Origin of the sequence: Paenibacillus piri, assembly GCF_004354045.1 — a bacterium.
Classification (GTDB): Bacteria; Bacillota; Bacilli; order Paenibacillales; family NBRC-103111; genus Paenibacillus_S; species Paenibacillus_S piri.
This window is the reverse complement of sequence record NZ_SMRT01000001.1, coordinates 865,073-922,743: the sequence shown is the minus strand read 5'-3', so window position 1 is coordinate 922,743 and position 57,671 is coordinate 865,073. Positions and strand designations below refer to the sequence as shown.

Below are 57,671 nucleotides of genomic sequence, written 5' to 3'. Positions count from 1 at the left end.
TTTGCCGTATAACTTTGGCTGCCGATTGCCGGACTGGCGACCGTGGGCTATGGCTGCTCGGCTTACAGCTTGGCACCGCCAATATGGCTGTGCGCCGGCCTGCATCTGGTGCTGCTCTGCGCTGTCGTTGGGGATGCCGGACTAGCCCGCGCTTAGCACAGCACAGACTTATGCTTCGGACGTGCGGCGCATCAGGCTCAGCAAATACGCGTCCAGCCGTTCCTCCATCAGCTTATCCGTCAGCCCGGTCATGCCCAGCGCCGTCCAGCCCTCATACACGGCCGGGGAATCGGACAAAATATCAACCAGCGATAATAGATCCCAATACGGGGCATAGCGGAAGGAGGGTCCGGCAAATTCGATATAAGCGGATAGAAATGCGTCGGCCTCCTCGACGCCGTACAGTTGGGCGAGATTGACCCGGCAGTGGCCGATATCGATGCCGGCCGGTCCGCGGCACGCATTGACCCAATCGACAACTCCGCTGACCGCATCCTGCTCCCACAGCACGTTGCCCGGGTGATAGTCCCGGTGGATGAAGCGCGGCTCGAAGGCAGGCCGCGGTCCCTGGACGATGCGGATCGCGTCGCTCCATTGCTGCGGGCAGCTTGACCATGCCGGAATTTGCAGCGAGAAGGGGTCGGTATACGTAAAATAGTCCCATGGAAAATCGTCCGCCGCTGCGGCATGAAGCTGTGCAAGCGTTGCGGCCAGTCCGCGCAGCCAACGGTCCATTTCGCTCGGCCGCAGGACGACGGAGCCTTCCAGCCGGGACATCATGACAACCGGCAGACCGCAGCTGCCGCCCGTCTCGTCTAAAGCGATAAGCTGCGGCGTGCGAAGACCGGTGCGCGCTGCCCGGCGAAGGCTTTCGGCTTCATGAAGAGCCAGATCCGGCTCCTCCAGCAGCCATGCCTCATTGTCGAACTGCCGCACCACGACATGCCGTACCGTGCCGTCCACGCGCAGCGCAACGCTGTGAATGGTCGTCGACATGCCGCCGTGCAGCTGGCGCGTCGATACGACCGATGCCGCCCGGCCGACCGAATCGATCGCCCACTGCCGCACGCGGGCCGGAAGCTCGACGTCGGAGAGAGGCTTCGTCATTGAGCGCTGTCCTGGAATGCCTGCTCAAGCTTTGCTGCCAGCTCTTCAGGCAGCTTCCAGCCTGTCGCCCCGGCGTTCTCGATAATTTGTTCCGGACGGGTCGCTCCGATAATCGCCGCGGATACGGCCGGCCGATTGATCAGCCAGTTGAGGCTCACCTGCGACGGCGTTTTTTCGAGCTGTCGAGCGACCTCCCGCAATACGGCGAGACCGCTCTGCACGCGGTCTACCTGCGCTTTCATTTTGACCGACCGCTCGGTCAGCAGCGGATTCGTGTCGCCGATGCGGCTGTCCTCAGGGATGCCGTTATTATACTTGCCCGTCAAAATACCGCCTTCCAGCGGACTGTAAATGATCATTCCGATCCCTTGATCGACGCATAGCGGCTGTACCTCTTTTTCCACCTGACGGCTGATCAGATTGTATTTGGGCTGCGCCGAGCTGAAGCTGGCCAGGTTGCGGACATCGCTGATCCATAACGATTTCGCAAGCACCCAGGCGGGAAAATTGGAGCAGCCGATGTATCTGACTTTGCCCTGGCGGATCAAATCGTCGAACGCGCGCAGCGTTTCCTCAAGCGGCGTATTCCAGTCCACATCATGCGCCTGCAGCAAATCGATATAATCGGTGTCAAGGCGCCGCAAAATACGTTCAACCTCTTCCATAATATGAACGCGGGACAGCCCTTCGTCATTCGGGCGGTCGCCCACCCGTTTCATTAATTTCGTGGCGACGACAAAGTCGGAACGGCGACCTTTCATCGCACGGCCCTGAATTTGTTCCGCTTCTCCGCCGGTATACCGGTTTGCGTTATCGATCAGATTGATGCCCACGTCATAGGCTTGATGAATGAGACGAATCGAATCCTCGGGCGTTACTCTGCCCGGAATGCCGTAGGCGGGTGTCGGACTGCCGAAATTCCAGCAGCCCAAGCTGATTTTGGAAACCTTCAATCCGCTTTTGCCCAATCTGCCATACTCCATCCTTAACACGCTCCGTTCACTGTAAAATAGTGAGCCGCTTGTCACAGCTTCCTATTTTGTTATATCACTAATTGCCAATCTTTTCATGTGTTTTAACGTTTTTTTAAAATTTGCCGTCCCTGTAATCTTGTAAAGCCTGCCGAAGCCGCTCCTCGGTATTCTTGACGAACGGCCCCCGGGCCACAACCGGCTCGCGGACGTTTCTCCCGCATACAGCAGTACGCGCAGCCGGCTTGCCGCTGTTACGTCAGCCTCACTTAGGCGGCCCGCTTCGCCTTGTTCCAGCCATGCAGTTGAAATTTTATGCAAAAAAGAAAGCAACTTGACACCATCCTACCTTCTCGCTGCTTAATCGCCTTAAATTCCAATACCGCACGACGTACGGCCTTACGCTTCCACAGCCTTGCGCTTGAGCAGCTTTCTTACCCACACGGCGAAAATAAGCAGCGAAACGGCCACCGACGCCGCACTGACCGCGAACAAAGCCGGGTAGCCCGTATATTGCGAAACCGCACCCAGCACGATCGAACCGAGTCCGATTCCCAAGTCAAACGCAGTTAAAAAGGAAGCGTTGGCCACCCCGCGGCGCTCCGGATGGGCCAGACGCAAGGTAGCGGCTTGGAGCGACGGCTGTGCGGACCCAAAACCGATTCCGTACAAGACAGCCGATACGACCACACCCGTCAACCCGCCGGAGAAGCTCAGCACAACCAGCGAGGCAATCGTAACGAGCAGCGCCGGCACGATGACAACGGTCTCGCCGAACCGGTCCGAAAGCTTGCCCGCAGCCGGACGCACCAGCGTAAGCGTCACCGCATAGACCAGAAAAAACGTGCCGGAATTGACTTTGAGCGAATCCGCAAACAGCGGCAGAAATGTCGTAATCCCCCCATAAGCGACAGCCAAAAAGAAAATAGCCGCCGTCACGGACAGCACCGATCGCTCAAACAGCTCCAGCCGCCCCTTCGCAGGCTTCGGCTGAAACGGCATCCGGGTCAGCACCGCCAAAACGAGCGCAATGACGGACAGCCCTGTGGCGAATAGAAACAAACCGTGGAAGGAATGATGCTGCACGACCCAAATGCCGAGCATCGGTCCGATCGCCATTGCGATCGTCATGGCCATTCCGTACCATCCCATTCCTTCTCCGCGGCGGGCGGCCGGAATAATATCGGTTATGGCCGTTCCTATTGCGGTCGTGGACAGCGCCCAGCTCATCCCGTGCAGCGCCCGCAACGCCAGCAATACGATAACGCCGCCCACCCAATCGTATAAATACATCGACAGCACGAAAACAATCAGACCCCATACGATAAACGGCCTTCTGCCGTAACGGTCCAGCAGCCCGCCGACAATCGGACGGAATACAACGGCTGACAGCGTGAACACCCCCATGACAAGACCAATCTGCGATTCGCTTCCGCCCAACTGTTTAATAAATAAGGGCAGCGTCGGCAGCAGCAGGTAAAATCCGGTAAAAAGAAACAGCATGCCGATCGTCATCTGAATAAACGATCTTGTCCACAATCGCTCCACTCCCAGTTCCCCTCTCCTTGAACACATCTTCTATTTTAATGCGCTCGGCCAAATGACCAAAGCATGACGGTCCGTCTCAGCCCCCAGCTTTCTCAACACCTCGGCCGCCACGGATTGCAGAACCGGAGCCCCGTTCCACTTCTCGACGACAAACTTCCTTACATTCGGAAGCCTCAGGTAGGCGGCTGCCACCGAACGAAGGAGCACGTACAGCTCCGCTTCGCCCAAACGCGAAGGAGCCGCATCTGCCATTGCATAGACGTTTGCTGATCCTTGACCGGCTGCCGTCCCGCTGCGTGCTGCCGCATTATCACGCTTTAAGTCAACATTACCGTTCGGTGCTGCTTTGACAGTTCCGGCTTGGTTCTTGGTCACGGCTTGGTTCCTGATCACGGCTTGGTTGCCGTCCGCTCCGCCCGGTTCGACTTGACCGTCCGTAATTGTTCTCCCGTCCGTCCGGTCTGCGTCATACATCGTAAAGATCCGCCTTCCGCCGTTTTCGATCCACAGCAGCCAGCGGCCGTCCTGCATCACCAGATCGCTGCCTTTTTTTCTGGCGAAGGCGATTCCGTCCACATTCGGCCATTTTACGATCAATCCAAACGGGTTGGACGGATCTGTGGAAGGCAGCACAACCGGTTCGGGATCGCCGCCCCATTCCCGGGTACGCAGCTTCTCCACCTGTTCCTTTGTTGAAAACTGCAGCGTTCTCACATCCCGAACCCATAGCCCGCGGGTCAGCATCCCCCATGTTTCCAGCTGCTTCAACGCCCCGTAAATGTCATCCCAGGTCCAGGGCAAATACGCAGCCGCCAGCTCCTTCGTTATCAGACCATGTCCGTCGAGCAAATGATGAATCCACGCAGCCAGAGAAGCCTGCTCCCCCCTGTCTGTATCTTCTATCAGCGGACGAAGCGCGTACCAGCGGCCAAGACCGGATTGGAAGCCTTTGCCGGCACTTGCTCTGGCGCCCGCGGTCTTGCCCGTGCCTCCGTTCAAGCGGAGCGGCGCATACTGATCATTCGAGACTAGCCCCTGCCATGCAAGGTCCAGTAAATCCGCAGTCAGCTCCGACGGCAGCTTGCCCGTTTCCCGGCTAAGCGCCGACAAGAAGCTGGCTCCTTTGCGCGTCAGCAGTTCCAGCAGGCCGCCGACGCTCGGCGGCAATGCGGCGGGTAGCTGCGGCGGCGGCTGCGAATGATGCTGCGAGTGCGACGGCAAGATCGGTTGTGCCCGCCGGGCGGCCGCCGGTTGCGGCAGCTGCGAGCTGCGCAGCGAACCCGAATCGTCCGGCGGCGATTGTCCCGGATGCGGCGGGCCGGCTTCCGACGCTCTCCGCTGCGAGCCCTTCGCTTCTACACCGGTCGCGATCGCGGTATCGGCAGCGGCTGCATGACTCATCCGCTCGAGCAGCGGCGCATACAGCTCCTTGCGCTCGGTCAAAATGAATGCGACGCGCCCCTCCTTCTCTTCCGGCTGCTTGTGCGCGATCCACATCACTTCGCCGGCTGCGCAGAGCCGGTCCAGCATTTCCTTGCGGTAGTCCGGTAAACGAAGCGGGAAAATCGAGCTTTCCCATTGCGATAGCGGGAAATACAACCCCTGCAGCTTCGCTATGATTTGCCGCAACCCATCCTCGCCGCTGAGGCGCGTGTTGGGCAGCACATGCTGCAGCGCCATCATCCGCGTGCAATAGCTGACCGGATCGACAGCTGAGGCCGCATGCCGGAGCTCAAGCGCCCTCCTGCGGGTATCACGGGCGGCAAGCCGCCGGTTCAGCCATGTCGGCCCGGCCGTGCCGGGGACGGCTGACGGCGCCTGGCTTTCGATCCGTCCTTCCGCCTCCCACTCCTGCAGAAGCTCGTCGACCCGCTGGCTGCCGAGCCCGTATCTTTGCATGAGCCGCTCACTGGAAATAACCGCCTGCCGGTCGATGTACCGGGTCAAGATAAACCGGTCGGCAAGCGGCTCTTTGCCCAATCGGGCGTATGTATCCGCTTCGTCCGCGCAAATCCAATAAGGCGTTGTCTGCCCGCCCAAGGAAACAAGAGCAATGCGCTTTTCGCTCCGCAGCGTGTCCAGCATCGCTTCCAAGCGGCCGGCCGCAACCAGCCCCGACAGCTCGGCTTCGGTTCGTTCGCCTTCCCGCTTTAACCGTTGAAGCAATGCAGCAGGCTCGCTGACGAGCCGGTCGGCGTCATCGGTCCGCTCAAGCTCCTTGAGCTGCTCACCGATCCCTTCGCCCCCGTCGAACTTCCCGTCAATCCCGTCTCCCCCGCCGAACCGATCTTCGTCCGCTTGTTTCTCCGCAAGCTTGTTCCCGTCTTGCGGCTCACGGCTCATCCCGCGGTCTGCCTGCTCGTTCGGGGCCGCCGCATCTCCGAACCATTGGCCCGCAAGCGAGCGGTCAAGGCCCATGAGACGCGACTGAATGTCGCGGTCCATCGAATTCGATTCGTACATTTGCGCATTGACCAAATCGGAAAGAAACAGCACGGCGAACGGCGAAGGAAATCCAGCCTGCTTGACGACAACTTCGAGCTCCCCATTCTTCATCCGCTTTAACGCTTCCCTTACGCCGTCCAGGTCGAGCTCCTCATGCAGACATTGCCGGATCGCCTCGCCGATAAACGGGAACTGTTCCGCGTACGGCAGCGATTCCCGCAGCAGCTCCTCGCTGCGCAGCCGTTTTTGCCACGCCGGCATACGGGTAAAGCTGCGGGACAAGAGCAGCGAAGTTTCCGCGAGACGGCGGAACGCGATGCCGAACTGCGGCGAGGCCGGCACCGCCTGCCTCAGCAATCCCTCCAAGCGATCCGCAGTCACCTCGCGGATGAGCGCAAGCAGCCGCTGCGATTGTCCTGCGGCATCGGACATAATAAATTCGATGCCGTTATCCTTGGCGTTCGCATAAAGGCGCACAGGCAGCAGCCTTTCGGCATGCTGCTGCATCGCCAGCTGCCACGTCCGGTTGAACGTACGGCCGAACCAGCTGTGAATGATCAGATGATGCTGCTTCAAATCATCCTGAAACTGCTCGATCACAATCCGGCGGTGCGTCGGCAATGCCGATACGGCTTTCTGCGAATGAATAAGCGACAGCAGCTCGTCGGCGGCACCCGCCTCCAAAGCGTACGAGTCCATCAGCCACTCCAATGTCACCGTTCTCGATTCACGGTCCAGCCGCTGCTCCAGCTGTTCCAGAAAACCGCCGATTTCCATGGAAAATGCGAACGATCTCCCTTGACCTTCTCCGCGCCAAAACGGAATTTCACTGAACGTGTTGCCCGCTTCCTCGACCACATACACCCGATCGTTGCGGATCGACTGGATTTTCCAGGAGCTCGTGCCGAGCTGGAACACATCGCCGACCCGGCTCTCGTGAATGTATTCTTCGTCGAGCTCTCCGAGATGAATCCGGCTTTCGGCGTGATGAACCGGGTAGGCGCTGCCCTGCGGGATCGTACCGGCCCCCATGATGGCGGACATCGCCGTGGAGCTCCGGCGGGTCAGAAGCCCGGCTTCCCGATCCCAGTCGACAAGCGGCCGGACGAATGGATAATAACCCGAAAGCACCTGCAGCACGGCTTCCAGCCGCTCCGGCGGAAAACCGTTGTATCCGTAGCTCCCTTCAAATACATGCAGCAGCTGCGCCACTGTCCGATCATCCGCTGCAACCATCGCAACGATCTGCTGGCACAGCACGTCAAGCCCGAACCGCGGGACGCGGATCTCCTCGATATCCCGCGCTGCGATACTGCGAGCGAGCACCGCGCATTCCGGCAGCTGCCCGCGGGTGCGCGCCACGATGGCACCGCGGCTTTCGCCGCCGACGGTATGACCGGCCCGGCCGATCCGCTGAATGCCGGCCGCGGCGCTTTTGGGCGAATCGATCTGCAGCACGAGATCGATGAAGCCGACGTCGATGCCGAGCTCCAGCGACGAGGTGGCGACGATACAGCGAAGCTCGCCCGCTTTGAGCGCACTCTCCACCTCGAGCCGCTGCTCGCGGGAAACGCTGCCGTGATGCGAGCGGGCCATTTCATAGCCCGCATGATCGTTCAACCTTAAAGTCAACCGCTCGCACAGCCTGCGGTTGTTGACAAAAATCAATGTCGAACGGCTGCCTTCCATACAGGCGAACAGATGCTCCGTCAACGGCCGCCAGATCGACTCCTGTTTGTCCTGCGTCAAAATCGTTTGCTCCGGCAGCGTAACCCGCAGGCTGATGCTCTTGTCCATTCGGCTTTCGACAATTTCGACCGGACGCGGAGCGTAACGGCACTCGGCCCTGCCGCCTGATCCGGTGCCGCCTTCCATACAGGCGGCTTCAATCTCCCAGCCGCCCAAAAACCGGGCGATCCGCTCGATCGGCTTTTGCGTCGCGGATACGCCGATCCGCTGAGGCGTCCCGCCGGCCCAATCGGTCAGCCTTTCAAGCGATACCGACAAATGCAGTCCGCGGTTGTCGCCGGCCAGATCGTGAATTTCATCGACGATGCAGAAGGCAACCGTCTTCAGCATCAGCCTGCTTTTCGGGGAAGTGAGCAGCAGGTACAGCGATTCGGGCGTCGTCACCAGTACGTCGGGCGGATTGCGCAGCATTGCCGCCCGTACGCTTTGCGGCGTATCGCCCGTCCTCACGCCGACGGACAGCCCCTGCCAAACGGCATCACGCTCCTCCGCCAGCCACTTCAGCTCGTCGATATAGTCGACCACATGATGATGAATATCGTTATTCAGCGCCTTTAACGGCGTAACGTACAAAAGCTTCACTCCGCGGCCCGCATTCGCTGCAGCGCCTGCCGCTCCCGCCGCTTTATCCGACATGATCCGGCTCAGGCAGGGCAGCAGCGCGGCCAATGTTTTGCCTGAACCGGTCGGCGCCGCAATCAACGTATGCTTGCCTTGACGGATCGACTTCCATGACCGTACTTGTACATCGGTTGGACGGTCAAACCGCTTCTCGAACCATTCGGCAATGAGCGGATGAAATCCGCCTGCTTCCGTCTCATTCATACCTGTCCGCTCCTTTCTTCCCGCGCTGATGTCGAGAAAATCATTTTTTTCCATTATTCATAGTATACAATATTTGCCTGGATAAACGGAGCGCATACGTTGCCTGCCTCTGTCCGTTTCTGACGCCTATCCTTGTTATTCGTCCGCCCTGCCGTCTATTCGCCGAAATTCGGAGGCCCCATGACAAAACAAAACGGAGCTCTGACTGGCAGCTCTGCTAATTCAGTCACCTTTTCGGAGCAAGCGTGCGGCAGCCCGAATGCATGAGCTTCGGCTCGTTCGAGCGCGAGCCATTGTCCGAAACCGTATCTGCCGTTCATCACAGCACAAGATGAGCCGGCGCATCCTTCCCAAGCAGCCAAAAAGCTCATAAGGAAGCGATGAGCGTCCTCATGAGCTTTGTTAATGAGCTTGTTCATAAGCTTGTTAATGAGCCTTGCGAATGAATAAATGCTGCGTGCGAAGCCTGGTTCAGCCGTTTGCCGCAGGCTGTGCGCCGTGCTCCGCTTCCCGGCAGCCCGGCCCCGTTCCCAGCACCGACGCCACCGCACGTTCCCAGCCCTCGCACAGCCGGTCACGCTGGGCGGCAGCCATTGCTGGCGTATACATTCGGTACAATTTATGGGAAGCGGCAATTTCGTCAATCGAGCTCCAAAATCCGACTCCGAGCCCGCCCATGTAAACCGAACCCAAGGCAGACAATTCGGAGATCTCGGATTTCATGACCTCCCGCTCCAGCAGATCGGCTTGAAACTGCATCAGCAGCCCGTTATCGGAGGCGCCGCCGTCCGTTCGCAGCTCCTTCAGCCGGACTCCGGATTCCCGTTCCATCAGTTTGACCGCATCCCGCACTTGATAGGCGATGCTTTCCAGGGCGGCGCGAATAATGTGAGCCTTGCCGGTGCCCCGGTTCATTCCGGTAATTGCCGCTCTCGCATACGGGTCCCAGTAAGGGGCTCCCAGACCGACAAATGCCGGAACCATATAGACGCCTTCATTGTCGGGAGCCTGCTCCAGCAGCCGTTCCATCTCGTCAAAGCTGCCGAACAGTCCCAGATTGTCGCGTACCCACTTGATGCTGTCGCCGGACGTCCGGATCACGGCTTCGAGCGCATAGGCGACCTTGCCGCCCATTCCCCACGCGATCGCGGTTACGAGTCCGTTGCCGGAAACCGCCGGCTTCTCTCCGACATTCATAAGCACCGACGTTCCGGTGCCGTACGTAGCTTTGGCCATGCCGGGCTCATAACAAAGCTGTCCGTACAGCGCCGCCTGCGAGTCCCCGATGATGCCGGAGATCGGCACGCGCGCCGCAAACAGCTCGGGATCGCCGGTATAGCCGAATACGTCGTCGGACGATCTCACCTCCGGAAGCAATTGGATCGGAACGCCGAACAGCTCGCATAATTGCTCATCCCAACCAAGAGAATGGATGTTAAATAACGAAGTCCGACTTGCGTTGGTATAATCCGTCGCGTGAACGGCTCCGCCGGTCAGCTTCCAGACCAGCCAGCTGTCGATAGTGCCGGCGAGCAGCTTGCCTTCGGCCAGCTTTTGCCGAACGCCTTCCACTTGTTCCAGCATCCATCCCCACTTGGCAGCCGAAAAATACGGGTCCAGCATCAAGCCCGATTTGGCTTGAACGGACGACTCATGCCCGGCCGTCCTAAGCGCCGCACAGTTGTCAGCCGTCCGCTGACACTGCCATACGATAGCATTGTACACCGGTTGACCGGTCGAGCTGTCCCACATGACAGCCGTTTCGCGCTGGTTGGTTACGGTTAAGGCGGCCAGCCGGTCGGCTTCGATGCCGGCCTGCATCAAAGCCTGCTGCGCCGTTTTCTTGACGTTCGCATAAATTTCCATCGGGTCATGCTCGACCCAGCCCGCCTGGGGATAATACTGTGTATGCTCGGCCGAGCTTTTGGCGACAATGCGTCCGACCCGATCGACGATCAGCGACTTCGTGGCGGAGGTGCTCTGATCGATCGCCAAAATATAATCTTGGTTCATCATCGGACGGCTCCTATGCGTTCAGCATAGAAAGAGCGAGCTGCTTGATATGATCCGCGCTGATGCCGTAATGCCGAAACACCTCCGCCGTCTTTCCGGCAATCGCCGGCTCGTCGGGAATTCCGACGATTCGCATCGGCACCGGCCGGTGCTGCACGACGACTTCCGCAACCGCAGCTCCCAGGCCGCCGTGGATGCTGTGCTCTTCCAGCGTAATGATATGTCCCGTCTCGCGGGCTGCGCGAAGAATCGTTTCCTCGTCCAGCGGCTTGATCGTATGCATGTTCACGACGCGGCACGATACTCCCGCCTGCAGCAGCGCTTCATGCGCGTCCAAGGCAACCTTGACCGTCTCTCCGGCGGCAATCAGCGTCAAATCCGAGCCGTCGTGCATCGTAACGGCTTTGCCGATTTCGAACTCGTACTCGTCCGACTCGTATACGTCTTCTACCGGATTGCGCCCGATCCGGATATACGCGCCGCCGTTATGACGGACAAGCGCCTCCGTCATTTTTTTCGTTTCGTGGCGGTCGGCCGGCATCAGCACCGCCAAGCCCGGAATGGCCCGGGCTACGGCAAGATCCTGCAGCGAATGGTGCGACATGCCGAGGGCGCCGTAGCTGACGCCGCCGCTGATCCCGACCAGCTTCACATTGGTGGCGGAATAAGCGACGTCCACCTTGATCTGCTCGATGCTCCGCATGCTGAGGAAGCAAGCCGGCGACGTGACGAACGGTTTTTTCCCCGAGTGGGCGAGGCCGGCCGAAATGCCGACGATGTTTTGTTCCGCTATCCCGACCTCTATGAATTGCTCCGGATAGGCCTTCGCAAACGGCGCCATCGCCGCGGAACCGCGCGAATCGCTGGCCAGTACCATAATGTCGCGATCCGTCCGGGCCAGCTCCGAAAGCGTCTCGCAAATAACCTGCCGGTTAGGAATCTGATTTTTCATAGCTTATTGCACCCGCCCTTCCTGCTTCAAAAGCTCCAATGCTGCCGTCAATTCGTTCAATGCCAGCTCAAGCTCCTCAGCGTTCGGCACATGGTGATGCCAATGGGGAACATTTTCCGCAAAGCTGACGCCTCTTCCCTTGACCGTGTTCGCCATGATCAGCGTCGGCTTCCTTGGGGCGGCGGGCGCCGCCTCGAGCGCTTCGACAAGCGCCCCCATGTCGTTGCCGTCAATCGAAACGACATGCCAGCCGAAAGACGCCCACTTCTCCTCCAGCGGCTCAAGACCCATCACTTCTTCCGTCCCTCCGCTGATTTGCAGCCGGTTCCGGTCTACGATCCCGACCAGATTGTCCAGCTTGTAATGCGGCCCCGCCATTGCCGCTTCCCATACGGATCCTTCCGCCTGCTCGCCGTCGCCCATCAGGCAGTAAACTTTATAGGCTTTGCCGTCGCGTTTGGCCGCAAGCGCCATCCCGACTGAAATGGCGAGCCCGTGACCGAGCGCTCCGGTGTTCATCTCGATGCCCGGCACCTTGTTGTTCGGGTGCCCGATCAGTCTCGTGCCGAATTGGCTGAACGTTTCGAGCTCCTCCTTCGGGAAAAAGCCGAGATCGGCAAGAACGCACCAGAGCGATTCGACCGAATGGCCCTTGCTCGCAATAAACCGGTCCCGGCCTTCCCATTTCGGCCTGGCCGGATCGATCTTCATAATCCGGTAATAAAGAGCCGTCAAAATATCCGTATTGCTCAGCGAACCGCCGGTATGTCCCGTCTTCGCCCGGTGAATCATCGTCAGCAGATCCATCCGGATCTGCACCGCTTTTGCTTTCAGCTCCCGAATATCCATAAGTCCCTCCTTGAATTACAGGCCTTTGCCCCGCAGCCAAGCTTGAATTTCCTGCTCGGTCGGATCGACCGGATCGGGCGTAAGGCCGGGAATATATTGACAGGCTTCATAAAGAGCAGGGATCACATTGGCATGAATGCCGACGGAATGATGCACATACGGTCCTTTGACCAGCTTTTCTTCCCATAACGGCCAATCGTTCACTTCCACCCATACGTAGGAGCCGCGCGTATACGGGCCTTGAATGCCGCGGGCGCGACCGAGGAACAGCTGGTAATCGCCATGGTCGCCGTCGAACCGGGCCAGTGTCATACCGCCACCCTTGATCTCCCCTTCATGCGTGCCCGGGGAATGATCGTCGAACAAAAAATGCTTGCGCAGCTTCGGCTTGTTTTCCACCGAGAGCGATACGGGGAAATTGCCGCAATGAAACAGCAGCTCGCCGTTGGCATTGTCGGGATGGCGAACGGTTAAATCGGCAAAAAACGTCGGCGCCTGGTTCATCGAAGCGGCCTGCACCATCACTGAAGTAATTGCGCCGTGAATATCCGTCTCGCATGTTACCGGAATTTGCTCGTCCGTCAATATCGCATTGGCGAGACATGGCATAATGCCCATCGCATCCTGCAGCGAGGACCAGCATTGGATCGCAATCGCCGTGCTCCCCGTTTGCAGCGCGTACTGCTTCATCGCAACCTTTAATGCGGCAATGCGTCTGACATCCGCCTCGGTCACTTCCGACCAGTCGAGCTTTGCTTTAATGTAATCCATCGCTGCCGCCAGCTCGTCGGAGCTGCCGGATTCAATCCGTTTCGCGGCGCGCTGAATATCGACCAGCGTAATCGGGTGAATTTCGATGCCGAACCGCTCCAGCAGCTCGCCTTCGTTGCACATCATCGTCCAGAACGAAGCCGGACGCGGCCCAATCTGCAAAATCCGTAAACTGCGGAACTGGCGCACGACATTCGCCGCCGCAGCAAAATTGCCGAACCCCCGCTCGAATACCGGATCGTCCACACGGCTGTTCGTAATATAAGTGAAAGGTACGTTAAACCGGCGGAGCACTTTACCGGTCGCAAACAAGCCGCATTGAGTGTCGCGCAGCCTCATGCCGTCTTCAAGCGGCGCCTCGTCGCGCGGTCCCCATAGCAGAACGGGCTTGCCCAACGCTTTGCCGACGCGGGCAACCGTATCCTCGGTACCGAAATTGCAGTGAGGGAAGAACACGGCATCGACTTTCTCCTCCCGAAACCGGTCGATGATCAGCTCGGCGTTAATATGATCGTCGTAAAGCAGTCCCTCCGAATTGAGGCCTTCCAGGTCGACGATGTCGATGTCCAACCCGAAGCTTTCGATTGTCTCTCTAATTAGCACTTTGTATTTGAATGCGTCCTCGGCGCTAAATACGAACCGGCGCGTCGGGGCGTAGCCCAGCTTTAATTTCTTCATCCGTCATTCCTCCATATCTCATCCGTTTTATGAAAATGGCCCTTCGCATGCATGAGCGAAGCCTCGGGAAACGCGCAGGCGTTGAACCGGGCGCATAATTTCCCGGTCGGCGGGGCTACAATAGACTAAAATGTCTTAAAGTCCGCTGAATCATGACCGCTGCGCTGGCGGATCATTCCGAGTCGCTGCTGTCTCCCGATTTCTTGATGGCGCCAGCCGTTACCCTTTCACAGAACCGGCCAAGCCGTTAACGAAATATTTTTGAAACGAAACGTAAACGATCAAAATCGGTACGACTGACATCAACACGGCGGCGTTCATCAGCGTATAATCCGTCGAATGCTCGCCTTTGAACGATAATAGTCCTGTCGTAATCGTCTTCATGGCGTCTTTGGTAATAAAAATTTGCGCCAGCAAAAATTCGTTCCAGGTCGCCATAAAGTCGAAAATAATGAGCGTCGCCACGGCCGGCATCGATAAAGGCAGAATGATGCGGATAAATTTGCCCATCACGCCGCAGCCGTCGATCAGCGCCGCTTCGTCCAGCTCCTTCGGAATCGTGCGGAAAAAACCGCGCAATATTAAAATGCCGAACGGAATGCCGAAGCCGATATAAACCAGAATAATTCCGGGATAAGTGCTGACCAGATGCACTTTGTTCAAAAACATATTCAGCGGCACGAGCGTCGCCTGCATCGGCACCATCATACCGACCAGGAAAAAGACGAACAGCGCATTTTCCCATTTGAAGTTGAGCCGGGTGAGGGCAAAAGCCGCCAACGCCTCGACCAATATGCCCAAAGGCACTTTAACCAGACAGATGATGATCGTATTTTTCATGTACATGCCGATTTTCCCTTGATCCCACGCCGCCGGGAAGTTGGACCATTGGATTTTTTCCGGGAAGGCGTAGAAGGGCCGGCTGAGCAAATCCGCATTCGATTTGACCGCCGTAAACGCGATAAATACGACCGGTATTAAAAAGATGACGGACAATACGATTAAACACACATATCTCAAAATTCCGAAAGCCGGATGAGTCAGCTGGTTGTTCATTTTCCAATTCACCTGCTTTCCGCCGTTATAAATGCGATTTCTTTGTGGTGTAGTAAACATACGGAACAATGACGATCATCACGATGACCACAAGAAACCACGAAATCGCCGAGCCGAGCCCGATATTCGCATATTTAAACGTTTGGTAGTACATCAGCGACGACAGCACCTGCGTGCTTTCGGCCGGACCGCCGCCCGTCATTGCATAAATAATGTCGTATACTTTCATGGATGCGATCATCGTCGTGGCGACGACAATGACGAACGTTTCCTGCAGCAGCGGGATCGTAATGTACCAGAACGTTTGGTACGGCTTGGCGCCGTCGATGTAGGCGGCTTCGTACGGGTTCTGCGGAATTGCCGACAGCCCGGCCAGAAACAGCACGAGCGGCTGTCCGACGCCATGCCACAATGCTGCCGCGAATACGGCGTACAGAGCCGTCTTCGGCTCGGCAAGCCACGCATGTGTCCACGATTCGAGCCCGACCGTCTCCAGCACTTTATTGATAAAGCCTTGGGTCGGGTTGTACATCCATGCCCACATCGTAGCGACGACGATCCCGGACAGCACGTACGGGAAATAAAAAATGCCGCGGAACAAGGTGCGCCCTTTCATCTTTTTGTTCAACAACAGCGCAAGAACGAGACCGAGGCCCAGAATTAAAACGAGCGAACCGATCATCCAGAGCAGGTTGTTTTTCAGCGCTCTCGGAAACACGGAATCATGGAACAGCAGCTCTGCGTAATTTTGCAGGCCGACAAAATCTTTATGCTCGGCAACGCCGTTCCAGCTGAAAAAGCTGAGATACAGCGTGTACATAGACGGAATGAAAATGACCGTCAAATAAATGAGAAGCGCGGGCAATATGAACAACCATGGCTTCATTCCCCCGATTTTCAATCTGTGACCCTCCTTTCGGGAAATGCTTCGGGCGATCAACGGTCTGATCGCCCGAAACGTCCACATGTTTATCCAACTTCGTTAAATCCGGCGTCAAGCCTTATTTCTGTTTGCTCTTGTAGTCTGCGGAGGCTTTCTCCATCGCCTCGGCGGCTTGCTGCGGCGTCCATTCGCCCAGGGCCACCTTATCCTGGCATTCGAACAGCTTTTGCGCGATGATTTGCGGTAAAGCCTGGTCGGTAATCAAGAACGTGCCGTCCTTGGAATTGTCCATCATCTGCTTGATGTGCGGCGTTTTATCCGAATAGGTAACGTTCAGCGCCGCAGGAGTCGCGTATTTTTCCACATGCTTGCTCACTTCGGCTGCGCCCGTCATAAATTCGGCCAGTTTCAAGGCGGCATCCTGCTTCGCCTTGTCGATTTTCCCGTTAATTTGCAGCATTTCCGTAAAGCTGGACACGCGGGAAGGCTTTTGCTCGTTCGGGAAATTAAATACGTCGAATTTGGTCGGGTCGAAGCCCGCTTTCATAATATTGCGGTCGAACCATGTTCCCTCCATGACGAAGCCGGCTTTCTCCTGATAAATGAGCGCATCCGCTTCGTTCGGATCCAGCGAAATATAGCCTTTGGAGAAATAGCCCTTATCCGTATACTCCTTCAGCTTCTCGAACGTCTTGACCACAGCCGGATCGTTCCATGAAGCTTGCAGGCCTTTCAGCTTGTCATGAAGCTCAGGTCCGGCAAAATGCTCAAGCAGCTGCTCGGTCAGGCGCATCGTATGCCATCCCCCTTTGCCGCCGAACGACAAAGGAGTTACGCCGCCGTCCTTGATCGTTTTCAGCTGCGCTTCAAAATCGGCGAACGTGGCCGGCGCTTTCAAGCTGAATTTGCTGTATACGCTTTTCGGATACCACATGCCGAGCACATTCAAGTGGAGCGGCACACCCGATATTTTGCCGCCGAAGGTCGACATATCGATAGCCGCTTTATTGTATTTCTCCGACCAGCCGTGGTCTTTGGCCACCTGAGTCAAATCCATCGTCAAGCCGTTTTCCGGATAAAACGATCCGAGCGAGCCGCCCCATGTAAACCACAAATCCGGCAATGTCTTGGAATTGGCGGCAACCTTGAGCGCTTCCTTAAACGGGTCTACGCCGTACTTGGTGAGCTGCACGTCAATATTCGGATTTTCCTTTTTGAAATCTTCAATCACCGGATCGGCGAACAAATGCGTATCCAGCGTCCAAATCGAAATGCTTACTTTTTGACCTGCATCCTTCTGGGCATTGTTGTTCGATGCGGTTTCTTTCCCGTCTCCGCCTTGCGAAGAGCATCCCGCGGCAATCCCGCCTACGAGAATCGCACTCATGATTACCGATACTGCTTTTTTCATCTAAGTTTCCCCCTTAAAAAATGTAGTCGCATTGAGCTGCATCCGGCAGCTTAATCGGCTTTGCGAATGCGCAGCGCCTGATAAGGCTTGCCCGGCAGCGGCACGCGGCATTTACCTTCAAAAGTATCCTCGAACGGGGTAATCGTCATTTCCCAAGTATCGATCAGGTCGATGTCGAAGCGAATGCCTTCCGGCAGCTCCAGCAAGCGGAAAGCGGGTCGGCTGCTTCCGAAATAGACAAGGTAGTATTCGCCATCGATGCCGCCGGCGGCTGCATCCCATTTGAAGTTGATCGCCGTTTTTCCGAGCTGCGGACCTTCCGCCATAATGTCGAGCAGGAAGCGGATGCGCGCCGGACTTTCGCCGTGCAGCTTGCCGCCGTGGGACCACCAGATGATATCTTCCGGATGGACGAACGTTTCCCCATGCGTCACATAACCGCCTTGAGCCATCCCTTTCCAGAAGCATTCGACCATCTGCTCGGCCGTAATGTTGCCCCAGCCGTGATTCAAGTTGCCTTCGTAGCGGCATTCGTCGATGACGACCGGCTTTTTGAACTGCTCGCGCCATTCGGGAACGAAATTCAAGTCGGGATGCTGAATGCTGACATGCGTCACCCACGGCTTGCCGTGATCGTACCAATGCTGATTGCTTCTATAATGGCGCTCCGGATTATGCCAGTTATGGATCGAGCGTAAATGCTGATACGGGTCATGGGCCTGAACGATATGGAAGAACCGGTCCCAATCCTGCATCTTCTTCTCGTACATCAGATCATATTCGTTAGCGAGCGACCACCAAACGTTGCGGAACGAAGATAGCCGGGCCAACAAATAGCGCAAATACGAATCATCCGCTTCGGCGCTCATCTGCGCAAAGCCCCAACGGTCATACGGATGAAATAAAATCAGATCGACTTCGATGTCCAGCTTTTGCAAATCGTCGATGCGGCGTTCCAGATGACTCCAAAATGCCGGGCTGAAACGGGTAAAATCCCAGCCTTTGTCAAGCGAGCCTGCAAAAGGGTACGTCTCCGGCTCGTTATGATTGTAGTCGTAATGCTTCGGAAACACGCACATGCGGATTTTGTTGAACGGAGCTTCGCTCAAGCTTTTCAGCGTTTGCGCCTCCAGCTCTTCGCCCTGGTGGTTCCAGACGTAGCAGGTGGTGCCGACCGGGAAATAAGGAGTACCGTCGGCATACGCAAAATGATACACGTTGTCGACCCGAACCGGACCGCGGTTGCCCTGCGAAGGCTCCGTGCAATTCAACGAACCTTTCAGCCCGTTTAACCCGGAAATATTGCTGACCGTTTCGAACGACCACTCTCCCAAACTTTCCGGCATAAACCGGATACAATATTGCCCGTCTCCGTCATAGAAGCCGTCAACCTCCACAACGCGATGCTTATAGCTGAAGCGTGCTGAAAACTGCACGTCGGCATACGGATTCCCGTTTTCAGGCCCTTTTGCCCGGAATTCGAATCTTCCCCATCGTTCTACGGTTTCTGTTTGCTGCAATTGTTCGCTCATTGATAGGATATCCTTTCTGTTTAATTGTTACTGTATGCTCCATTTTAACGATTCTCAGCGTCATGAGTAGAAGCTAAACCTGCTCTTTTGTTAGCAAAACGTACGTATTCGGCGGCAGCCGGCAGGCAGTTTCGCAGGCAACTAGATGATTTTGTACTTTTTGTATGTTTTTTTGATCCGGTTTCCAGCATATGGGTACAAATTCGGTCCGTCCAAACACCGCTTGAAGCATACAAAAACCCCTCCTGCCTCCGCACGATGCGTGCAGATGCTGAAGGGGCCGCTGACAGGAAGAATGGACAAGGAGTTATCCGGATGGTTATTGATTCCGGTATTCCAAGGGCGTCATGCCGATGCGTTCTTTGAACAGCTTGCTGAAATAATGCGGATTCGTATACCCGATGTCCGCGGCGATCTCATATACTTTCTTGTTCGTCTCGCGAAGCAGCTTTTGCGCGTATTCGAGCTTATTGCGAATGACATAGTCGGAAAAATTTTCGCCGAGCTCCTTTAAAAAGACGCGGCTTAAATATCCGGCGCTGACATGAATTTCCGCAGCGACTTTGGCCAAAGTCACGTCCTCCAGCAAATGCTTGTCGACGAACGCTTTCGATTTCCGCACGATAAAGTTGTCGCTCTGCTCGTTGATCGGCAGCTGGAGAAGCGCCTCCATATATGCCTCCGGGAGCTGCCCGATGTCCGGATAGAGCGAGCTTGCCGATGAAATGAGCGCAATATTGAGCAGCTCGAACACCTTTTGCCGCAGGCTGTCCAAATATTTGCCACGGTCGGCGTACGTTTCCTGACCGGACTTTGCCGCGCCCGGCGCAATCCATATAATTTCGCGAAAGCTGCGGTGAAACACGACGCCTCCCCAATCCTTCGAAACATATTCGTCGATTAAATATTGGAGGGACATGAACCGCAATGAATCCGCATCCTCGCTGTCCGGCACCGCATCGTCCCTTTTGCGGAATACGGTCAACCAATAGCCCGTTTGAAAATCATTCGTTTCGAGCGCCGAGTGATACCGAGTTTCCGGAAACGTATACTTATCGAGCAGCGACAAATAATAATTGTTCCGGTCCTCCTCCGACAAATGCGGATCGTCGGCCGGCGCTTGCTCCAGACGGGCGACGACGGTGATCAACGTTTTGGCCACTTCCTCTTCGTCCATCGTCGGTTTATGCAAATAATCGACAGCCCCGATCCGGATCGCTTCCTGGGCATAAGCAAAATTGTCGTAGCTGCTTAAAAAAATGATCTGCACCGCCTGATTGCGCTGCTTGATTTGTTTCGCGAGCTCCAGTCCGTCCATCCCCGGCATACGAATATCCGTCATCACAATATGAATATTTTCCGATTCCATTATTTGCAGCGCTTCCTCGCCGTTCGACGCCTCCGCCTTCCAATAGACGCCGTAGCTTTCCCAGTTGACCATATAGCGAAGACCGATCCGGACGATCGCCTCATCCTCCACCACCATTAAATTCCACATGCTGACGCTCCTTTAATAAGCTCGAATCCCTATGAATACTATTAGTATGCCCTTCTTCCCATTCTTCCGTCAAACGGACTGGCCTGTCGTGCCTGCGGCCGCCGATTTTCGACACGCTGCAAAAAAAGCAGCCCCTCTCAAGGCTGCTGCGCATACTTCGAATTATCGCGTTGCATACGGGCATTTATTTCGCATCATGAAAAATGATGCCGAGGCTGTATCTCGTGCCCGAGGCGACCGTGCTGACGCCATGCCGGAGCGTGGCTTTGTAATATCCCCGCGACCCGGGGACAGGTCTGTGATTCGTCGGAAATAACAGCATCGCACCCTGCTCCAATGGAATCGCGTGGCCTCGGCTCTGCATTCTTGGACGCTGCTCCACCAGCAAAAATTGCCCGCCGTCGTAATCGGTCCCTGCCCGATTCAATGCGAACACCGCCTGAAACGGAAAGTAAACGTCGCCATACAAGTCCTGATGCAGGCAGTTGTAGCCGCCGGCTTCATACTTGAGAATGAGCGGTGTCGGACGCAGCTGCCCCTGCTCGCGGCACTGCGCCAAAAAGGGCTGCAGTGAGTCCGGATAAACAGCATCGTGCCCAAGCTGCTTGAGCCAACGGTTCGCCGTTCGGGCAAGCCCGGGATACAATGCCTCGCGCAGCTGCTGCACCATATCCGGCAGCGGAGCTTGATAATACTTGTATTCCCCGATGCCAAACCGATACCGGGCCATATCGATCGTGCTCCGAAACAAAGCGCCCTCTCCGTAAGTTCGTATGATTTCGCCGCACTGCTCCGGGTCCAGAAGGCCCGGAACGAGTGCATAGCCCTGCGCGTCCAGCATGTGCTGCAGCGCGTCCCAATCCAATTCGGCGATTCGCTGCGCAAGACGATCAGGCATGCCGCGCGCTCCCCTCAGCCGGTATGTCTTCCCGAGCAGACATACCTTCCCGCTCCAGCCGCAGCAGCTTCGTCTTCATCTCCAACCCGCCCCGGTAGCCGGTTAATGAGCCGTTTTTACCGATAACCCGGTGGCACGGCACGGCAATAAGCACCGGATTGGCGCCGATGGCTGCTCCAACCGCGCGCACCGAAGCCGGGCGTGAAATATGCCGGGCGATTTCCGAGTAGGACCGCGTATTGCCGTACGGAATTTCGCCAAGCGCCTTCCATACGGCAAGCTGAAACGAAGTGCCCCGGCAATCGACGGGCAATGTAAAGCTTTGGCATCCGCCCCGAAAATAGTCGCGCAGCTCCGCGGCATACGGCTGCAGCAACGCATCGTCCCGCGTCCATGCCCAACCGGGAAACCGGTTGTCCGCCCAAGCGGCCATCTCTTCGAAAGGTTTGACCGGGGAACCTACGTAACAAAGCCCTTTTTGCGTTGCGGCGATATGCAGCTTCCATTCATCGTGAACGAACACAGACCAATAGATTGTTCCTTTAATTTTTGTTTCCACTGCGGTGCACCTCCGGTTTGGTCATTTGTTGGTTGAATTGACGGTATTCGGCCGGCGTTTGCCCGGTTAGTTTTTTGAACAGCGTGATGAAATACGGCGTATTCGGCATGCCTACGCTTAAGGCGATGTCGGATATTTGCTTGCGGGATCCGGTCAAGTCGGCCTTAGCCTTATTGATTCTCGTCTGCTGGATATATTCGACCGGCGTTATGCCTGTAACCTTCTTGAAGGTGCGCTGCAAATGATAAGGACTGCCATGGCACATATCCGCCAACGTCTCCAGCGTAAGCTTCTCGCTGTAATTCATGTCGATGTAATGCACGATCTGGTCTGCCCACTCATAATCAGGCAGTCGCTCGCCGGTCGGCCTGCACCTTTTGCAGGGGCGAAAGCTTTCGGCAAGAGCCTCGCGGGCGGATGAAAAAATGCGCACATTTTCCAGCTTCGGGGCTTTCGATTTGCAGGAAGGTCTGCAAAAAATGCCCGTTGTTTTGACGGCATAAAAAAACTTGTCATCGTACGATGCATCGTTGTTCACAATGGCGCACCATTTTTCGTCGGTCATTCGCGCTTCGTAGGCGTCAATTTTATACGTACCCGCCTCAGGCATTTCCGCTGCGTCAGCATCGGCCCTACGGTCGTAAATCACTTGACCGTCAGCCTTATGGGTACCGTTTCCTTGCGTATCCGGTTGGTTTTGATTGCCGTCCATTGCCTCACCTCCAACCACAGTATACCCCCGATGGGCGGTCTGTGTACGCTTTTTCGAATGGAACAGCAAGATATCGAAATTGTCCGGATTTCTAAAATCAGACCTCACGATAGGGCATGCGAAGCCTAATACGGGTAAGGCCGGCATCGCGATCAACCGTCAAGCCGTAATCGTGCCCGAACCGCAGCTGAATCCGGTCCCGAACGTTGCGCAGGCCGATATTCGCCGTGTGCTCCGAATCGTCGGCCGGCTCCTGGAGCTTGTCCCATGCTTCGTCGGAAAAACCGGCGCCGTTATCCGCTACAACGATCGATAAAGTACGCCCTCCGTCCTCCAAACCGGCTTCAACCGTGATAATCAGCTTCCTTTCCAGCCCTTTGGCACCATGAAATATCGCATTCTCAAGCAGCGGCTGGAGCAGCATCGGGGGCACGGCGGCGTTCATCACCTGCTCCGGGATGCGCCATTCGATTTCAAATACATTCGTATACCGCAAATCCATCAAAGTGGCATAATCCTTCAGCAGGCGAATTTCGTCCTGCAATGTGACGAGCTCGCTGTCCAGCTTCATATTGGCGTGCAGCAGCTTGTTCAACGATTGGATCAGCTTTGCGATTTGCGGCGACTGCTGGAGAATCGCCAGCATGCGTATCGAATTTAATGTATTATACAGAAAGTGCGGCTGAATACGCGCCCGCAGCGCATACAGTTCCGCATTGCGCTTCTGGCGTTCCTTCTCCTCGATGGAGTAGATTAGCTCGTCCAGCCGGTGAACCATCCGAACATAGCTTTTTTCAAGCTGGCCGATTTCATCCTCCCGTACGATGGCTGCGGGTGCCGAAAATTTACCCCGCTCGACCTCGCGCATAGAACGGATAAGCCGGTATATCGGCTTGGACAGTCCTCTGGCCAGCAGCCACGACACGGCCGCGGCTACAAAAGCGAGCACAATGATGATAACAATCGTAAAATTTCGGATCGAACGGCTTCCTTTCAGCAATTCATCGCTGTTTACGCCCATGTAAATTTTCCAGCCCAAATAATCGCTCTTCAAAGAGACGCCGCTGTAATTGACTTTGCCGGAATCCGCGGCTATGTCCGCCTCCCATGCACCTTTTTTTATATCCGTGCCGATTTGCCGCAGCCGTTCGGTCAGCAATGGATCGGTGTCATAGATCAAGTTCCGCTCCCTGTCCAGCACTGTGACCTGAACGTTGCGCAGCTCCAGCGACTGGACGATTTTTTGAATAAAATCAGACGAAATAAAGATCGCGATCACCGCCAGCGGACGATGGTTGTCATCCATTAACAGTCGTGAGCCGACAATCGCATTGAAGGGCGGCCCCGTAAACTGCCTGATCTCGTTCACCCCTGTAATGACGAATCCGCCCTGCTGATCAAGCACTTCCCGGTACCAGCTGTCATTTTTCATGTTGACGCTAAGATCGATGGATGATTCCAGACTGGCCCGGTACCCGTTGGTCGTTCCGTTCATGCCGTAGATCATCAGGCCGCCAATTGACGAATTAATGGACGGATAGGCGCTCATCAGTCTTACCATCGTTTTCTGGGCGTTAATTTCAGCCGTTCCCCACTGATCCTTCGATACGAAAGGTTTATTTAAAAAGCTGAAAATATCCGGCATATAGTACGGCAGCATGCTGAACCGGTCAAAATCATTGATCTGGCGTTCAATGGATGTGTTTAACTGCGCCAAAATCACATCCAAATCCTGCCCCGTCTGATTGTTCAGCATTTCGGATGATCGTTGATAAGCGGTCGTCCCAATCAGCATGGCGGGGATGCTGCTGAGAAGAAAGAAAACGAGCAGCAGCTTCGTTTGAAACGATATGTTCGTCCAGCGAGACATAATACCCCTCATTTACCTATAGTTTTCGACCATTTATTTATATCACTTGACCCGCGAATGTTCAAATCGGCCCGCCGCGCCGGATCGCCGTTATCCCCGTTCGGGACAGCTCCAGTACGCCGTATGGCTGCAAAAGCTCCAGCATCGATTCAACCTTGCTGCTGTCGCCAACCGCTTGAATAATCATGCTGTCCGCACCGAAATCGACAACCGAGGCGCGATACGTTTCAACAACGCCCAGCAGCTCCGGCCGCCGGACGGGCTCCGCCCGGACCTTGATCAAGGCTAGCTCGCGTGCGACCATCGGACTTGAGCTCAAATACTCCACGCGGACGATATCGATCAATTTGTTCAGCTGTTTCTGCAGCTGTTCGATCGCACGGTCGTCCCCCGTGGAAACGATAATCATTCGCGATAATCCGGCTTCTTCGCAGCTCCCTACCGTGATGCTGTCGATGTTGAAGCCGCGCCGGCTGAACAAACCGCAGACCCGCTGCAGCACCCCGGGCTGATCAAGTACAAGTATGGAAACAGTATGTTGTTTGCTCATTGCGAATCCCCCATTATCATGTCATCTAAGGTCGTGCCGGCCACTATCATCGGGAATACATTCTCCTCTTTCGGAACGACGAACTCGACGAGCACAGGCCCAGGCGTGTCCAGCGCCTCCTGCCAGGCCTGCCGCGCTTCTTCCTTATTGGACGCTCTTAGCCCCTTCACGCCGTAAGCTTGCGCCAGCTTGACGAAATCGGGACTGCCCGCCAGATCGACATGGCTCAAGCGGTTTTCGTGAATGATTTCCTGCTGCTGCCTGACCATGCCCAGCACCTGATTGTTGATGACGACAATTTTGACCGGAATTTGGTGAATGGCGCAAACGGCCAACTCCTGCGCGCACATCTGCATCCCTCCGTCGCCGTTGATGGAGATGACAAGCCGTTCCGGATTGCCGAGCTGCGCCCCGATGGCCGAAGGGAAGCCGAACCCCATCGTGCCGAGACCGCCGGAGGTGATCAGGGATCGGGGATGATTAAACTTGTAAAACTGTCCCGTCCACATTTGATGCTGCCCTACGTCTGTCGTCACGATAGCCTCGCCGCGCGTCATCTCATGAATCATCTCCAGGACGTACTGCGGTTTTAGCTCGGTCTCCGAATCGTTGTAACGAAGCGGATGGTTCATTTTATCCGCTTGAATTTTGGCGAACCATTCGGCGGATGAAGCGGGCTTGGCGATCGTATTCGCATAGCTCAGCACGGCCTTGATGTCCCCGACGCAGGCGATATCGGTCTTGACGTTTTTGCCGATTTCGGCCGGATCGACATCGATATGAGCAATCCGTTCGGCACGCGGAGCAAAGCCGTCCAGCCGCATCGTAACGCGGTCGTCAAACCGCGAACCGATTGAAATAAGCAAATCCGCGTTCTGGATTGCCTTATTGGAAGCATACGTGCCATGCATCCCGGCCATCCCCGTCCACCATGAATGGGCGCTCGGAAAGCCGCCCAAGCCGAGCAGCGTCGTTACAACGGGAATGTTCGTCTTGTTCACGAAAGTGATCAGCTCTTCCGACGCGTCGGCATGCACGACGCCTCCGCCGGCAATAATGAGAGGCCGCTCGGACTGCCCGATCGCCTGGATCAGCTCATCGACGGGAGCACGATCGAACGGCTGCTCCTCCGGCGCCCGGTAGCCCCTGATACTCACCTCCGGCGGAGATTCGGCGAGCATGCGCTGATTCGATACATCCTTCGGAATATCGATCAATACGGGCCCCTTTCGTCCTGTACCGGCGATATAGAAGGCTTCCCTGATAATCCGCGGCAGTTCGCGAACATCGCGCACCAGGTAGCTGTGCTTCGTAATCGGCATCGTAATGCTGACGATATCCGCCTCTTGAAACGCGTCCGTTCCCATAACGGTTGTAGGGACGTTGCCGGTTATGACAACCAGCGGTACGGAATCCATGTACGCCGTCGCAATGCCCGTCACCAGATTCGTCGCTCCCGGCCCGGAGGTGGCGATGCAGACGCCGACCTTCCCCGTCGAGCGCGCATAGCCGTCGGCCGCGTGGATCGCCCCTTGCTCATGCCGGGTCAGCAAATGCCTGAATTCCGGGTTGCCGACCATCGCGTCATAAATATACAGTACGTTGCCGCCGGGATATCCGAATACGCATTCAACGCCTTCCTGCAGCAAGCCGCGCAGCAATGCCTCCGATCCCGTAATCTGTTCATCCTGCTTATCCTGACTCATTGCAGCGGTTTTCGCTTCAAATAATTCCAACTTCTCCATGGGTGATGCCTCCTCGAAAAAAATAATACCCCTCTCATCCCACTTGCAGGCAGTAAACTGCCGTGCAAAGGGACGAAAGGGGTTCATTTTTCGCGGTACCACCCTGGTTTGCCGGGAACCTCGCGGTTCCGGCCTCATGAGGCAAGGAAACTACTTGCCTGCAGCACGGTAACGTGTGCCATTCCGTTTGAGCCTACACACCCGGATCAAGCGCTAGATCCAGGCTTTCAGTCGACAGCTCCGAGACGACATCAGCCGAGAGGGTTACGGCAAAGGTTCCAGCGTTTCCTTTGCTCTCTGGGCATAAGAGCCCCCGGCTTTTTTTCTCTTCATCGCTTTTGATCTATGAAATACGGCAAAAACCCCTCTCGTCTGCGGCCGGCGGCAAGCTGCCTGGCGCAAGGGACGAAAGGGGTTCGTTTTCGCGGTACCACCCTGCTTCGCCGAAACCTTGCGGTTCCGGCCTCATGAGGCAAGGAATCCCCTTGCCTGCGGCACGGTAACGTGCGCCACTCCGTTCGAGCCTACGCACCGCCGTTCAACTCGCTTGAACGATCCGGTTTTCGGTCGACTGCTCCGGGACGACATCGGCCGAAGGATTACGGCAAAGGTTCCAGCAGTTCCTTCGCTCTCTGGGCATAAGAGCCCCCGGCCTTTCTTCTCTTCATCGCTTTTGGTTTATAAATGCACAAAACCCCTCTCGTCTGCGGCCGGCAGCAAGCTGCCTGGCGCAAGGGACGAAAGGGGTTCGTTTTCGCGGTACCACCCTGCTTTGCCTGGACCTCGCGGTTCCGGCCTCGTGAGGCAAGGAAACTCCTTGCCTGCAGCACGGTAACGTGTGCCATTCCGTTCAAGCCTACATACCCGATTCAAGCGCTTGGTCCGGGCGTTCGGTCAAAAGCTCAGAGACGACATCGGCCGAAGGATTACGGCAAAGGTTCCAGCGTTTCCTTTGCTCTCTGGGCATAAGAGCCTTCGGCTTTTATTCTCATCATTGCCGTTCAAGATTTAATTGCTCCTATATTAGCATAAAGCCATGCTACATTTCAAATAAAAAGTGACCTACAGTTCTGAAGCAAACTTCCGATTACTATCTTGAAGTACGGCCACGTAACAAAATAACGTGACGGCCGTATTGTCCCAGTTTCGCTCTTGAGAACTCATGGTATAACTTCATTTGCGCCAATTTCTTGACCCAGGACACGCTTGACCGAGAGAACCCCAACTGCCCCAATCTTTAAGCTGCGCTTTATCGACAACTGCGCCGGCCTCTGAATCGAGGATGTCAATCAATGTATTTCTATTCCATTTTTTCATAGACCATTTGCACTCCGTTTTCATCATTTCGTAACCAATTAGTCATCAGTTGCCCAAAATTTTGTGAAAAAAATCACATTCATGCGTTATAATAAATATCGAAGGGATGGAAAAAAATATCATGTACTGAATAGAGGAGCTGATAAGCGATGATGTCTTACGATCCGGCCGTGTACAGCCGAATATTGACAGGACTTACACTCGGTTTTCATATTATTTTCGCCACGATCGGGGTCGGCGTTCCGGTAATGATCGCTATTGCCGAATTTCTCGGCATCAAGAAGAAGGATCCTCACTACATGCTGCTGGCCCGGCGCTGGGCGCGCGGCTTCGTCATCACGGTCGCGGTAGGCGTCGTTACCGGTACGTCCATCGGTCTGCAGCTCAACCTGCTGTGGCCGAGCTTTATGCAAATCGCCGGACAAGCCATTGCGCTGCCGCTGTTTATGGAGACGTTCGCCTTCTTTTTTGAAGCGATTTTCCTCGGCATTTATTTGTATACTTGGGACCGGTTCCGCAACCCATGGATTCATTTCTCGATTTCGATTCCGGTTATTATCGGTTCCTCGGCATCCGCTTTCTTCATTACGATTGTCAATGCGTTCATGAATACGCCGCAAGGCTTCAAACTGGCGGGACGCACCATCATCGAGATCGACCCGCTGGTTGCGATGTTCAACCCGGCTACGCCTACCAAAACGGCGCATGTTCTATCGTCCGCCTATATGACCTGCGCTTTTGTGCTGTCCGCGATTGCGGCAATCGCCCTGCTGGCCGGCAAGCGTCATGCCTATTATCAAAAAGCGTTGAAGCTGACAATGATCTGCGGGCTCGTCTTCTCCGTAGCGACCGCATTCATCGGCGACTTGTCGGGCAAATTTCTGGCTGAGTATCAACCGGAAAAGCTGGCCGCGGCCGAATGGCATTTTGAAACGTCGGAGCAAGCGGCACTCGTATTGGGTGGCGTGCTGGGTGAAAATAATGAAATTCGCTATGGCTTGAAGCTTCCCTACGTGCTCAGTATTCTCGCCTTCGGCAACCCGAATGCTGTCGTGCAGGGGTTGAACGATACGCCCGAAGATTTGCGTCCGCCGCTCTACATCCATTATTTCTTTGATATCATGGTAGTAATAGGCAGTCTGTCGATCCTGCTCTGTATCGCTTACCTGTGGTACAACCGCCGGTCGAGGCTAAGTCAAAACCGCATGCTGCCCCGGTGGCTGCTGCGCTGCATTGTCTGGTCCGGACCTTTGGCCATGCTTGCCATCGAATGCGGCTGGATATTCGCCGAAGCCGGGAGACAGCCGTGGATTTTGCGGGGCTATATGAAAACCGCAGAAGGCGCCACCACGGCAGCCCACGTCGACTGGATGCTGCTGCTGTTTTCGCTGCTGTATATGGTACTGGGCTTCACCGTCTGGTTCATCCTCCGCCGCATGTTCCGCACGAACACGCCTGAGGAGGAGCTCGCAAAACGGGGAATGGAAGGAGGTTCGCACGTATGAATATCGAGCTGATCGGCATCACGGTGCTCTGGATTTTTCTGTACGGCTATTTGATTGTCGCCTCGATCGACTTCGGCGCCGGTTTTTTCAGCTATTACAGCATGCTTACCGGGCGCAAGCATCTTGTACACGGCATCATCGAGCGTTACTTATCCCCGGTTTGGGAAGTGACGAACGTCTTCCTGATTTTCTTCATGGTCGGGATGGTCGGATTTTTCCCGGATACGGCTTACTATCTGGGTACGACGCTGCTCATACCCGGCAGTATCGCAATCGTGCTCCTGGCAATCCGGGGCTCGTATTACGCATTCAGCACATACGGCTCGCGGGATAACAAGTTCTACACTCTTCTCTACGGGGGCAGCGGGCTGCTTATTCCCGCCTCGCTGTCGATCGTGCTGACGATTTCGGAGGGAGGCTATATCGTCGAGCATGACAATCAGGTTACGCTCCTCTACGGCAAGCTGTTCACCAGCTCGTATGCATGGTCGGTCGTTCTGCTTGCGCTTGTCAGCGTCTTATATATTTCCGCGGCGTTTCTGACCTATTACGCGGACAAGGCGAAGGACGCCAAAGCAATGGAAGTGCTGCGCGGCTTTGCTATCGGCTGGAGCGCGCCAACGATTCTCAGCAGCCTGCTTGTATTTTTCGCGATACAAAATCATAACCCGGAGCATTTCCAAAACATGATGAGCTTGTCATGGATGTTCGTGCTATCCTTTCTATGCTTCCTGGCGGCGACGTATTTGATCTGGGCCCGCAAGCGGCTCGGGTCAGCCTTTCTGCTCGTGATGCTGCAGTTCGCGTTCGCTTTCTTCGGCTACGGCGCCGCGCATCTCCCGTACATTGTATATCCGATGGTCTCGATTCATGAAAGCATTACAAGTCCCGCTATGGGCGTGGCGCTGATCATCGCGTTTATCGCCGGGCTGCTGCTGCTCATCCCTTCGCTGTACTTGCTAATGCGGCTGTTTCTGTTCAATGCCAATTACGTGCAAGGCAAGCATCATAAATAAAAAGAGTCCGGAAACGGGGGCAGTCACAAAAAGCTGCAGATGAAGGAACCCGTCCCCAACCATGAGCAAAGACGCCTCCAAAACCGCTAATGAGCGGGGATGGAAGCGTCTTTTTGATACGTAAAATCATAAAGAAGCAGTGTAAAATCCGAAACCGGTTTTTACACCAAAGCCAAGTTGCAGCCGAACCGTCCGCTATTTGTCTTTATCAAGGAGCGCCGACACGAATTATAAAATGCGTCAGTATGGCGGATTGGGCCTGCTGCCGTTGAGGCTGTTCATCGCCTTCCTTGACATAATCAATCGTCATCGGCAGTTTAAATTGGACGCTGTACAAGCCGAAAGGCACCTGCTTGCCGTCCGCGTCTTTTTGATTCCATTCCACAGTCAACGATCCGCTTGCTCCGCTGTTCAGCTTCGCATCAAGCGCAGGCAGCGTTCCCGACCAGACGAGCTGCGACGGAAGATTTTCGTCCGTGTCTTGCATGCGGACGATTTCGAGCTCAAAACGAGCCGAGGGGTGCAGCGTAACAGCTTCCGTACCGACATTTTTTACTCCGACCTGGATAAAGGCCGACTGGCCAAAAGCAAATGCTTGCTCCGGATTGATCACGCCGTCGGCGTTGGCGACGATTGTCGTCAAATCGAATGGGAAATTTCTCCATCCCGTTCCGACAATGCCTTCCTGCAGGTTCCATTGCGCATTGACTGGAACCGCGTCAGCCGCGGCAGGCGGCACATACGCGGCGGGGTCGGCCGCCCCACTTACCTGGTAAATCCATACGTCCCCGAGCCAATCGCTATGAATATGATGCCAGCCCCCGCCGCGCTCAAAAACCGGGACGGTTTGCGCTCCAAGAACGCCCGCTATGCGTGCCTTTTGATTCGGATGTTCGTAAACCTTTGTTTGCCCGGTTAGCGTCAGGCTGCTGTCTTCCGACCGAAGGTCCGTCGGATAGCCGACCTTCGGATTGACCCAGCGCCGTCCTTCCCATGTATCAATGTAGTACCAATTGTCGCTTAGCCTAACCTTGGATACAACGGTCTGCGGCGATAATAAACCGGCGACCGGGCTCCCCGCATCGGGGATGTCGAATAACGGAGCAGGCGTCTGCAATTGGACCCAGAAGCCGGAGCTGCTCGCGCCCGCATACTCGACGTTTGGAATAACCGGATGCGCGGGATGAATCCATTTGTAACCGAGCCAGGTTTCGATCAAATAGCTGCCCGCCTCCGTGTACAAAGAGCGCACGACTTGCGGAGATATCACACCCAAGCTTGGCATTCGGGCAGTGCGGTCGCCGTACAGACGTTCCTCGCCCATCAATACGACATAATTGTAATAGCCATCCTCGAATTCGGGATTTTGTAGCTGCACCCATCTTTCCCGCCCGGAGGCGTCCAATTTAAACCATACTTTGTCGCCGTTCAGCAGCTTTCGCTCCCAGTTCGTTTCCGCACCCGTAACCGGAACGGTCTGCGGGGACGCGTCGTAGACAAAGCCGCCGTTCATCGCGTCATAGACAGGCGTCAACGCGTCCGTCAAATGTACTTCCTTCGGCAGCTTCACCGCTTCGGAAGCCGGTTCCGCAGCGGATGCCGCTCCGGTGACAGTCAGGACGCTGCCCGCCAACAGCAGAACCGCCGTGATCAACAGTATTCCGATTCTCAATTCAAACCCTCCCATCCGTAAATTTACTGCTTATTTCAACAAACCTGAAAGCCCGGTGAATAGCGCCCGCTGCGCAGGCGGATCATTGTGCACGGTCGCGAATGAGGAGGCGCACGGCAAATCCAACAAGCGGGAAGACCGCGCGCGACGCGCGAATAGAACGCCGGACCGTGAGCCGTTAGTTTGAACGTTATGGATGAAACCGTCTCCTATTTAAACGCTTCGGATGAACAAAAGTTACAGACGAGCGCAAATGAAGCATTGAGTTTGAGCCACAGCCTTACCGCTTAAATATCCGGACGAGTACGCCGGAACGCAGGAACGCAACGGCTTCGTGCGTAGACTTGGTGGACACACCGGGCTACGACTACGATATAGCCGCGACAAAAGAACCCGGGGCCGCCCCGGGTTCTTGAACGCAAGTATGCAGTTGTAAGTCCATGCTTGAAACGAGGCGACAAAAGTTGGCCAACGAATCCGCAGTAGCAACCTTCAGGTTGTTCCGGTTATGTTCCGTCGCTGCGCCGAATGCCTCGTCATCCCACCTACCGCCCGACGTCGCGCTGCAAAGCCATGGCAAAGATCAGGGCCGCATAGAGCGCACGCAATCGGTTTACCGCTCGAAGTAAACGGCCTTGCCCGTTCTCGAGGATTCATAGATCGCCTCAAGTATTTCCGATACGACACAAGCCTGCTCAGGCGTCACTACCGGCTCTTTATCCTGCTCGATCGCTTCCAGCCACAAACGAGCTTCCAGATCGGCGGGGCTTTCCTTCCTGCCATCGTAAAAATCGACGCCTTTGGCATCCAATTGAATTTCGTTCATGAACAGTCGGCTGTGCTTTTCCCCGTTAATGCGCAAACCGTCCTGCATGTCGGCTCCACCCTCGGTTCCGCATAAAGTTGTTTTGGCTTCGCCGGTTTGCAACATGTTGATCGCCCAGCTCGATTCCAGCACGATCGTCGCTCCGTTTTCCATCGTAATCATGCCGAAAGCGGAGTCCTCGACCGTAAACTTGTCGGGATCCCATGAGCCCCAGGCGTTCGCCGCATCCCGTTTGCCCGACAGCTTATGAAAAGCGGTGCCCAGCACAGCCTTCGGTTTGTAGTTATCCATCATCCACAGCGTCAAATCCAAAGCATGGGTTCCGATATCGATCAACGGGCCTCCGCCCTGCTTCTCTTCATCGAGAAAAACGCCCCAGGTCGGTACGGCGCGGCGGCGAATCGCATGCGCCTTGGCGTAATAGATTTCTCCAAGATCGCCTTCGGCACAGACCGTTTTCAAATATTGGCTGTCCGAACGGAACCGGTTTTGATAGCCGATCGTCAGCTTTTTACCGGTACGCTTGGCCGCTTCCACCATACGTCTTGCGTCTGCGGCTGTTTTCGCCATCGGCTTTTCGCACATGACATGCTTGTCCGCTTCAAGCGCAGCGATTGAAATGTCCGCATGAGAATCGTTCGGTGTGCAGACGTGCACGACGTCGATCGATTCATCATTCAGCAGATCGCGGAAATGTTCATATACTTTCGCTCCAGGAGCTCCGAACTGATTCGCCGCTTCCTGCGCCTTGTTTACATCGATATCGCAAAAAGCGACCATTTCGGCATTCGGCTGATTTTTCAACGCGGGCATATGCTTGCCGTTGGCGATCCCCCCGCATCCGATAATCCCTATTCTAAATGTTTTCGACAATGTCATGTTCCTCCTTATAATAGATCAATCCATCTACATCTTCGCATTTATTGCTGCCTATATAAGTTGAACCAATAAAGCGTGTCCATTGCATTCCAAAAGGGATGGCCTTGCAGCTTCAGGCATCTTGTTTTGAGTTTCCTTGATCTTACAGGCCTTCGGCTGGAAGAAACTCAAAGCCAAAACTCGCCTGCAAGACCATTCCCTTTTTCCATTTCATTTGGTTTATCTCGGATGTTCTTTGGGTCAACTATATAGACTTAGTATAGACAACAAATGGGAAAAAATAAATTTCAAATCCTGCTAACCTTGTATGCGATTGTGGCTTATGTCAAATTTCCCGGGAAATCGACACCTCCTTTCATAGTTGAAAATGATAAAAAACTCCCGATCGACTTGTACCGGAAGTTTCTCTTGCTGTGATTATTCGCTTTTTTTCGGAACGGAGCTGACGAGCTTGTAGCCAACGCCCCGGATCGACTCGATTTGCACGCTTTGCTGGTTCATTTCCAATTTTTTCCTGAGAGAGCTGACATGGACGTCTACCGTCCGCTGGCCGCCGATGTAATCGAACCCCCATACGATATTCATCAGATCGTCTCGGGTCACCACTACGCCGGGCCGCTGCACAAGATACAGCAGCACTTCGAATTCCTTCGGCCGGAGCGGAATCGACTCTCCGTTCAGCGTAACTTCGTATTTCTCCGGATATATATACAAATCCCCGGCGCTAATAACCTTCTCAGCGGCCAAGTTTTTTTCCTGCAGCTGCTCGTCGGACATCGTTCTGCGCAGCACTGCGGATACGCGGGCCAACAGCTCGGCGACGCCGAACGGTTTCGTAATGTAATCGTCAGCCCCGTATTTAAGCCCCTGCACAACCTCGTCTTCCGCGTTGCGGGCAGTCAAAATAATAACCGGCGTTTTATTGCCCTTTTGCCGCAGTTTGGACAAAATTTCAAAGCCGTTCATCCCCGGCAGCATAATATCGAGAACGATCAGATCGAACGACTGCTGCAGCGCGGCTTGCAGTCCTTCGCTGCCGTGATCGACCACCTTGGTCTCATAGCCGTCCTGCGATAAATTATAAGACAGCAGCCTCGATAAGGTAGGCTCGTCTTCGATTACTAAAATTTTTTGTGGCATGGGAATCCCCCGCTTTAATTTCTATCTGTCCATTGTATGCTTGCAACGTTCCGTTACAAATACAATCTAATCATAGCATGCCTAGTGAATAATCGGCAATTCGATTATAAATTTTGAGCCCATTCCGACTTCGCTTTCCACCCGGATCGTGCCTTTATGCAGCTCGACCAGATGCTTGACGATGGATAGCCCCAGTCCGGTGCCGCCTGAGCTTCTGGACCGCGCCTTATCGACTCTGTAAAAACGTTCGAAAATTCGCGGCAAATCTTTCTTCGGTATGCCGATACCCGTATCGGAAATCGTCAATCGCACCCTCTCGTTCTCGGCGCCGTCTTCCCCGCCCGGAAGGGAATCGACCTTGACCTTCACTTTGCCGCCCTCCGGCGTATAGTTGATTCCGTTGGACAGCAAATTGATCAAAATTTGCCGCAGCCGGTCTTCATCCGCTTCGATATATATGGTTTCATCCGCCTGCATCTCGAGGTCGATCGATTTTTTGATCGCTTCCGCATTCATCACATGCAGGCAATTGCCGATGAACGTCTGCAGATGGATCGGGGAAAACTGCAGCGGAATTCGTTTCGATTCGATTTTGGACAGCTCGAGAATATCCCCGATCAGCCGGTTCAGCCGCTCGCTCTCATCGAATATGATTTGCAAAAACGACCTCGCCGTCTCCTTATCGTTCAATGCGCCGGCAAGCAGCGTCTCGGCAAAGCCTTTGACCGCGGCGATCGGCGTTTTCAGCTCATGCGACACGTTCGCCACAAATTCGCTGCGCATTCGTTCCAGACGGCGAACCGCCGTAATATCATGAAGTACGATCAAGATGCCGGCCCATTCTTCCTCATTCAACGACATCGGGCTCAAATTGATTTCCAGAATGCGTTCGGACGGGTAATAAAAAATCATTTCATCGCGGATATGCTCCCGTACATCGATGCATTCCTGTATGAGCTGCGTGAAGTCGAACTGCTGCTTCGCTTCATCGAATTTTTTCCCCAGCAGCTCCTGCGAGGAGAAGCCCAGAATATCTTCCGCAGCCGGATTCAGCAGTACGATTTTGCCGTCACGGTCGATCATCATGACGCCGCTGGTCATATTCTCCAGCACGCTTTTCAAGCGGCTCTCGTCCTCCAAAATGCGGTTCATCTGCAGCTGCAGGCTGTCCGCCATCCGGTTGATTGCATACCCGAGCTGTCCGATCTCGTCTTTTTTGCGTCCATGGACGCGGGCTTTATAATTGAGGTTCGTAATCTGATGCGCGACCTTCGTAATCAATTCAATCGGCTTCGTAATGCTGTAGGCTACGCGGTAGCTCACCAATACGGCAATCACGAAGACGGCCAGCAAGCCGAGCAGCAGCACGAACCATACTTTTTTAATCGAGGCGTCGACTTCCTGGAGACTCATCGCAAGGCGCACATAGCCTTGAATTTGACCGCCGTCATCCTTGACCGGAACGACCACATACAGCATGTTGCGGCCGATCGTGCTCGAATACCGGCTGTCCGATCCAACGGTACCGTTCTCGCGGGCCTCCATAACCTCCTTGCGCGTCGCGTGGTTTTCCATATCCGCCGGATCATGGTCGGAATCGCCCAGCACTTTGCCGTCGGCGCGAATATAAGTGATGCGGGCATCCGCTGAATTTCTCAGCCGGTTGGCCTGATCCGTATAATAGCGGATTTGTTCTGCTTCCGTGCCGCCTTTATTCCAATCCAGGGTGACGAGAATAACCCGGAGCTCCCGCTGCATATACGTTTTTAACGCTTCAATATGCGATTCCTTCAGCATTTGAGCCATAAACAGGCCGGCGATCAATACCGAAGAACCGATCAGCACCATAAAAATTAATGTAAGCCGGGTGCGAAATTTATGCATCTTGGGAGGTCCTTTCACTTGAATTCACTGGAAGATGTAACTGGACATTACTCTTAATCGTAGCCGACCGGCTGAGGAAAGGCCAGTTATTTTTTTGTAAAGGCGGCAGGAGGATGATCGTCGGAAAGCTTACATTTTTCCCTGCTTGATCCAAATATAAATGCGGATGGAGCCGAGCACCGCGACCCCGAGCAGCATGAACAGCATAAACAGCCAGATCCCCATCCGTTCAATTTCCATGAGACCTTCCGCATTAAGTAAAATAAAGCAGCTCAAGCCGACAAACATCGCATACATGAACAGATTCGGAATGAGCCAGATGATCCGCAATTTCAACCGCTTCTTGTTGTTCATTATTTCCACCTCCATGCTGTTTCATAGATGAAAACCGGTTGCGCTGCATGGAAGCGTTCAGCGCGTCGGCCAACGAGGCTAAAATCAAACAAAACCCGGTATCCATGACGGTACCGGGTCATATACTGCCGCGCAGAGAATTTCTGGTTCATCAGGACCGGCCGGCAGGAACGTACGATTTCATATATCCGCTGCGCGGATCGCTCTTCAGGCCGTTGTCAGACGAATACCGGGTCCTTAAATTTCGCAAGCTTCGCCAAGGAATCTTTCTCGACATCGGCATGCAGGCTGTTGCCATGGGAATCCATAGTAACAATTGCGGCAAATCCTTCGGTCTGCAAATGCCACATCGCCTCCGGAATACCGAACTCCATGAAATCGACGCCTTCGACTTTTTTGAAGCATTCCGCGTAATATTGCGCCGCGCCGCCGATCGCGTTCAAGTACACGGCGCCGTGCTCCTGCAATGCCGCCAACGTTTTGGGACCCATGCCGCCTTTGCCGATGACGGCGCGGATGCCGAACTTTTTAATGATATCGCCTTGGTAAGGCTCCTCGCGGATACTGGTCGTCGGGCCTGCCGCTTTTACATGCCATTCGCCCCCGGCATCCTTCGCCATAACGGGGCCGCAATGGTAAATCGCAGCGCCGTTCAAATCGAGCGGAGCGTCGTGATCCATCAAATATTTGTGCAGCGCATCGCGGCCCGTATGCATCATACCGTTAATGATAACTACATCGCCTACACGCAGCGAACGGATCTGTTCCTCGGAGATCGGCGTTTGCAGCACGACCTCGCGCCGCTCGGCAGGAGCTGCCTCCGCTTCGGTCTTCGTATTCATCGGAACGGTATCGCCTGTCCGGTATACCCATTCCTTGATCTCGCCGTTGTTCGAGTCGAGCAGCACGCCTTGTCTGCGGAACGCCCAGCAGTTGTAGGCAACCGATACGAAAAAGCTCGCAGGAAGACGGTTCATTACGCCCACCTTACAGCCGAGCAGCGTTACCTGACCGCCGAAGCCCATCGTCCCGATGCCGAGCGAATTGGCGTTCGCCATTACGTAGTCCTCCAGCTTGCGCAGCTCCTCGTTCGGATTAACATCGTCCACATGGCGGAACAGCTGATGCTTCGCAAGCTCGTAGCCTGTCGTCCGGTCGCCGCCGATCCCTACACCGATAAAGCCCGCGCTGCAGCCTTGACCCTGAGCCTGATAAATCGCGTGCATAATGCATTTGCGGATGCCGTCGAGATCGCGTCCCGCCTTGCCCAGCCCTTCAAGCTCCGCCGGCAGGCTGTACTGAATGTTCTTGTTTTCACAGCCGCCGCCTTTCAAGATCAGCTTTACTTCGATATCGTCTCTTTCCCATTGTTCAAAATGAACGACCGGCGTTCCCGGTCCGAGGTTGTCCCCGGTGTTGGCGCCCGTCAGAGAGTCGACCGAATTGGTGCGCAGCTTGCTGTCTTTGGTCGCCTGCGCTACCGCATCTAAAATTTGCTTTTTCATCACTATTTGGTTTGCGCCTACTGGGCAATGTATAATAAAGGTCGGCATTCCCGTGTCTTGACAGATCGGAGAAACATTGCATTCGGCCATATGAATATTGTCGGCAATCGTGGACAACGACAGCGCGGAGCGCGTGCCCGCATCCTCCTTCGCTTGCGCCGCCTGAATCGCTTGGCGCACATCCGCCGGCAGGTTCGTCGATGTTTCCACAATCAGTTTATAAACGCTCTGTTGAAAATGCTGCATGAATAAAAATCTCCTCTCCCATAATTAGCGCGGCTTCGATTAGCCGGCTCCATCATATATATATGTATATAATAACATAATCCCGCACGTTCAAAAACTGTGAAAATGAAGCGCTCAGCCTTGCTTACATCCGATGCGCTTCCTTACACGGTTTGCAAAGTTTTCGATTTTCGGACCTGGTTTTCGGAAGGATTTCAACCCATAGCCCTAGAATTATTATTCATGCCAGCAAGCAGCTATCGACTACATGACAAGGAGTTACGATCGTAGATGAGCAAACTCGTTATTAAAGCTATTATTCTTAGTGTCATCGGCCTCTGCATCGTCATACCGTCTCTTTATGCCGCCAAGAGCAGCGTGATTTATAAAGATCAGGTAGCCGTCATTATGTACCACCATGTGGACGACGAAGCGAAAAGCTCCGGAACGGTCACAACCAAGCTTTTTCAGGATCAGCTCGCTTTATTGAAAAATAAAGGCTACCAGTTCATTACGCTGAAGCAGTTCAAGGAATTTATGACGGGCGCTTCCGTCCCGAACAACGCGGTGCTCGTCACCTTCGACGATGGCTACGAGAGCTTTTATACGAACGCTTATCCGATCTTGAAAAGCATGCGCATTCCCGCCGTCAATTTCGTCATCACCGGCGACCTGGAAGACCCGCTGGCCAGCTACATTCCGTCCATGTCGCGCGATGAAATTATAGAAATGACCAATGACACCAACTTCATCGATCTTCAGTGCCATACGAACGGCATGCATCAAAAGCTGCCGGACGACAAAGCGATGCTGGTTGGACGCATCGTCACCAACGGCATCAAAGAAACCGAGGAGCAATACAAGCAGCGGATTGTTAACGATACCGCCCAATGCGTATCGAAGCTGAGCGAGCTGTATCCCGAGCCGATCGATACCTATGCCTACCCGTTCGGCATTTATGACAAGCTGTCCGTCCAGTATATCGGGCAGGGCGGGATGAAATTCGCTTTTACGATCGTGCCCGAGATGGCGACGCGGGATTTGGACCCGTTTCAAATTCCGAGAATTAATGCGGGCAATCCGGCCATAACGCCGGAAGGTCTGGAAAATTCGATCAAGCGCCGGGTGGTCGCGACCAATCATCCGTTCAATGAAGTCGATCTGACGGATACGATGAGCCAATTGGGCGGCAAAGCTGCGCTTAGCGGCAATCAAGTGCAAATTCAATACCAGAACGTTCATTGGACCGGTACGATCAACAGTCAAAACTTGACGGCGCTGCCCGGAGGCAAAGCGATTCATCTGCAGAAGCCGCTTATCTTGAAAAATAAAAAGGTCTATATCGGACTTAATGATCTGGAAACCGTGCTTGGCGTGCAGCTCGTTTATAACCCGAATTCGCAGAGTTTTTCCGTCCGGCAGACACCGGTTGTCAAGAAGTAACGAATACAAGTAACACGCATAGATAGGATGAACCCGATGGATAGTCATTTTTTCGCTTATATGTACCGGCTCCGCTATATAGAACGGTGGAGCCTGATGCGCAATGTCGTGAAGGAAAATGTGGCCGAGCACTCGTATCACGTGGCCATTTTGACCCACGCGCTGTGCACGATCGCTAATGTTGTGTTCGGACGAAACGTACCGACGGACAGCCTTGTCAGCAAGGCTTTGTTTCATGATGTGACCGAGGTGTTTACGGGAGACATCCCGACGCCGGTCAAACATCACAACCCGAAAATATTGGCGAACTTCCGCGATATTGAGCAGATGGCCGCGGAGCGGATGCTCGATATGGTTCCCGGCAAGCTGCGTGCGGTATACGAGCCGCTGATCGATACGAAGAAGAAGGCAGACAGTGCGGAAACCGAGCTGAACAAATATGTGAAGGCTGCCGATTTGCTCGATGCGTACCTGAAATGCGTCACCGAGCTGTCGGCCGGCAACAAAGAGTTCGGCAGCGCCAAAAAGCAGATCGAGAAATCGATCCAGGAGATGAATATGCCGGAGATGCAATATTTCCTCGATCATTTGGCGCCAAGTCTGGAAAAGACGCTGGATGAGCTGTCGGAGGAATAGCGGATCAAAGCGCGGGGACAATGAACAAATGGCTGAATGGCTGTTTCAAAATTGGCTTTCGAATGTTTGATCCCCGATCCGATATGAATTCTGGCCTACAGAAAGATGCCTCCACCCCACTTCCTTAGTGGCCTTGGAGGCGTCTTTGCATCGGGTCGGGGACTGATTCATTCGCCTCGCCCTTTAAGCAGCAGCCCTCTTATAATGAACGCGGATATGTAATCATAATAAGTCCCCACTCTTGAATGTCATTTGGCCTTAAATCATGTTAAGTGAGATACCTCCTGTTTTTATTCTAGTCGCGCTATTATAATTACTGCTTTAAAATATTATTCTCATTTTGCTTGATGTAATCATCAAGATCTTTAGTCAGATCGGTCGGAACATACCTACTTTCGCGCGAATTTCCAATATGCAGATTATTGAGATATTCAAATCTTTCCTCCCCAATATAAAAAACTAAGCGATACGCGTATCCATAGATAGGACTCTGATCCACCGCTTTTTTTAATTTGAGCTTTGTTACTTTATTCATAACAGTTTGAAAAACTTCCTCACCCGGATAAAAAAGCACCTCTTTTTTTCCCGGAAAGGCAACAGCCAGCTTATCAACTTTATCCATATCCTTTTGTACAATCTGCCCAAAAGATACTTCAGGCTCATTGGGGTCGGGATCTGCGACAATTTTTCTGCTGTTCACAGCTTCAATATCCACTTCAACCTTGGCGTAATTTCTGAAATCCCCTACGCCGACCGTTTCGAATGATTTGGGCTCATCCTCGAAGTCTTTGGCGCTAAATGACGCTTCTCCGATCTTGGCTCCATCCTGATTATAGAACGATAATTTGGCATCGATCGTTTTTGTCACCGACGGATTATACGATTTGATCTGACCGGAAACTCTGGTATCGTTTCCCTCTTTAGTTGCAATTAAGTTCTCGAGTGCAATAGATTGATATCTTGTATCGTAAATCGTAGAGCCGTCGTTTTTGATTATGACCTGTTGTTTTTCCGAATCATAACCTACCGCAGATCTCAAATGTTCTGCAGCAAAACGAATGGGTACGTAAATGTGACCGTTGTAATTAATAACGCCTCCGTATTCCTCTCCTACCGCAACCTCTTTGCCATTAATATCGAAGGTTGTCTTATTCAGTATGGCTTGAATCGTTTCCGATGACGCATACACCATACTTGTTGCCGAAAAAAGCAAGCCGCAGCCGAGACCAAGTATAAACTTTCGCATCCAAACGCCTCCTCAAAAGGACTGATACAACATTCGACGCTAATATTAATAATTCGTTTCTTTATTTTGTTTTTTCCTATTTATTACACGCAAAAAGAAGACTCTCATAACGCGAGAGTCTCCATAATTTTATAAAAAAGTCTTCCATCTCTTAAAAAGGGAATTTCATCATCGTGACGATCAGGAAAAAAATAATGCCGCACATCATACTGAGAGACTTGATTTTTCCTTCGTTCGCCTTAATGCTCGCACCGTCCGGATCGGCCAACGCCTTGCGCATCGCGCTGCCGAGCACGCCGGTCAATCCACCCAACGCCAGAAATAATACGACCGCAACAATCATCCATGGCACAGAATAACCGCCCTTGCCAACCAAATAGCCGCCCGACAGCAATGAAATAACAAGCGCCAGCTGACCGGAACGGTTCGTAGCGTACAGCACGTTCAAAAATCCGACCTGCGCCGCCCCGGACATCGCGCTGATGCGCATCGACAAGAAAGGGAACATCAAGTAAACACCCATTAAAATAGCCGCCAACACATGTAAATACATAAACACTCTATCCATTGCAAGCCCCCGTAAAAACAGAATTTACGTACAGTATACCCGATCCGGGACAGGCTAAGCAAATAATGGAAAGGATTTGACTCAGGCATGAATTTTCGCGCCTTCCCGTTTCGCCGCTCGCTTTTCACGCCACGTTTCCAAAATGACAAACAGCGAAGGCACGACGATCAGCGTCAGCAAGGTGGAGTAGATCAAGCCCGATATAATTGTGATGCCCATCGGCCTCCACAGATTGCCGCCCATAATTGTCATCGGCAGCAAGCCGCCGATCGCTGTCGCCATCGTCAGCAGGATCGGCCGCAGCCTGGCCCGGCCTGCCTCTGCCACCGCTTCATGCAGCGGCAAGCCGCGCTCGCGCGCCTGCTCGATAAATTCGATCAAAATAATCCCGTTCCGGACGACGATCCCCGCTAGGCTGACCAGGCCCATAAGCGCCATAAAGCCGATCGGCGAATTTGTCAAATACAGGCCGATCACCGCCCCCCCGGCAGCCAGGTATACGGTGGACAGAATCAATACCGGGATGGATAGCGAATAAAACTGCATGACCATCAAAATATAAATCAACAGCACCACTACAATGGACAGCTTGCCGATTGCCGCAAAGGCATCGTTGCGCTCCTCGTTTTCACCGCCAAATTCTACCGTATATCCGTTCGGCAACGGATAGCGGCTAAGCTCCGCCTTCAAGTCCTTCACGACATCGTCAGGCAGACGGTCCTGCGTATAGCTTCTGACGATAACCGTCCGCGTCTGATTGCGGTGATGAATCGACTTGATCATTTGGCCGCTGCGAATATCGCCCAGCTCGCGTACCGACACGGTGCCTCCCTTTTGAGTCGGAACGTACATCTGCTTCATCGTCTCCAGCGGACTCGCTGCGCGTTCCTTCGCATACAAGGCAACATCGAGCAGGTCTTCATCCTTCTGCATGGTCGTAATTTTAAGACCTTCGGTTGCGATGCGCAGCGTCTGCGACAAATCTTTCTCGCTGACGCCGTACAGCTGCAGCTTGGCCGGGTCAGGCAGCATCTCGTACTTGTTCATGTCCGTTCCAACATCGTCCGTTACGCTGACCGTTCCCGGAATTTGCTTGAGCATCGACTGAACGTCGCCCGACAGCTGCCGCAACTGCTGCAGATCGCCGCCGCTGATGCGGATCGCAATCGGGGCGCCGACCGGCGGGCCCTGCTCCAGCTCCCTTGGCGTCACCTCGATCTCATCCGGCAAAAGCTTTTTCAACTCCGTCCGCCAAACGCTCACGACCTCCTTCGTATGAATAACCTTGGGATCGATTTTGACAAACAGCTGGCCGAGCTCGATCCCGGTTTGATCCGATTCGGAATAATAGAAGCGCGGCGTGGAGCGTCCCGAATAGGCGGAGACGAACTTAACGCCATTTTGCCCTTGAATCCAATCCGCAGCCTTCATTAGCGTATATTCCGTTTCCGCAAACACGCGGCCCGTCGGCAGCTTGAAATCGATCAGCATTTCATCCTTCTCCGCCGGCGGAAAATATTGCACGCCCAGCAAAGGAAGCAATCCGAAGCTGCTCGTTCCGATCAGCAGGGCTGCCATGCCGGTTAAAAGCGGCCGCTTCAGAAAGCGGTGGATCTGCTTGCCGTAAAAGGAGCTGAGCCGCTGAATCTGCTTGCCCAGCAAGCCCGGCGACAGCAGCTCCGCCTGTTCCGCACCCGACTGCATTGCTGCAGCGGCCGAGGTCTCCGCAGCGGCCGTACCGGCCGCCGTTGCGCGCGGTGCCGACTTACTCCTGCGCAGCGCACGTTCGCCGGCCCAGTGGCGAAAGATCGGGATGATGGTTAATGACATTGCCATCGAAGCGGCAAGCGTTAACGATATGACCACAGGCAGCGGACGAATAAAGCTGCCGATATTTCCCTTCAGGAAGAACAGCGGCAAAAACGCTGCTGCCGTCGCAATCGTCGCCGTAAGAATCGACACCGCTACATCTCGGCTGCCCTCAAGCGAAGCTTTTGCCGGAGAATCACCCAGCTGCAGCCGCCGCTGTATATTGTCGTTGACAACTATCGCGTCGTCCACCAAAATACCGAGCACAATGACGATCGCGACAACGGTAATCTGGTTAAGGTCAATGCCCATCCATTCAACCGGAATCAAGCCTACGGTTATCGATATCGGAATCGCCAAAGCGACAATCCACGAGGTGCCGAATGTAAGGCCGAGGGAGCAGACCAGAATGACGACGGCAATACCGATTAACAGCTCGCGTCCCAAATCCCGGAACAGATGATCCAGACTTTCCTTCTGCGTAAATAACGATACAAGCTCCACCTGTTCGGGAAGCTGCTTGCGCAGCTCGCCGACCTTGGCGTCGATCAGCTTTTGCAGCCCGGGGATATCGGCCCCTTTTTCCGCATTGATGACAAGGTCGAGCGAAGGCTTGCCGTTATGTAAAATGCTGACCTCCGCATCCTTCGGACGAAGTTTCACCGCCGCGACGTCGCGAATTTTCAATGCTTTGCCGCCGGGAAGCCCGAGCAGCTCCGTATCCGCAATTTCCTCCACCGACTTCCACTCACCGGACATATCGACATAAAACGATTTGGCACCCTGCTTCACCGTACCAAGCGGCACCCGGTCGTGCTTGGTCATTAACGACTGGGCGACGATGTTCCACGGAAGCTTCAGCGTATCCATCTTCTCCGTATCAAGGATTATCGCAACTTCCTGATCGGGCAAGCCTACGATGCTTACGTCGCTGACGCCCGGGACTGTGCTAAGCTGCTTCTTCCACAGCTCCATCGTCGGTCTTAGCGGCTCCAACTGCTCCGGCGTGTCGACGACAAAATGAAAAATTTGCTCCGCGATCTTGCTTAAATCGTCGTTGACGACCGGCTTCTCCGCTTCGCTTGGCAGCTCGCTTTCCGCGGATTGTACTTTTTGCCGCAGCGTATCCCAGGCGCGCTTGATATCTAAATCCGGTTTAACTTCCACATTGATGATCGACACATTAGCCATGGAAGTCGAGCTCATGATGGAAATGCCGCTCATTTCCTTGATCTTCTCCTCCAGCGGCCGCGTGACGAACTGCTCGACCTTTTCAGGGGAAGCGCCGGGATATACCGTTTTAACCAACGCAACCGTCAGGTCAATCTCGGGATTTTCCCTTTGCTTCAGCGTGAATACATTCACAATACCCATCAGCACCGCCATCAAAAAGAACAGCAGTGTCACCTTCCGGTATTTCAGCAGGGCAGCGATCATTCGTCGACCACATCCGTCGGCTTCGGCGGGCATTGTGCCTTCGAACCCGCGAGCACTTGGGCTATAGCTTCGATATGGGATTTATCATAGTGTTGAACGATAAAGTATTGGTAAGCTACCATTTCAACCATCCCAATTTTGGAATAAGCCGCCACCTCAAGCTGCGCCTCCGAGTAATTAGGAAAAGCGCCCCATTCCATTAAGGATTGCTTAATAACGAGCATAATTCTCCGGTAAAAAGCATTCGAAATATCTTCAATCTCCGAGGATGCCGCCCCATGCCGATTTAAAATTTTCAAAATGCTTTTATTATCGTAATACACCTCCAGCGTTTCAAGCATCATCCGGTAAAATGATTCTTCCTTAACGCTTCCCGAACAGTTTCGTTTAATGGCGACTGCCATTTCATCCAAGCACGATTCGGCGATGCTGCGGAATAAATCTTCCTTGCTTTTAAAATATAAGTAAAAAGTTCCTTGAGCGACACCCGCTTCTCGCACAATATCGGATACCTTCGTATTATGATATCCTTGTTCCTCAAAGAGCTTTAACGCAGCTTCTATAATGCCTTCTTTCTTATCCTCTCCCATCCTTGGAGAACCCCCTTGCCATATTTTATGTTATGACTGACTGATCAGTCATTTTTTTATTTTAGCATCATTATCCAGTGTATGCAACTTCCCCGCAGCTCCACTGAAAACCTATACTTTCTATCATTATATAATAAAAACGCCTTGCGGCGTCCTTGGTGTAAGATATACGTTTGAGCGTTGGGAGGGATGGATGTGGGGTTACAGCCGTTGTTGAAGTCGTGTTCCTTCGATTAGACCGGACAGGGGGAACACGACTTCAAAGACGGCCCGTAAACTTTCCACCCCACATTCATGCCCTCTTACTGTTCTACTCTTGTGTCTTCTGCTACCTCTTTTTTTACTAACCGGTCTTCGATCCTGTATTCATAACCATGTACACCTTTGTCGTATTCCGGGTACATGGCTCCGCCGCAAGCTTTATCAGGACAATGACCGTAAAGCATCCGGGGTAAACGGAATCAGCTCATCAAGCCGGCCATCGCGAATTTTGGCAGCCCAAGCCGGATCTACCAGCAATGCACGACCGACAGCGACCAGGTCAAACTCTTCTCTGCTTAATTTTTCAATTAACGTATCCACGTTGGCCGTACCTGCGCTTTCGCCTTTAAAAGAAGCCAAAAACTCATTATCCAAGCCTACGGAGCCTACTGTGATGGCGGGCTTTCCAGTCAGTTTTTTGACCCAACCTGCAAAGTTCAGGTCCGAGCCCTCGAACTCCGGCTCCCAGAAGCGGCGGGTGGAGCAATGAAACACGTCAACGCCCGCTTCCACTAATGGGGAAAGAAACTGGGCAAGCTCATCAGGATTTACTGCCAGTTTCGCTTGGTAATCCACTGATTTCCATTGCGATAAACGCAATACAATAGGGAAATCCGGACCAACGGCACGGCGGCATGCTTCGATAATTTCAGCGGCAAACCGGGTTCTTTTCACCATATTACCGCCATAGCTATCCGAGCGTTGATTCGTTTTTTCCCAGAAAAATTGATCAATCAGATAGCCGTGCGCCCCATGAAGCTCGATGCCGTCAAAACCAATTCTTTTGGCGTCAGCGGCCGCCTGCGCAAAGGCTACAACAACGGATTCGATTCTTGCTTGGCTCATCGGCTCGTTAACTTTTTCACTTGTGGCAATGTCAAGACCCGAAGGACCAATCGGCTTTTCATCAGGATTTGGCAATGCACCAATCTTGCGATGCGTACCGATGTGCCACAGCTGCGGCATAATCAGCCCGCCCGCTTCGTGCACTTGCGAAACGACATGAGCCCAACCATCCAACGCTTCCTTACCATGAAAATTGGGGATGTTAAGATTATCCGTCGCTGCCGGATCGTTAATTAACGTTCCCTCCGTAATAATGAGTCCTACGCCATTCTCCGCACGGCGGCGGTAATAAGCAGCCACATCGGGACCCGGCACGCCTCCGGGGGAGAAGGCTCGAGTCATGGGAGCCATGACGATGCGGTTCTTTAATTTCAGTTTTCCTATTGTAAAGGCTTCGAACAATGGCTCCGTCTTTGCGGATGACTGGATCTCTTGATTATTCATTCCTTATTACCTCCGTTATGAGATGAAGTTATTCGGTTATGTCTTATCGCCGCTAACTGTTATCATATTCATTACAGTTATTGAAATAACTATACCATATTTTTTTGTATACGGCTACTCGCTTATTTGCGGCGTGACCAACTACCTGCGTTCATGCCCATGGAACCGTTTCAGACATCAAAAGGAAAGAACGTTAACCCGTCATGCATCAACGTTCGTTTAAACTTATATTAGCTTGTTAATCATCCCCATCATCCCTTACTATGGAGCGACTGTACGGCAGTTAAAGCGAATAAGGAGACCGCGGGAGCCAAATCTTCTTCATTCAAAGTAAAATTTCGGATGATGCCATTCCTCCGTCCCGCTTGTTCCAAGTGAACCCCTTCCAAGGCTCCCTCCTTGATCATCTCCAGCGCCCCGGTGCCTTTCTCTTCAGAAGGCTGAACGAGCAAGCGAACCCGGCCATTCCATCGGGCGGAACTTCGTTTCAGCAGCACAGCCGCGACAAGCACAGCCGCCGTATGAAAATCATGCCGCAGGCATGCATCATGCCGTCAGCCTCAGAGGCTTAAGGCTGCCCTGTCTCTTCCTTGACAAGCAATGCGTCCAGATCAGCCCGCAATGCGATAGTGGGTCCATGCCCGCCTCCCTCTATTTCGGCCAATACGCCGACAGGCAAACCGACCGGAATCGTGGGTATCCCTGCCCCTCCAAATATTCCCGGACCTTTCGGGCTATCTTCTGTCTCATACTCCTGCATCGACAGCTCGGGGTGGCGGTGCAGCTCCCGCCTTATCTCAATAAGCCGACGCAGCCGACGCCCCGCTTCTTTCGCAAGCCATTCTGGCGTCATACGGATCTCCTTACTGATAGGCGTTCTTAATCCTGTCAATCTGCAATAAATGGGTGTCCACATGCTTTATAAACGATTGGAAGGACTGAAGAAGCGTTACCGGCTCCCCTTTAAAATTGATCCCCGTCCTGCTCCAGGCGTCTGCAGGCAGCCGGTCGAACAGCAGACTGTTATAGGTAAGAAGAACTCCGAATACGTCAATAATATCGTTTGCCGAGCCCTCGTTCGCCCTGCTCTCGCTAACCCACGGATCCTGCTGGAACGGCGGCAATTGCGCCGCATGTTCGGAAATAAGCTTTCGGATGCGGAATGAGAAGACGATACTGTGATCCGTCAAGTGAGACAGAACTTCCGTGACGCTCCATTTGTCCGGGGCCGGCTTCCACTTCAGCTGCTCTTCCGATAATCCCTCGATAGCCGATTTTAGCTTTTGATACGTGTTCTTATAGCTTTGAATATCAATCGTCGTATGGCTCATTATATACATTCCTCCATGAATTCGTATAAAAGTCATTAGCACAGGTTACAAAGGATAGTGGCATGCAGCCCAATGACCCGCTTGAAGCTCCCGTAGCTCCGGCTGGAGCTCTTTGCATTTGGCCATTGCTGCCGGGCAGCGGGTATGAAACCGGCAGCCTGACGGGGGGTTGGAAGGCGAAGGCATTTCGCCCTTCAGTTCGACAAGCTCACTCTTACGAGCAGGGTCGGGCAAAGGAATCGAAGAAATCAGCGCTCGGGTATAATGATGCGCCGGATGCCGGAACAGTTCCTCGCTCGGAGCAATTTCGACCAGTTTACCAAGATACATAACGCCGATGCGGTTGGATATGTGGCGAACAATCTGCAGACCGTGAGCGATAAACAGATAAGTAAGCCCCATTCTGCTCTGCAAATCCTGCAGCAGATTGACGATTTGCGACTGCACGGATACGTCGAGCGCAGACACAGCCTCATCCGCCAAAATAAATTTAGGATTCAGCGCAATCGCTCTCGCTATACCGATTCTTTGCCGCTGTCCTCCCGAAAATTCATGAGGGTAGCGGTTATACCATGACGCATTTAACCCAACCATTTCGAGCAGTTCCTCCACACGGACCCTTTTCTCGTTTCCTTTCAACAGGTTATGCACTTCCAGAGGCTCGCCTATAATATCTCCAACCTTCCAGCGCGGACTAAGCGATCCGTACGGATCCTGAAATATCATTTGCATGCTGCCCCGGGCTTGGCGAAGCTCCTCGCCGCTTTTAAGAGTCAAGTCGCTCCCTTGAAACCTTATTTGCCCGGCCGTAGCCTTCTCAAGCTGTAGAAGCACTCGCCCCAGCGTCGATTTGCCGCTGCCGGATTCGCCAACAAGGCCGAATACTTCACCTTGCTGAATCGTGAAAGAGACATCATCCACGGCTCGGATCGAAGCGCCGTTTTTACGAAAAATCCCTTTGTTGACTTTATAGAGCTTTTGCAGCCCTGTAACCTCAAACAAGTTATTCTGCACAGCCGCCGGCTTCCGGTCGGGGTTCGCAGAAACGTCGGCGGGAAAGTCCGCTTTGGCAAACGGGACAACCGGTTCAGGCTCATCCGCTGCCCAGGCTGTCATTGCCAGCTCCTCGACGTGCCAGCATGCTGCCTCCCGCCCATTGATCTCAAGCAATGGGGGATTATGTCTCACGCACTTTTCCGATGCATACGGACAGCGCGGATGAAACCGGCAGCCCGATGGAAGCTCTGCGAGATTCGGGATCGACCCTTCGATCGAATACAGCCTCTTGTCACGGCTGCCCTCCAGTGTCAAAATCGATTGCATCAGTCCTTTCGTATATGGATGGTAAGGCTGTTCGAAAAGCTGCACAGCTGTCGCCTGCTCCATGACCCTGCCTGCATACATGACGACAATTCGATCCGCCAGCTGCGAGGCAACGCCCATGTCGTGCGTGATCAACAAAATCGACATGTTATACTCCGCTTTCAGCTCCTGCAGCAGCTGCAAGATTTGAGCCTGTATCGTCACATCCAACGCAGTCGTAGGCTCATCGGCAATCAGCAACTCGGGCTCGCAGGCCAGCGCCATGGCAATCATCGCCCGCTGCAGCATGCCGCCGGACAGCTCATTCGGATATTGGCGCATTCGCAACTCGGGCTCCGGAATCCCTACTCTGCGCAGCAGTTCGACGGATTGGCGTGCGGCCGCTTGCTTGCTTACCCGTTTGTGCTGAACGATACTGTCCACAATTTGACTCCCGATTGTAAAAACAGGGTCGAAGGCCGCCATCGGCTCCTGAAATATCATAGCCATCTTTTTCCCGCGCAGCACACGGATTTGCTCCTGGGTTAAGGCAGTCAACTCCACTCCGTCCAGCGCAATGCGTCCATTCGAGATCACGCCATTCTCATAATCGATCAATCTCATGACCGACTTGGAAGCAACCGTCTTGCCGCTCCCCGATTCTCCGACCAGGCACACGGTTTCGCCAGCTTGAATGGAAAGAGAAACATCCGCAATTGCAGTGAGCAGCCCATGCTTGGTGGCAAAATCGACCGTCAGATGCTGAATATCGAGAAGTGTCAAGTCCAAACCCCTCCTGGAAAAAATATCGTCTAGGCGTGCCTCAAGTTCTTTGCTTCTTGGGATCCAAGTGGTCTCTGAATTTATCTCCTATTAAATTAACCGACAAAACAAATAAGGTTATGGCCAGCCCGGGGAAGGTCGCCATCCACCAGGCCACGGTTAAATATCCTCTCCCTTGAGATAACAGCGTGCCCCAATCCGGAATTTCCCTGAATACGCCCAGACCGAGAAAGCTGAGCCCGGAGCCGATCAGAATGGAAGATCCTACGCCAATCGTTCCCATAACGAGCAGAGGCGATAACGAATTCGGCAGTATATGGCGCGTAAATATATGCAGGTGCTTCGAGCCAATCGACCGGGATGCGGCAATAAACGGCCGCCCTTTTAATGCAATCACTTGACTTCTCATTACCCGGGCATAACCCGGCACGGCCGAAATACTGACAGCCAGCACCACATTGAAGAAGCTTGGACCAAGCGCAGCGGCAATAGCCAGCGCCAGCAAAAGGCCGGGAATGGTCATGAGCACATCGACGAACCGCATCAGAAGCCCATCGACCCATCCTCCTATATAGCCGGACAACGCTCCCATGGTCCCCCCGGCAGCTGCGCCAATCAACACCGAGACGACCCCGATGAACAAGGAGTCCCGGCTGCCGTATACGACTAATGAAAATACGTCCCTGCCGTAATAATCCGTACCGAATATATGCGCCGCGCTCGGGTGCTTCAGAATGGCATCAGCCATCATTTGCGTCGGCGCGTAAGGAGCAATCCATTGCGGAAAGAGCGCGCATACAATAATGGCCATAACGATAAGACCGGCTGTATAGACGAAAGAATCCGCGATTGACACCATTTTTTTACCGATTTTGAAAGATAAATGCAGCTTTTTTCCAGGCAACACGGCTTCTGCAGATACGGCATGCTTCACAACCATTCTCCTTCCCTCTAAAACCTGCTACGCTGAACGTCTTACCCTCGGGTCAATCGCCGAGTATGAAATATCCACAAGCAAATTGACAAGGACATACATAACCGCCGTAAACAATATGATTCCTTGAACGACGGGCAAATCTTTCGCAGTAATGGCGTCCGCCAGCAGCCTGCCGACGCCCTGACGCGAAAACACGGTTTCAATGACAACCGCTCCGGCTAACAGCTCTCCGATTTGCACGCCTACCATCGTAATCGCAGGAATAAGCGCATTCCGCAGCGCATGACGGTACATAATGATACGTTCCGGCAGCCCTTTGGAACGAAGCGTCACAATGAATTGCTCTTGAATAACATCCAGCATACTGTTTCGCACCATCCGAACGATAAACCCGGATGTAACAAACCCGAGCGCCAGGGCAGGGAGCACCAGCGTGCTGAACCCATCCGACCCCATAGCGGGAAACCAGTGAAGCTGAACGGAAAAAATTAAAATTAATAAGATTCCGGACCAGAAGGTCGGTGTCGATATCCCGAACAAGCTGACGATTCTCGCGATAATATCGATAAACCGGTTATGATGAACGGCCGAGAGCACTCCCAGCACAACGCCAAGCACGATGGACACTATTGAGCTGGCTGCAGTTAGAGCCACCGTAGCCGGAAGCTGATCCCATATTTTAGGCAAGACCGGATCGCCGTTTACGAGCGAATTGCCGAAGTCCCCCCGGATCATATCCCAAAAGTAATAAGCGAATTGTACGCCCAAGGGCCGATCCAAGCCTAGCTGATGACGCAAATTTTGCACAGCCTCCGGACTGGCGCTTACGCCTTCCAGCATAGCCAAAACCGGATCGCCCGGCAACATATATAAAATAAAGAAAACAAGTACGAGCGCCCCGATAATGACCAGAAGGGAAGTGAAGGCTCTTCGAATAATGGCTAAGGCCATATCGTTCCTTCCTTTCGAAGCTTATTTTTTGACAACGGATGCGTCATAGAACAGCGGATAACCGAGCGTATCGAATTTCAAGCCTTTAGTCGTTTTGGCCGCCGCTACCGTGTAAGGGAATATATAAACCGGGAAGCCGATAGCGTTTTCTACCACATAGCTCTGAATTTTTTTATAAATTTCGCTGCGCTTCTTAGGGTCCTGCTCCTGCAAACCGTCCTCCAGCCATTTATCAAGCTGCGGATCGGACAGATGTGTATGGTTGTGGCCCCAGCGGCCTTCCTTAGGAATTGCATTGGTATGGAAAAAGCTGCGCAGTATATCCGGGTCCCCCGTCACATTGCTGACTCCGTATAAATCGTTGGCGCCTTTATCCATAACGATGGTTTGAGCATTCGTGCTGGTCGTGATTTCGACATTGACCTGAATGCCCACCTGCTTAAGCAGCTGCTGGATCATCGCCGCGATATCATTGCGTTTCTCCCTGTTCGGCGTGCTTGTCACAAAATAAATGCTAAGCGGCTTTCCGTTCTTCGATCGTATCCCTTCGGTCCCGCGAGTCCATCCCAACTCGTCAAGTAGCTGATTGGCTTTGGCGATATCCGGTTTAAAAGAATTTTCAAGCGAAGCGTTATATCCGAGGACCGATGGCGTAAGGGGCGACCATGCCCTTTTATACGTTCCCAGATAAAGTGTTTTGACAATGGTGTCCATATCGATGGCCAGTTGTACCGCTTTTCTCGCTTTCAGCTCATTCCAGGGCACATGATCCTGATTCAGCATCAGCGTGAAGGGAATGCCGGTCGATTCCGCTTCTATAAGCGTAATATTCGGATCGCTTTTGAGCGAAATCAGATTTTGGGGAGGCACTGTTTCTACGGCAGAGATTTGCCCGCTCTGTACAGAGCCTATCCTCGTCGCTTCCTCCGGTATTATTTTAAATGTCAGCTTATCGATGTAGGCGGGACCGATATTTTGCGCAATCGGAGGGCCCCAATTGTAATCCGGATTTTTATCCAGCGTAATCGCTGCATTTTCAACCCAGCTGACGAACTTAAACGGCCCCGTGCCGACCGGATTTTTAGCGAGATTCTCGCCGTATTTCTGCGCTGCCGCCGGAGAAACAATGCCAAGAAACGCTTGGCTCAAGCTGCTTAGAAAAGCGCTGTAAGGCGATTTCAAATTCACCTTTACGGTAAATTCATCGATGACTTCCGACGATTCGTAAGGTCCGATTAACGTTACGGCGAATCTCGACTTCGTGCCCGGATTGACAATACGGTCGAAATTGTATTTAACCGCAGCGGCATTAAACGGAGTTCCGTCATGGAATTTCACGTCTTTGCGAAGCTTGAAGGTGTAGCTTTTGCTGTCCGGAGAAACGGTCCATTCCGTAGCCAGCCACGGTTTGAACGACTGATCGGGCATTTGGACGACCAGGCTGTCAAAGATCGACCGCATGATTCTGTAATCCGCCGCTCCCGGATATACGTTCGGATCCAATCCACCTGGCGAAGACGCCACCCCGAATGTCAGCTCCCCGCCCTTGGTCACCGTCTCCTGCTGTTGATTGGCGATTGGCGATGCAGCCGGAGCAACAGCGCTCTTCTCCCCTGAGCAGCCTGCCGCAACAAGCATCAGCGTTGTGAATATCGACAATCTTTTCAACATATTGCTCCTCATGAGAAGCCCCCATCCCTGGTAATGTGAATATGAGTTCAATGGTTTGGCAGACGCCCGGCCGTTTTACTTGCCGACCGCATCGGCAGCTGCATATGTCGCCTCTTGTTTTGCTCTTGTCAAAGTATAACGATTTGGCGGGAACGGAAGTCCCAGATTTCCGCGCAGCGTATGATGCTCATAGTCGGTACGGAACAGGCCCCGCTCTTGCAGGATAGGAACGACATGGTCGACGAATTCGTTTAATCCTGTCGGCAATACGGCGCTTCCGATCATAAACCCGTCGGCCGCTCCTTCTTCAAACCAGCGCTGTATCGTATCGGCGATTTGTACGGGTGTCCCTGTAAAGCCGCTTCTTGGCGAAGTGACTCGAAGAGCCAACTGGCGAAGCGTTAAGTTTTCATCTTTTGCCATTTTTTTGATGCGGTCGCTCGTGCTCTTGAAGCCTTCGCTTCCCAACTCCCCGAGATCCGGCAGCGGTTCGTCCAGCGGAAATTGCTTGAAATTAAAATGGTTGAAAAACCGGCCCAAATAATGGAGTGCGACGTCAATATCGACGAGATTGGCAATTTGTTCGTACTTGGCTACAGCCTCTGCCTCTGTAAAGCCTATAATCGGATTAATCCCCGGGAATATTAAAACGTCGCCGGCCGAACGGCCGAATTTCACCGCTCTGCTTTTTACGTCCCGGTAAAAGCTTTTGGCCTCTTCTATTGTTTCGTGCCCGGTAAATACCGCGTCGGCCTCTTTGGCCGCTAAATTTTTGCCTGCAACGGACGAACCCGCTTGAAAAATTAAAGGCTGACCCTGCTTCGAGCGTGCGATATTAAGCGGACCCTGCACCGAATAAAACTCTCCCTTATGGTTTAACCGATGCATTTTAGAAGGATCTATAAACCGGCCGGATTCCTTGTCGCGGATAAAAGCATCATCCTCCCATGAATCCCACAGCCCTTTCGTTACCTGCAAATATTCCTCGGCGACCCGATAGCGCAGCTCGTGCGACGGATGCTCCGTTTTGCTGTAATTTAAAGCCGAACCTTCCAAAGGGGAAGTGACAGCATTCCAGCCCGCCCGACCTCCGCTGATCATATCGATCGTCGCAAATTGTCTGGCCACTGTGTAAGGCTCGCTGTAAGAGGTCGAAAGCGTCCCGACAAGCCCTATATGTGAGCTTACTCCGGCCAAAGCCGATAAAATCGCCACCGGCTCAAATCGGTTCAAAAAATTAGGATGCGAAATTTCGTTGATATACAATCCGTCGGCTACAAACACTAAGTCGAGCTTGCCCGCCTCGGCCTTTTGAACAAGCTGCTTATAAAATTCGAAATTTACGCTTGCGTCCGCCACGGCATCAGGATGCCGCCAAGCCGCTATATGGCCGCCGGCTCCATGCAGCATCGCGCCGATTTTAAGCTGTCTGTGCTGTGTAATCGTAAACCCCTCCTTAATTGGATGTGTGGATGATTAGATTATTTTCCGGGAAAACCTGCTTCAGCAGCTCGTAACAATATATCCGTTTGGCAAATTCAGGAAATGCGGCAGTAACAATAAGCTCCTCAATCCGGTATTTGTTCCGAATGGCGATCAGCTTGCCGCACACCGTTTCTCTGGAACCGTAAATGAGATTGGCCTTTGTTTCCTCGATGGTATAAGGCTCCGTCGTCTGCCGCCCGTATTCCTCTATTTGCTCGACAGTTTTCACCGTTAACGTACGTCCGCTTTCCAACCGGATTTTATAAATTTTCGAATTCGCTGCCGCCAATTGCTCCGCTTCCTCGTCTGTGTCCGTCAGGATGATGGATACCGCAAGAATCGCATGCGGCTGCTTCAAGCTCCCGGGCTGAAATTGCGAGCGGTACAGCTGAAACGCTTCGCCGATCGTCTTCTCCTCTCCATTGATGGATTGTGAAAATACATAGGGGATTCCAAGGCTTGCCGCCAGTTCTGCGCTCTCTACGCTCGCGCCAAGCAAGTATAAGTCGGCCTGCCTTTGCGGCAAAGGCGTTGCCCTTACGCCTTTCAACAGGCCCTCGGCAACCGGCTCATTATCCAAATACCGCTTTAATTCCACAAGCTTTTCTCCTAACGATTTGCTGCTGCCATGCGAATCCTGCTGAAGCGCTCTGGTCGAACGCGGCAATCCTCCGGGCGCTCTGCCGATCCCGAGGTCCACACGTCCCGGTTCAAGGGAAGCCAAAATATTGAAGTTTTCGGCTACCTTGTAAGGACTGTAATGCTGCAGCATCACCCCGCCCGATCCGACGCGAATCCGGTTTGTTTTGGCGAGTAAATAAGAGATGAGTACTTCCGGCGAAGAACCCGCCAGTTTATCCGAATCGTGATGCTCGGATACCCAGAAGCGATAATAGCCCAGTTCCTCCGCTTTTTGCGCAAGCTTAACCGTATTCTGAAGCGCTTCGGTTGCCGTTTCTTTTTCTCCAATCGGGCTTTGGTCCAAA

Annotated in this window: 44 protein-coding genes (1 of these 44 cut by a window edge); 4 read left to right on the top strand and 40 right to left on the bottom strand. The window is 53.7% G+C overall.

Annotation, left to right across the window (positions count from 1 at the left end):
• Positions 1-168: 168 nt before the first annotated feature.
• The 20 genes from E1757_RS03870 to ilvB form a co-directional block, all read right to left on the bottom strand.
• Positions 169-1,107: a phosphotransferase family protein gene (locus E1757_RS03870; protein WP_133225476.1), complete on the bottom strand. Its 939-nt coding sequence runs from the start codon at positions 1,105-1,107 to the stop codon at positions 169-171.
• A complete protein-coding gene (locus E1757_RS03865; protein WP_133225475.1) occupies positions 1,104-2,090 on the bottom strand; it encodes an aldo/keto reductase in 987 nt (328 codons plus the stop codon). Before E1757_RS03865 ends, E1757_RS03870 begins: the two co-directional genes overlap by 4 nt.
• Positions 2,091-2,193: 103 nt before the next feature.
• Positions 2,194-2,274, bottom strand: a complete 81-nt coding sequence (locus E1757_RS37150) for a pirin-like C-terminal cupin domain-containing protein (protein WP_425464818.1) — start codon at positions 2,272-2,274, stop codon at positions 2,194-2,196.
• 203 nt (positions 2,275-2,477) lie between these two features.
• Positions 2,478-3,626, bottom strand: coding sequence for an MFS transporter (locus E1757_RS03855; RefSeq protein WP_133225474.1), 1,149 nt, complete (start codon positions 3,624-3,626; stop codon positions 2,478-2,480).
• A 30-nt stretch (positions 3,627-3,656) separates the two neighbouring features.
• Positions 3,657-8,645: a DEAD/DEAH box helicase gene (locus E1757_RS03850; protein ID WP_246078997.1), complete on the bottom strand. Its 4,989-nt coding sequence runs from the start codon at positions 8,643-8,645 to the stop codon at positions 3,657-3,659.
• A 471-nt stretch (positions 8,646-9,116) separates the two neighbouring features.
• On the bottom strand, positions 9,117-10,658 hold the full coding sequence (gene glpK, locus E1757_RS03845; RefSeq protein WP_133225696.1) for a glycerol kinase GlpK: 1,542 nt from the start codon (positions 10,656-10,658) through the stop codon (positions 9,117-9,119).
• A 13-nt stretch (positions 10,659-10,671) separates the two neighbouring features.
• A complete protein-coding gene (locus tag E1757_RS03840) occupies positions 10,672-11,610 on the bottom strand; it encodes a transketolase family protein (protein ID WP_133225473.1) in 939 nt (312 codons plus the stop codon).
• Positions 11,611-11,613: 3 nt separating this feature from the next.
• Positions 11,614-12,459 carry a transketolase gene (locus tag E1757_RS03835; RefSeq protein ID WP_133225472.1) on the bottom strand — a complete coding sequence of 282 codons (846 nt, stop codon included), beginning with the start codon at positions 12,457-12,459 and terminating at the stop codon, positions 11,614-11,616.
• A 15-nt stretch (positions 12,460-12,474) separates the two neighbouring features.
• The gene (locus E1757_RS03830; protein WP_133225471.1) at positions 12,475-13,908 is read right to left on the bottom strand and encodes an L-fucose/L-arabinose isomerase family protein; all 1,434 of its coding nucleotides are present in this window, start codon (positions 13,906-13,908) and stop codon (positions 12,475-12,477) included.
• Positions 13,909-14,127: 219 nt separating this feature from the next.
• Entirely contained in the window at positions 14,128-14,964 is an 837-nt protein-coding gene (locus E1757_RS03825; RefSeq protein ID WP_133225470.1) for a carbohydrate ABC transporter permease, read from the bottom strand.
• Positions 14,965-14,989: 25 nt separating this feature from the next.
• Positions 14,990-15,850, bottom strand: coding sequence for a carbohydrate ABC transporter permease (locus tag E1757_RS03820; protein WP_133225695.1), 861 nt, complete (start codon positions 15,848-15,850; stop codon positions 14,990-14,992).
• Between the two features lie 115 nt (positions 15,851-15,965).
• Entirely contained in the window at positions 15,966-17,258 is a 1,293-nt protein-coding gene (locus E1757_RS03815) for an ABC transporter substrate-binding protein (protein ID WP_133225469.1), read from the bottom strand.
• 50 nt (positions 17,259-17,308) lie between these two features.
• Positions 17,309-18,790, bottom strand: coding sequence for a DUF5605 domain-containing protein (locus E1757_RS03810; protein ID WP_133225468.1), 1,482 nt, complete (start codon positions 18,788-18,790; stop codon positions 17,309-17,311).
• Between the two features lie 319 nt (positions 18,791-19,109).
• Entirely contained in the window at positions 19,110-20,288 is a 1,179-nt protein-coding gene (locus tag E1757_RS03805) for a response regulator (RefSeq protein WP_133225467.1), read from the bottom strand.
• A 184-nt stretch (positions 20,289-20,472) separates the two neighbouring features.
• Positions 20,473-21,186, bottom strand: a complete 714-nt coding sequence (locus E1757_RS03800) for a 2OG-Fe(II) oxygenase (protein WP_133225466.1) — start codon at positions 21,184-21,186, stop codon at positions 20,473-20,475.
• The gene (locus E1757_RS03795) at positions 21,179-21,745 is read right to left on the bottom strand and encodes a methylated-DNA--[protein]-cysteine S-methyltransferase (protein ID WP_133225465.1); all 567 of its coding nucleotides are present in this window, start codon (positions 21,743-21,745) and stop codon (positions 21,179-21,181) included. Before E1757_RS03795 ends, E1757_RS03800 begins: the two co-directional genes overlap by 8 nt.
• Entirely contained in the window at positions 21,729-22,355 is a 627-nt protein-coding gene (locus E1757_RS03790; protein WP_133225694.1) for a bifunctional transcriptional activator/DNA repair enzyme AdaA, read from the bottom strand. The genes E1757_RS03795 and E1757_RS03790 overlap by 17 nt, the downstream gene beginning before the upstream one ends.
• Before the next feature lie 199 nt (positions 22,356-22,554).
• Positions 22,555-24,327, bottom strand: coding sequence for a sensor histidine kinase (locus E1757_RS03785; protein ID WP_133225464.1), 1,773 nt, complete (start codon positions 24,325-24,327; stop codon positions 22,555-22,557).
• A 61-nt stretch (positions 24,328-24,388) separates the two neighbouring features.
• A complete protein-coding gene (ilvN, locus tag E1757_RS03780) occupies positions 24,389-24,877 on the bottom strand; it encodes an acetolactate synthase small subunit (protein WP_133225463.1) in 489 nt (162 codons plus the stop codon).
• Complete coding sequence (gene ilvB, locus E1757_RS03775) at positions 24,874-26,583, bottom strand: biosynthetic-type acetolactate synthase large subunit (protein WP_246079027.1); 1,710 nt, start codon at positions 26,581-26,583, stop codon at positions 24,874-24,876. The genes ilvN and ilvB overlap by 4 nt, the downstream gene beginning before the upstream one ends.
• Before the next feature lie 1,505 nt (positions 26,584-28,088).
• Between ilvB and E1757_RS03770 the strand changes: the two genes are divergently transcribed.
• Entirely contained in the window at positions 28,089-29,444 is a 1,356-nt protein-coding gene (locus tag E1757_RS03770; protein ID WP_133225461.1) for a cytochrome ubiquinol oxidase subunit I, read from the top strand.
• Positions 29,441-30,460 (top strand): cytochrome d ubiquinol oxidase subunit II, encoded by a 1,020-nt coding sequence (locus tag E1757_RS03765; RefSeq protein ID WP_133225460.1) that lies wholly within the window; start codon positions 29,441-29,443, stop codon positions 30,458-30,460. Before E1757_RS03770 ends, E1757_RS03765 begins: the two co-directional genes overlap by 4 nt.
• A 208-nt stretch (positions 30,461-30,668) precedes the next feature.
• Here the strand turns inward: E1757_RS03765 and E1757_RS03760 are convergent, their stop codons facing one another.
• The 6 genes from E1757_RS03760 to E1757_RS03735 all read right to left on the bottom strand — a co-directional run bounded on the left by E1757_RS03760 (position 30,669) and on the right by E1757_RS03735 (position 38,966).
• Positions 30,669-32,132, bottom strand: a complete 1,464-nt coding sequence (locus E1757_RS03760) for a hypothetical protein (RefSeq protein ID WP_133225459.1) — start codon at positions 32,130-32,132, stop codon at positions 30,669-30,671.
• A 613-nt stretch (positions 32,133-32,745) separates the two neighbouring features.
• Positions 32,746-33,831, bottom strand: a complete 1,086-nt coding sequence (locus tag E1757_RS03755; protein ID WP_133225458.1) for a Gfo/Idh/MocA family protein — start codon at positions 33,829-33,831, stop codon at positions 32,746-32,748.
• Positions 33,832-34,254: 423 nt separating this feature from the next.
• Entirely contained in the window at positions 34,255-34,977 is a 723-nt protein-coding gene (locus E1757_RS03750; RefSeq protein WP_133225457.1) for a response regulator transcription factor, read from the bottom strand.
• Between the two features lie 81 nt (positions 34,978-35,058).
• Positions 35,059-36,861, bottom strand: a complete 1,803-nt coding sequence (gene pnpS / locus E1757_RS03745; protein WP_133225456.1) for a two-component system histidine kinase PnpS — start codon at positions 36,859-36,861, stop codon at positions 35,059-35,061.
• A 129-nt stretch (positions 36,862-36,990) separates the two neighbouring features.
• Positions 36,991-37,215, bottom strand: coding sequence for a hypothetical protein (locus E1757_RS03740; RefSeq protein WP_246078996.1), 225 nt, complete (start codon positions 37,213-37,215; stop codon positions 36,991-36,993).
• A 218-nt stretch (positions 37,216-37,433) separates the two neighbouring features.
• The gene (locus tag E1757_RS03735; RefSeq protein ID WP_133225454.1) at positions 37,434-38,966 is read right to left on the bottom strand and encodes a fumarate hydratase; all 1,533 of its coding nucleotides are present in this window, start codon (positions 38,964-38,966) and stop codon (positions 37,434-37,436) included.
• Between the two features lie 270 nt (positions 38,967-39,236).
• On the opposite strand from E1757_RS03735, the gene E1757_RS03730 reads away from it, so the two are divergent.
• Together E1757_RS03730 and yfbR are read left to right on the top strand one after the other, a co-directional pair.
• Entirely contained in the window at positions 39,237-40,388 is a 1,152-nt protein-coding gene (locus E1757_RS03730; RefSeq protein ID WP_133225453.1) for a polysaccharide deacetylase family protein, read from the top strand.
• Positions 40,389-40,424: 36 nt separating this feature from the next.
• Positions 40,425-41,024 (top strand): 5'-deoxynucleotidase, encoded by a 600-nt coding sequence (gene yfbR / locus E1757_RS03725; protein ID WP_133225452.1) that lies wholly within the window; start codon positions 40,425-40,427, stop codon positions 41,022-41,024.
• Positions 41,025-41,337: 313 nt separating this feature from the next.
• Here the strand turns inward: yfbR and E1757_RS03720 are convergent, their stop codons facing one another.
• The 14 genes from E1757_RS03720 to E1757_RS03660 form a co-directional block, all read right to left on the bottom strand.
• Complete coding sequence (locus tag E1757_RS03720; protein WP_133225451.1) at positions 41,338-42,270, bottom strand: stalk domain-containing protein; 933 nt, start codon at positions 42,268-42,270, stop codon at positions 41,338-41,340.
• Between the two features lie 151 nt (positions 42,271-42,421).
• Positions 42,422-42,838, bottom strand: coding sequence for a hypothetical protein (locus tag E1757_RS03715; protein ID WP_133225450.1), 417 nt, complete (start codon positions 42,836-42,838; stop codon positions 42,422-42,424).
• A gap of 81 nt (positions 42,839-42,919) precedes the next feature.
• Positions 42,920-46,084, bottom strand: a complete 3,165-nt coding sequence (locus tag E1757_RS03710) for an efflux RND transporter permease subunit (RefSeq protein ID WP_133225449.1) — start codon at positions 46,082-46,084, stop codon at positions 42,920-42,922.
• Entirely contained in the window at positions 46,081-46,674 is a 594-nt protein-coding gene (locus E1757_RS03705; protein WP_133225448.1) for a TetR/AcrR family transcriptional regulator, read from the bottom strand. Before E1757_RS03705 ends, E1757_RS03710 begins: the two co-directional genes overlap by 4 nt.
• 423 nt (positions 46,675-47,097) lie before the next feature.
• The gene (locus E1757_RS03700) at positions 47,098-48,225 is read right to left on the bottom strand and encodes an NADH:flavin oxidoreductase (RefSeq protein WP_133225447.1); all 1,128 of its coding nucleotides are present in this window, start codon (positions 48,223-48,225) and stop codon (positions 47,098-47,100) included.
• A 251-nt stretch (positions 48,226-48,476) separates the two neighbouring features.
• Entirely contained in the window at positions 48,477-48,722 is a 246-nt protein-coding gene (locus tag E1757_RS37045) for a hypothetical protein (protein ID WP_342774514.1), read from the bottom strand.
• 71 nt (positions 48,723-48,793) lie between these two features.
• Complete coding sequence (locus E1757_RS03695; RefSeq protein WP_133225446.1) at positions 48,794-49,078, bottom strand: hypothetical protein; 285 nt, start codon at positions 49,076-49,078, stop codon at positions 48,794-48,796.
• A 10-nt stretch (positions 49,079-49,088) separates the two neighbouring features.
• Positions 49,089-49,556, bottom strand: a complete 468-nt coding sequence (locus E1757_RS03690) for a DinB family protein (RefSeq protein WP_133225445.1) — start codon at positions 49,554-49,556, stop codon at positions 49,089-49,091.
• A gap of 45 nt (positions 49,557-49,601) precedes the next feature.
• Positions 49,602-51,647, bottom strand: coding sequence for an ABC transporter ATP-binding protein (locus E1757_RS36885; protein WP_133225444.1), 2,046 nt, complete (start codon positions 51,645-51,647; stop codon positions 49,602-49,604).
• Positions 51,648-51,681: 34 nt separating this feature from the next.
• On the bottom strand, positions 51,682-52,530 hold the full coding sequence (locus tag E1757_RS03680; protein ID WP_246079025.1) for an ABC transporter permease: 849 nt from the start codon (positions 52,528-52,530) through the stop codon (positions 51,682-51,684).
• A 72-nt stretch (positions 52,531-52,602) separates the two neighbouring features.
• Positions 52,603-53,529, bottom strand: coding sequence for an ABC transporter permease (locus tag E1757_RS03675; protein ID WP_133225442.1), 927 nt, complete (start codon positions 53,527-53,529; stop codon positions 52,603-52,605).
• Positions 53,530-53,550: 21 nt separating this feature from the next.
• On the bottom strand, positions 53,551-55,200 hold the full coding sequence (locus E1757_RS03670) for an ABC transporter substrate-binding protein (protein ID WP_133225441.1): 1,650 nt from the start codon (positions 55,198-55,200) through the stop codon (positions 53,551-53,553).
• 75 nt (positions 55,201-55,275) lie between these two features.
• Positions 55,276-56,643, bottom strand: coding sequence for an LLM class flavin-dependent oxidoreductase (locus tag E1757_RS03665; protein WP_133225440.1), 1,368 nt, complete (start codon positions 56,641-56,643; stop codon positions 55,276-55,278).
• A 13-nt stretch (positions 56,644-56,656) separates the two neighbouring features.
• Positions 56,657-57,671, bottom strand: the 3' portion of a protein-coding gene (locus E1757_RS03660) for an LLM class flavin-dependent oxidoreductase (RefSeq protein WP_133225439.1). 20 nt of this gene lie beyond the right edge of the window; the window shows 1,015 of its 1,035 coding nt (coding positions 21-1,035); its start codon lies beyond the right edge, outside the window; it ends in the stop codon at positions 56,657-56,659.

Bases quoted from the DNA above. Each gene is read 5' to 3' on its own strand.
- E1757_RS03715 (WP_133225450.1), bottom strand. From the start codon at position 42,838: ATGGATAGAGTGTTTATGTATTTACATGTGTTGGCGGCTATTTTAATG.
- pnpS (WP_133225456.1), bottom strand. From the start codon at position 36,861: ATGCATAAATTTCGCACCCGGCTTACATTAATTTTTATGGTGCTGATC.
- E1757_RS03865 (WP_133225475.1), bottom strand. From the start codon at position 2,090: ATGGAGTATGGCAGATTGGGCAAAAGCGGATTGAAGGTTTCCAAAATC.
- E1757_RS03785 (WP_133225464.1), bottom strand. From the start codon at position 24,327: ATGTCTCGCTGGACGAACATATCGTTTCAAACGAAGCTGCTGCTCGTT.
- E1757_RS03735 (WP_133225454.1), bottom strand. From the start codon at position 38,966: ATGCAGCATTTTCAACAGAGCGTTTATAAACTGATTGTGGAAACATCG.
- E1757_RS03800 (WP_133225466.1), bottom strand. From the start codon at position 21,186: ATGCCTGATCGTCTTGCGCAGCGAATCGCCGAATTGGATTGGGACGCG.
- E1757_RS03770 (WP_133225461.1), top strand. From the start codon at position 28,089: ATGATGTCTTACGATCCGGCCGTGTACAGCCGAATATTGACAGGACTT.
- E1757_RS03805 (WP_133225467.1), bottom strand. From the start codon at position 20,288: ATGTGGAATTTAATGGTGGTGGAGGATGAGGCGATCGTCCGGATCGGT.
- E1757_RS03790 (WP_133225694.1), bottom strand. From the start codon at position 22,355: ATGCCTGAGGCGGGTACGTATAAAATTGACGCCTACGAAGCGCGAATG.
- E1757_RS03750 (WP_133225457.1), bottom strand. From the start codon at position 34,977: ATGCCACAAAAAATTTTAGTAATCGAAGACGAGCCTACCTTATCGAGG.
- E1757_RS03840 (WP_133225473.1), bottom strand. From the start codon at position 11,610: ATGAAAAATCAGATTCCTAACCGGCAGGTTATTTGCGAGACGCTTTCG.
- E1757_RS03820 (WP_133225695.1), bottom strand. From the start codon at position 15,850: ATGAAGCCATGGTTGTTCATATTGCCCGCGCTTCTCATTTATTTGACG.
- E1757_RS03690 (WP_133225445.1), bottom strand. From the start codon at position 49,556: ATGAGCCATACGACGATTGATATTCAAAGCTATAAGAACACGTATCAA.
- E1757_RS03720 (WP_133225451.1), bottom strand. From the start codon at position 42,270: ATGCGAAAGTTTATACTTGGTCTCGGCTGCGGCTTGCTTTTTTCGGCA.
- yfbR (WP_133225452.1), top strand. From the start codon at position 40,425: ATGGATAGTCATTTTTTCGCTTATATGTACCGGCTCCGCTATATAGAA.
- E1757_RS03850 (WP_246078997.1), bottom strand. From the start codon at position 8,645: ATGAATGAGACGGAAGCAGGCGGATTTCATCCGCTCATTGCCGAATGG.
- E1757_RS03705 (WP_133225448.1), bottom strand. From the start codon at position 46,674: ATGGGAGAGGATAAGAAAGAAGGCATTATAGAAGCTGCGTTAAAGCTC.
- E1757_RS03870 (WP_133225476.1), bottom strand. From the start codon at position 1,107: ATGACGAAGCCTCTCTCCGACGTCGAGCTTCCGGCCCGCGTGCGGCAG.
- E1757_RS03670 (WP_133225441.1), bottom strand. From the start codon at position 55,200: ATGTTGAAAAGATTGTCGATATTCACAACGCTGATGCTTGTTGCGGCA.
- E1757_RS03695 (WP_133225446.1), bottom strand. From the start codon at position 49,078: ATGACGCCAGAATGGCTTGCGAAAGAAGCGGGGCGTCGGCTGCGTCGG.
- ilvN (WP_133225463.1), bottom strand. From the start codon at position 24,877: ATGAGCAAACAACATACTGTTTCCATACTTGTACTTGATCAGCCCGGG.
- E1757_RS03815 (WP_133225469.1), bottom strand. From the start codon at position 17,258: ATGAAAAAAGCAGTATCGGTAATCATGAGTGCGATTCTCGTAGGCGGG.
- ilvB (WP_246079027.1), bottom strand. From the start codon at position 26,583: ATGAGTCAGGATAAGCAGGATGAACAGATTACGGGATCGGAGGCATTG.
- E1757_RS03710 (WP_133225449.1), bottom strand. From the start codon at position 46,084: ATGATCGCTGCCCTGCTGAAATACCGGAAGGTGACACTGCTGTTCTTT.
- E1757_RS03835 (WP_133225472.1), bottom strand. From the start codon at position 12,459: ATGGATATTCGGGAGCTGAAAGCAAAAGCGGTGCAGATCCGGATGGAT.
- E1757_RS03730 (WP_133225453.1), top strand. From the start codon at position 39,237: ATGAGCAAACTCGTTATTAAAGCTATTATTCTTAGTGTCATCGGCCTC.
- E1757_RS03810 (WP_133225468.1), bottom strand. From the start codon at position 18,790: ATGAGCGAACAATTGCAGCAAACAGAAACCGTAGAACGATGGGGAAGA.
- E1757_RS03700 (WP_133225447.1), bottom strand. From the start codon at position 48,225: ATGAATAATCAAGAGATCCAGTCATCCGCAAAGACGGAGCCATTGTTC.
- glpK (WP_133225696.1), bottom strand. From the start codon at position 10,658: ATGAACCAAGATTATATTTTGGCGATCGATCAGAGCACCTCCGCCACG.
- E1757_RS03675 (WP_133225442.1), bottom strand. From the start codon at position 53,529: ATGGCCTTAGCCATTATTCGAAGAGCCTTCACTTCCCTTCTGGTCATT.
- E1757_RS03740 (WP_246078996.1), bottom strand. From the start codon at position 37,215: ATGAACAACAAGAAGCGGTTGAAATTGCGGATCATCTGGCTCATTCCG.
- E1757_RS03825 (WP_133225470.1), bottom strand. From the start codon at position 14,964: ATGAACAACCAGCTGACTCATCCGGCTTTCGGAATTTTGAGATATGTG.
- E1757_RS03830 (WP_133225471.1), bottom strand. From the start codon at position 13,908: ATGAAGAAATTAAAGCTGGGCTACGCCCCGACGCGCCGGTTCGTATTT.
- E1757_RS03765 (WP_133225460.1), top strand. From the start codon at position 29,441: ATGAATATCGAGCTGATCGGCATCACGGTGCTCTGGATTTTTCTGTAC.